Genomic DNA, 57671 nt, shown 5'->3' with positions numbered 1-57671 from the left:
GCCATTTTTATATTCCCAGCAATGGTCGATAGAGCCATTGCGGCACGAGTTCCGGCATTTTCTCTTGCTTTGGCGCGAGCGATGGCCCGCCGAACATCTTTTGGAAGCTTCGTTGATGTCTCAACAATAAGCTGGTACATACTTTCTTGAAATTTTTCCATCCTAAACGCCCCTTCCCCTTTGTTCATCATATGTATCCATCGTTCGACTTCTTTTTTATTATACTCCTTTTTAGTGATGGATGAAAACGGATGGCATTGGAAAAAAGAAAAAAGCCGTATGACGGCTTTTTACCAGCTTTTTTTGAATTGTTCATATTTCATTTCGAGCGAATCAATGACGGCAATGAGCCGATCAATATCCTCTAAATCCGCAGCCTCTGGATCTAGCGAATCAAGCATGTGCAGCAGCATGTTGAAACGCTCCTCTAGATATTTCAATTGTTTTTCTTTCTCATAAACGGCATTACCCACTACGTTTCTCTCCTTTCTCCCTTTCATCGTACATGATTGTTCAAGAAATGACAATCAACTATAATGAAGATGAATGGACTTTAAATAGTAAAGGAGAATGATATGGCTCGTTTAACACTGGAACCGATTAGCCCATCCTTTGACCCATGGGAGGCCTATCTGGATGTTCAGCAATACGGTTCATTGCAGTTAACCAATGTCGAATTTACGACCACCACATTATGTAATATGCGCTGTGAACATTGCGCTGTTGGTTATACATTACAAACGAAAGATCCTAAAGCATTGCCTCTTGATCTGCTTATCCGGCGTCTGGAAGAAATTCCATATTTGCGTTCGTTAAGTATTACAGGCGGAGAACCGATGCTTTCGCTCAAGTCGGTTAACGAGTATGTCGTTCCATTATTGAAATATGCCCGCGAACGCGGAGTGCGGACACAAATCAACTCCAACTTAACGCTGGATTTAGAGCGCTATGAAAAAATTATTCCATATTTAGATGTGCTTCATATTTCTCATAACTGGGGCACAATGGAGGATTTTGTTGAAGGCGGGTTTGCCATGATGGAACGAAAGCCAAACATCCGCCAGCGCGAAGCCTACTTTGAACGAATGATTGAAAACGCCAAAGCTCTTTCACAAATGGGAGTTATCGTCTCTGCCGAAACGATGCTCAATAAACGGACATTGCCGCATTTAAAAAACATTCATAATCAAATTGTTCATGAAATGCAATGTAAGCGGCATGAGGTGCATCCGATGTACCCGAGCGACTTTGCCAGTGCTCTAGAAGCGCTGTCGCTTGATGAGCTGCGGAAAGCCATTCATTATTTGCTGGATATTCGCGATGAAAACGTCTGGATGCTCTTCGGAACGCTGCCATTTTATCCTTGCAGCAGTAACGAAGACGATCTCGCCTTACTGAAACGGCTATATGCCAGCAAAAATGTGACTGTGCGCAACGATCCAGATGGTCGGTCCCGCTTAAATGTCAACATTTTTACTGGAGAAATTATTGTAACGGACTTCGGCGACGAACCATCACTCGGCAATATCCAGCATCACTCTCTGCTTGAGGCCTATGAAAGATGGATGAATTCTTCGCTTGCCCAACAACTGAATTGCCACTGTCCATCGGTGCAATGCCTCGGCCCAAATGTTCTTGTTAAGAATAGCTATTATTGCGATGTTGATTTTACCAATAGAGCTGCGCGCATCATCAAATAAACATCGTATTCATCCTAGATATTGTAAAATGGCAGACAAAGCCGAAAAGGACTTTGTCTGCCACTAAAATGAAATCAAAGACAAAAGTAGCCCTCAATGACGAACAGAAGGCAGACCTTTATGCGAAGAGTAAAGTGGAGATAGAAGATGCGTTCGGAAACATTAAGGGCAATCTGTCGTTTACTCGATTTCTGTTCGGTAGACTGGAAAAGGTGCAAACAGGATTCAGGATAGTGGCAATACCCCCTTCTGAAATTAGCGGACATCTGACACGCTCTTTTGGGACGAGTCCAATCTAAGGAGGAGATCCTTTCCTTAATGTGCAGCTGCTCGTTTTTGTTGGGTTGTTCGTGTTCTACGTTGACCAATGTATTGCTTCAAAGCTGGTATCGCAAATCGATCTACTCCAAAATAGTAAGCCCCTGCTCTTACAAATAGTAATATAACTGCCGCTGTTAATAAAACGGGATTTGTGCTCACCGTACCCGCTAATAAGAAGTTTAAGTTCATAAACGCTCCTGCGAGCAATGCTGGAATCGTTGCCGCTCCAATGATTAACCCTACCCCAACAAGCACTTCACCATATGGGATCAGAATATTAAATAGCTTGACATTTGGAATCGCAACATTTTCAAGAAAAGCAGCATACCATCCTTGAACAGCTGGATTTTCTCCTGTCGCTTTTGCCAGAGCACCTTGTAAAAAGCCACTCGCATCAAATTCCCCTGTCACCTTATGAAGTCCTGCTTCCAACCACTGAATTCCCAACCATACTCTCATCACGGTCCAAATAACGGCTGCTTGAGGAGTCTGATACCATCTCATTTTTTATTCCTCCCAAATTTTATTTGTGAAATATTTCACATAACGTACTAAAAAAATAAGTGTATAAAGTTCTGTTCTTTCGCATTATTTTGTGAAACATTTCACTAATTCATTACATCTTTAGTGTAATTTATTTTTACTTTATTTGCAATATCGTTCACGTGATTGTCATAATAAAACCATTTATATGAGAAGCGGCAAATCCTTTGAAGCTATACACAGAGTAGAGAAGTTATTCACAAAAAGCATATTTATATCTTTGTGAATTATGTGTATAACTAGGAAAAATCTCAGCAAATCAATATGGTTTTTGTGGATAAATATGTGAACACAATCATTACGAGCTCTTTTCTCTATTTAACACATCCAGCGGGAAGCTTTCCACCTCTAAACGAAGTGAAGGGGAAGAGGTTTATATTTAGGGAAACCATTGAAAAAGAGTACCCGTTTATCAAAATGGAAATTTCCTGAAATTAAGAGATGAGCAAATCACACGACATTTATTACTATGTTCTATGTACGAATCTATCCACACGAGCGACACAAGCTTCTTCGTTTAGCTAGTTGGGGCGCTCCTCTATTCCAACCAAGGAATCGGTTCATGTTTGCAGGCATCCGCCACGTGAACTTCAGAAAAAAGAAAAAGAGTAAATGGAAAAATAACCCATTTTCCCATCCACTCTTTTGTAAAGGTTTTTGAACAAGCCCCCTTATCTTGGTTGATCGCTGATCACATAAGAAAAAGAGAGGCGGTCCTGGACTGGAATCCAGGCACCGATTCCTTGTGTCGTCACATTTTTTACCATGATTTTTTTCTTGTTTCCTTTGAGGACAATATATACTTCTCCATATGTGACCTTTCCTTTTTCATTCACCGCTGGAGCATATGCATATAAGTAGCCCATTTTCTTCGCTGGCACTTGATACGACTGGTCTTTTTTCGTTCCGATGCCGATCACCGTACTAAATGACAATGGCAAGCTGGTTTTTTTCATTGCCGTTAGCAACATCATCTTTTTGACCGCTTCCTCGCTTGGAACTTGCGCTGTTAATCCGCCGCGAATTTGCTTTTGCATTTCTTGTCTATAATGCAGCTTTTGCGCTGCTTTGCCGCCGCGGTTATCCAAAAAGTTTGTATTCACCTTTTGATATTCCCAGTTTGTTGAGGTCTCTAGCGATTGATAGTTAAGCGGCCATTGACCCAAATAAATCGTTGCTCGATATCCAATCGAGAACGGAGTGCTTGATATTGATGATTCATTTAATAAACGAATCAGTTCTGGATTTTCAATTTTAACATTGGCAGATTGAAGCAATTGTTTAGCGAGAGAGCTCGGCTGTAAATAAGGCAAATCCTGCGTCGAATTCGGATACGTATTTTCCTTTGATATATCGACAGCGGAATTGCCCAGCACTTGTTTCAATGCAGCGGCGTGGGCTAAAATAGGCGAATATATCATTAGAACGCTCATTACACAACTAATGATCCACTTTTTCATTGCACCAACTCCTTTCCATTGCTGCTTTCTTCGTTATTTTTTTCAAAAAAAGAACGTTTATCCATCCTAAAAAAATTTATTATTATTCATTTTAATGTTAAAAATATTCAAATAATATGATATACTATCTCATAGATGTGCTGTTTTTCCTCCTATTGATGCAATACCGCCATCGCTTGGTCGATTAGGACAAGCGAAAAAAGACTCTGCAAACGCAGAGTCTTTTTTTTACAACAAATAAAAGCCGATTCCCATAATAATATAAGCAGCCAAAAGCGTAGCTCCTTCAAACCAGTTGGTGTCTCCGTCATTTGAAAGAACGATAATCAGCAATACAGATGTAGCCATCGCCGCCAATTCAGGAAGCGAAAAAACAAGCGGCATGCTTGTCGGGAAGAACAGAGAAATAAGAACAAGCACGGGAGCGACAAACATGGCGATTTGCAGTGTAGACCCAATCGCAATTTCAACTGCCACATTCATTTTGTTTTTATACGCCATAATGATGGCAGAAGCATGCTCTGCCGCATTTCCGACAATCGCAACGATGATGATTCCGATAAACAGCTCGCTCCAGCCAAACGATTCAGCCACTGTTTCAAATGTATGAACAAGCCTTTCCGATATGTAAGCAACCGCTACAGTAGCGAGAGCTAAAATCGTAATCGCTTTTCCTTTACCCCATTCCGGCTCTTCATGATGCTCTGCTTCGTCCGATTTGTGCTGATAGACGCCGCGATGCGTCACCAGCTTAAAGTACAGAGCGGCCAAATAAAGAATAATCATAATGACGGAAATACCAATGCTTAGCGATAAGGTTTTCGTTTGCGACATATTCGTCGAAAATACTTCCGGGATCACAAACGCCACTAAAATAGCAAATGTTAGCAACCCCGCGTTATGACGGGCATCATACACATTAAACTCTTGGCGCTTATACTTGAGTCCCCCCACAAAAAACGATAACCCTGCAACCAATAACAGATTGCCTAATACCGAGCCTGTTAAGGAAGCTAGTACTACTTCTACCAGTCCCGCTTTCAATGCAAAAACCGAGATAATCAACTCCACCGCATTGCCAAACGTTGCATTTAGCAGTCCACCAATACGCGGACCTGTCACAATGGCCAAGCTCTCCGTCGCCCGGCCCATATAACTCGCTAACGCAATGACCGTAAGGCAATAAATCAAAAACATCATCACTGAAGGCCAATGGAGAAGTCCTCCAATCACTGATAGCGGTACCCCGACAAACACCATTAGCGCAAATATTTTATTCATCTTTTGCACCCAACCTTTCCACTATGGAATAAGCTCAAATGTTTCCGTAATACGGATGCAGCCTTCCACCGATTGAACCATTGGACAGTTTTTTCTGGCGATTTCCAAAGATTTCGCCACTTGCCTCTCATCTAAATCGCTGCCTTTAATCATAAAATGGAGATGGATGGCTTCCACACGGTTCGCTTCCTTTTCATTACGTGCCACATCAGCCCGAATTTTTATGTCCTCTATATGCAATCGTTTCTTTTCTAAAATTTTTCTCAATACTCCGCCGCTGCAAACAGCAATGGAAGAAACAAGCAGCTGATAAGGACGGAAACCGTAAGCTTCATCTCCAGCTACATGTAAATCTCCATATTCAAGATTCGTGTAAAACCCTACTTCCTTCATCACAAATTCCATAGATTGCTCACCTCTTTTTTCTTGTTTTTCATCCAAAAGCTATGTACCATGATAATCAACGTACTTTTTAGCAAACGAGGGGTTTCATTATGCGACTTTGGATTCTAGTCAGCATTGTTGCTATTTCCGGATTATCGCAAGGCATGCTGCTTCCTTTGTTATCTATTATTATGGAAAAGCACGGATTTTCTTCTTCCGTTAACGGCATGCACGCTACTGCCATGTATATAGGTGTGTTGCTGATTTCTCCGTTTCTCGAAAAGCCATTGCGAAAATATGGATATCGGCCCATGATTATGCTTGGTGGTTTTATTGTACTATTGTCTCTCCTTTTATTTCCACTATGGCATTCATTTTTATTTTGGTTTGTATTACGCTTGTTCATTGGGATCGGCGATCATATGCTTCACTTTGCGACTCAAACATGGATTACTGATTTTTCGCCGACACAACGCCGCGGGCGCAATTTATCGTTATATGGCTTATTTTTCGGAATTGGTTTTGCCGTTGGCCCGATGCTTGCATCGCTTGTTGAGATTCACGAGGCGCTGCCGTTTCTTTTATCTTCCTTATTGAGCTTTGCAGGATGGCTTACTGTTTTTTCGCTCAAAAATGCGCATCCTGAAGTCAACGATGCTTCGGAAAAATCGAGTGGACTGCGCCGTTTCACACAAACATGGAAATATGCTTGGACGGCATTATTGCTTCCGCTTGCCTATGGTTTCCTAGAGGCTGCCATTCATGGCATTTTCCCTGTTTATGCGCTACGAGAGCACATTTCGGTCGAACATATCTCCTTTATTTTGCCAGCTTTTTCAATTGGAAGCATCCTATTTCAATTACCGCTCGGCATTTTTAGCGATCGCTTGGGCCGCAAAACAGTCCTTATCACAGCTGTGCTTCTTGGGAGTTTGAGCTTTATCAGCGCTCAGTTTTTTACGAATTCACCTCTTGGTCTTTTTGCCTGCTTTTTTGTGGCTGGGATGTTCGTTGGTTCGCTCTTTTCGCTTGGCATTACCTATATGGCCGATTTGCTTCCAAAAACACTGCTTCCAGCCGGAAATTTATTATCTGGCATCCTTTACAGCGTAGGAAGCATGGTGGGGCCTTTTTCACTTGGAGTCATCATCCAATACAAACAAGGAGGCAGCTTTTTTGTCGCTGTCAGCACCCTTTTGTTCCTCATTTTTCTTATCCTTGCATACAATAAACCAAAGGAGATCAGGGAGATTGCAGATCATTGATCTCCTTTTTTTATCACCAACCTGTTCTGTCTCCTTGACTGAAGAAGGTTCATCATGAGAAGACATAAAAATATATTGACCATCTCTTCATTCTGTTATATAATACAAACATAAAAAATAAATTCTGTTTTAAAACAGTGTGAAAGGGAGAGGAAGAATGAGCAGAGCCGAACGGAAAAATATGATTGAGTTTATTGAAAAAGTTAAAGGATTCACAAAAGAACAGCTTTTATACATGACAGATGCGGAAATTGAACACATTTATAATCAAACCTATTATCACTACGAGGAACTCGCTGAATAAAGGGCTGCCTTGACGACAGCCCTTTTCTTTTTTTATTTAATGGTATCCATTTTGTCCGTTTGCACTGCTGCTTGTTTTATGCTTTGGCTGGCTTTTTCCTTTTTGTTTCGTGCCGCCATCTTTTTTGGTATGCTTTGTCATGATGATTCCTCCTTAACTAACCGGATACAATGGTTATCATCCCCGCTCCAGTCGCAGTTTATAAAAGGGAATTGCGCTCTACCGCTCCCGTTTCCTTCCTTCTCGTTGGCATTCCAAAACCGCATTCAATTCTCCACCCAACACAATGATCATTCCGGATAAATAAAACCAAATCATTAAAATAATAATGCCCCCAAGGCTCCCATACATAGATGTATAACTAGAAAAACTCTCTACGTAATAAGAAAAAGCGAGAGATGTAACAATCCAGCCAATGGTAGCAAACATGGCACCTGCCATCACTTGCTTATAATGTAATTGCTTATTCGGAGCAAAATAATACAGTGAAATAAACACGCCGAACAAAATAAGGAAGCTGACAATCCAACGAAACGCGCTCCAAATCATTAAAAAGATACCCGAAATGCCGAGCATGGAGGATAAAAAAAGCCCGATCGTTTTCCCAAAAACGGGCAATACTAGAGCCACTACAATCACAAGCATCATTCCAAATGTCAGCAAAATGGACACGCCTCTAGCCGCGATAAAGGAACGGCTTTCTTGCACATCATAAGCACGATTAAACGCGCGAACAATAGCGTCAATACCATTCGAAGCAGACCAGACAGCTCCTATAATTCCGAATGACAACAGCTTGCCATTTTGGTGATTCATAACATAATGAATATTTGCTTCGATAAGGTCCATCGCTTCCTTCGGGGCATATTGGCGAACAACCGATAAAACGTCCTCATGCTCGATTGGCAAATACGCCATCAATGTAAATAAAAAAATCAGAAAAGGAAAAAGAGAAAGAAGGAAAAAATAAGCTAACTCAGCTGAAAGACGAGAGACTTCATCTTCCCGAAACCGCTTGACCATTTCACGTATAAACGTGAGGTTCATCATCATGACCATATGCTCCCTTCACTTTTTCAGGCGAAGATCTTTATGCTTGATTGCATCGTATGATTCTTTTACCCACTCGATCATCTCTGGTGTTTTTTCAGCTACTTCTTTTATTTTTCCCGCTGTATAGACTACGTCTTCCGCAAGCTGTCCTATACTCTCGCGGCATTCATGGATTCGCTCTGGCAGCTGGCGAATCAGCTTGCCTCGTTGCCCCCATACCTCTTTCAGCGAATGCCTCGTTTCTCGATCAAGCAGCGAAACAGCCGCACCAATAATCGCTCCGATCATAATGTTTCTTGCGATTTTCATCTTCTCCTCCCCCTTTGGTTGATTATATTCCTTGTTCTTTTTTAATCGCTTCAAGCAAATGCCGGCAGCCCTTTTGGATTAGCTCGTACACTTCGATAAAATTACCTGTATAATAAGGATCCGGTACATCAGCTATATCGCTGTCTGGAACAAAATCAAGCAAACGGCCAACAAAGCCAGCTTTATTATATCCAGCCAAGCGCTTTAAATCCTCCATGTTCTCGACATCCATTGCAACAATATAGTCAAACATCCGCAAATCCTCTTCGCCAATTTGTCTTGCCCGAATTCCCGAAAAATCAATTCCCTGCTTTGTTAAAATGCTTTGCGTTCCTTCATGAGGCGGATTGCCGATATGCCAATTCCCCGTTCCCGCCGAATCGATCATAATTTGATCTTCAAGCCCTTCTTTTTTGACCAAGTCGCGAAAAATGGCTTCAGCCATTGGTGATCGGCAAATATTCCCAAGACAAACAAATAACACTTTAATCATCAAACACATCTCCCTTCGCTATCCATTATAAACAAAATAACAGTATACATGTATATTCTTTCATTCCTTCCATATGGTACAATGACTCTATCCATCAAATTCAGAAAGGATGAGACTTTTGGATTTATCGCAAAAATCTCTTGAAAATATGGAATACATGATTGAAAAAATAAAGGAAAAGCTGAAGGTTCTCAACTTTGATGTGATGAAGTCATCCCATTTTGACGAAACGCTATATGAGGAGTTAAGAGATCTTTATGAAATGGTCATGAGAAAAAGCTCCTTCAGCCCTAATGAAATGCAAGCCATTGTCGAAGAGCTTGGAAATTTACGCAAACGATAATGAAACAAGACAGAGGCTTGTCCATGCTGGAAGCGGCGTCCGCGCCTGCTCCGTTTTTTCTATAAAAAAGGGGCCTCGTCAGCTTTTTAGGCGACAGACAACGTCCAAATGGTCGTTGTCTGTCATTCTTTTAGGCATATTCCCCCGCAGACCCCGCTTAGCAAACAAAGATCGCAGCTAATCGCGGGAAGTGAAATGGAACCATTTTGAAAAATGACTTCCCCCTCTATCTCCCTTCCTATCTTTTTCCATTTTCATAGCGTTCTATATGATGTTATCCCTTTTTCATTCTATATTCCCCATCACATGAATAAACCCCTTCCACCAACACTTCATTAAGAGACAGGAGACTTCTCGACAGATGATGTTCAAACGCAAAAATAAATTCCTATCGAAAAACTCGGGTTGACATTTATTCGAATTATGTTAAAATTTTAGTCAATTACATACTTATCAAGAGTGGGGGAGGGAACTGGCCCAATGAACCCCGGCAACCTACTTCAAATTCATGAAGCAAGGTGCTACGTCCAGCCAAATGGGAACCATTTTGGGAGATAAGGTGAAATAGGCAGCCTCCTTTGTCTTTCCGAAATGGAAAGCTTTTTTATTTATTGACACTAAGGAGGAATCGTAATGGGAAATGACCAGCAAATCGATGCCGTTTTTACTAGAATACAAGAAATGCTGCAGTCAATGAAATTTGGCACGATCACGCTTGTGATCCAAGACGGCAAAGTGATTCAACTTGAAAAAAACGAAAAGATAAGAATTAAATAATAAGGCGCGCTGACTAGACAAACTAGAGGCGGTTTTCCCTTCTATCGTACAGAGCAAGGTGAAAACTGTCTTTTTTTACCACCAAATGAAGGAGGAAGCAACCTTGCTGACTTATGACACATGGAATGGAGAAATGCCATTCTTCTCAATTGACAATGAAACAAAAGGAGCCTCAGACGTTATTCGCTGGGCTTATGAGCATTATGGAGATGAGGTTGTTTATGCCTGTAGCTTCGGTATTGAGGGCATCGTCTTAATCGATCTAATCTCTAAAGTTAAACCGGACGCAACCGTTGTTTTTCTCGATACGGGTCTCCATTTTCGCGAAACATACGAAACAATTGAAAAGGTGCAAAAAAAATATCCTTCGCTTCGCATTGTAATGAAAAAGCCGCGCCTATCGCTAGAAGAGCAGGCAGAACAAATGGGAGAGCAACTATGGGTGCATGAGCCAAATCGCTGCTGTGAAATTCGCAAAATTATCCCGCTTCGCGAAGTCTTGACAGGTGTGCCAGCCTGGATTTCTGGATTGCGCCGTGAGCAGTCTTCCACACGGAGACATGTGGAATTTCTGAATAAAGACCCAAAATTTCAATCTATTAAAATATGTCCGCTGATTCACTGGACTTGGAAAGACGTATGGAACTATGTCTATAAACATCAGCTGCCATACAACGAGCTTCATGATAAAGGCTACCCAAGCATTGGCTGTGAGCCGTGCACATCTCCTGCGCTTGATGCAAATGATTTGCGTTCAGGCAGATGGGCTGGACGTGGAAAAGTCGAATGCGGCCTCCATGAATCATAAGGAGGGGCATACATGCTTTTAGCCGTTGCTTTTGCCGTCTCCTTCTTTTTCGCCATGAATATCGGAGCTAGCGGAGCAGCCGCAGCGATGGGAGTAGCCTATGGCTCAGGAGCCATTCAGCGGAAATCCATCGCCCTCCTTCTTTGTGGTCTCGGTGTTTTTCTAGGGAGTCTTAGCGGAGGAGAAGTCGTGAAAACAATTGGTTCTAGCATCATCCCTTCGTCCATTTTAACGATTAAAATTGTCACGATTATTCTAGCAGCTTCAACTATTTCCTTATTTGCGGCCAATATGATAGGAGTTCCACTATCCACAAGCGAAATTACGGTTGGGGCTGTCGTCGGTGCCGGCATGGCTTATCAAACGCTATATCTTTCTAAACTTCTATTTATTGTTTCCATTTGGATCATCATTCCAGTCATCGCCTTTATCGTGGGAAAATGGTTTTTGCGGCTTAAAGAAAAACGTCCTTACGTTGAACAGGGCATGTGGAAAAAGAGCTTGATGTCCTTGTTAATTGTGACTGGCTTTTTTGAAGCTTTTTCAGCTGGAATGAACAACGTGGCCAACGCTGTCGGCCCTCTCGTCGGCGCCAATTTGATCTCAGTGAATTCCGGCACTTTTTTTGGCGGCTTATTTGTAGCATTAGGAGCCGTTTTACTGGGCGGGCGCGTGCTTGAAACGAACGGGAAAAAAATTATTCATTTTTCTCCGTTTGAAGGATGCGCGATCTCAGGAACAGGAGCCATCCTTGTTATTCTTTCTTCCCTTTTCGGTCTGCCAGTTCCATTAACGCAGATTACCACATCCGCTATTATCGGAATCGGAACAGCCAAAACAGGAACGTACATTTGGCAAAAACGAATTGTTATTTAGCTGTTAAAGGTTTGGTTTGTTTCACCTATTTTTTCTCTTGTTATCGCTTATAGTCTTGTAAAATTACTGCTGGACAGCAATATTTACACGTTTATTGCTATTTTTAGCGTCTTTCTGTCCACCCTAGGAATCATCAGTCTCAAAAAAACAGCAACAGAAGAAAAGCGATCTTTGCACGAACATGGCGAAGGAATTTAACATTAAATCACAGTTATCCTATCGCTTTTATAAACACAAGCGATATCAATCGTTAACAACGCTCGCTAACCATAGCGGCCCTATTTACTATATTTTAGGAGGAATGAAAATGAGCTTAAGCATCCCACATGGCGGTACATTAATCAATCGTTGGAACCCGAAATATCCATTCCACTCTGTGACGAAAAAAATTGAGCTGTCCAATGCAGAATTAAGCGATCTTGAATTGATCGGTACTGGCGCATACAGCCCGCTAACAGGATTTTTAGGAAAGGAGGACTACGAATCTGTTGTGAAAACGATGCGCCTTGCCAATGGCATCGTTTGGAGCATTCCGATTACGCTTGCTGTGAGTGAACAAAAAGCAGCTGAGCTTTCCATCGGCGAAACGGTAAAGCTTGTCCACAACGGCCAAGTATACGGCGTGATGGAAGTTCAAGAGCTATACGTGCCTGATAAACAAAAGGAAGCCCTTCTTGTCTATCAAACAGAGGACTGGAATCATCCTGGAGTCAAAAAATTATTCGAAAGACCAAATGTCTACGTCGGGGGGCCGATCACCCTTGTTAATCGAACAAACAAAGGACGATTTGCTTCCTTTTATTTCGATCCAGCCGAGACACGCCAACGCTTTGCTGAATTGGGTTGGAACACCGTTGTCGGCTTTCAGACGCGAAATCCTGTGCATCGCGCTCACGAATATATTCAAAAATGCGCGCTTGAAATCGTCGATGGACTATTTTTAAATCCGCTTGTCGGCGAAACAAAGGACGACGATATTCCAGCTGATATTCGCATGGAAAGCTATCAAGTACTTTTGGAAAACTACTATCCGAAGGATCGAGTGTTTCTTGGCGTCTTTCAAGCAGCCATGCGCTATGCGGGGCCAAGGGAAGCCATTTTCCATGCGATGGTGCGCAAAAACTTCGGCTGCACGCACTTTATTGTCGGACGCGATCACGCTGGCGTTGGAAATTATTATGGCACATATGATGCTCAAAAGATTTTCTTAAACTTTTCTCCAGAAGATCTCGGCATTACTCCATTATTTTTTGAACATAGCTTTTATTGTACAAAATGCGAGGGAATGGCCTCAACAAAAACATGTCCGCATAGCAGCGAACATCACGTGGTATTATCGGGAACAAAAGTACGAGAAATGTTGAGAAGCGGCCAAGTACCGCCTAGCACATTCAGCCGTCCAGAAGTGGTGCAAGTGCTTATTAAGGGGTTGGCAGTTCCTCATTCCGCTCGCTAACAAAGGAGGAAATCACATTGAACACGAACGTTGTTTGGCATCAGACGGCCGTGACAAAGGAGGAACGCCGCCAGCGCAACGGCCATTATAGCTGTGTTTTATGGTTCACTGGGCTGTCTGGCTCCGGAAAATCGACGGTGGCTAACGCCGTTTCTAAAAAGCTATTTGATCTCGGCATTCAAAATTATGTGCTTGATGGAGATAACGTTCGCCATGGATTAAACAAGGACTTGGGATTCTCTGCTGAAGACCGTACTGAAAACATCCGCCGCATTGGCGAAGTGGCCAAATTGTTTGTCGACAGCGGACAATTTGTGTTAACAGCGTTTATCTCCCCTTTCGCTCAAGACCGTGCGCTAGTGCGCAGGCTAGTGGAAAGCGATGAATTTATCGAAATCTACGTAAAATGCCCGCTTGAGGAATGCGAAAAACGCGATCCAAAAGGGCTATATCAAAAAGCTAGAAACGGAGAAATTCGCAATTTTACCGGCATTGATTCGCCATACGAAGCTCCGGAAGCACCGGAACTCATCATTGACACTCATCTTCATTCCATTCATCAATGTGCCGATCAAGTGATTGCTTATTTACGCGATCGACACTTTATTAAGGAGGACTTATAAAGATGGCGTACGAAAAAACATGGGCTGCTAATCCAAAACTGAACAAAACCGAATTAAAAAAGCTAGAAAAAGACGGTTTAAAAATTTTTGATGAGATCCCGCGTTATGCAAAAGAAGGGTTTGCCGCGATTCCTCAAGAAGACTGGGATTATTTTAAATGGGCTGGATTATATTTACAGCGTCCCAAAGAAGCCGGCTATTTTATGATGCGTGTCTGCGTCCCTTCAGGCATTTTAAATAATGAACAGCTTGAAGCATTGGCAGGGATTGCCCGCGATTACGGGCGTGGCCTATTTGATATCACGACACGGCAGGCCGTTCAATTCCATTGGCTGCAAATCGAACAAATTCCCGATATTTTCGAACGATTAAAGCGTGTCGGACTATCGACAGCCGGCGCATGCGGTGATATCACTCGCAACATTGTCGGCAATCCCCTAGCTGGCATCGACCCAGACGAGTTATTTGACACAACGCATATTGTTCGCGAAATCTATGAATTTTTCCAGCACAATGAAGATTTTTCGAATTTACCACGCAAATATAAAATGTCGATAAGTGCCAACGTATACAACGCAGCCAATGCTGAAATTCACTGTGTTTCCTTTATACCGGCCAAAAAAGTCATCGACGGTCAAGAAGTATTAGGTTTCCACGTAAAAGTCGGAGGCGGGTTGTCGTCGGCTCCGCATCTTGCCCAATTGCTTGATATATTTGTAGAACAAGAACGCGTAAAAGAGGTCGCCATTGCTATTACAACTATTTTCCGTGATTATGGCTATCGCGAAAAACGTCATCGTTCGCGTCTTAAATTCCTTGTCGCTGATTGGGGAGTGGAAAAATTTAAAGAAAAGCTTTTAGAATATACAGGTCCGCTGCCATCCAAAGGCGAAACGGTGCAAAAAGGCTGGAATGCCGGCTATTTTTACGGTGTACACCGCCAAAAGCAGGAAGGGCTGAACTATATCGGCTTTAACGTACCGGTTGGGCGTCTCAGCGCTGATGAAGTATTTGAGATTGCCAGAATAACCCGCCAATACGGAAATGGCGAGGTTCGTTTTTGCAACTCACAAAATCTTGTTATTCCCAACGTTCCAGATTCATATGTAGAGTCGGTGCTTCAAGAAAAAATATTTGAGCGGATTACCGTGCGGCCAAAAACGTTCATTGGATACTCCGTTTCCTGCACAGGCATCGAGTTTTGCAATCTCGCATTGGTTGAAACAAAAGAGCGGATGCGTCATGTCGCAGAATACTTAGATAGCCGTTTACAGCTTGATGTTCCCGTACGCATCCATATGGTCGGCTGTCCAAACTCTTGCGGTCAAAGACAAATTGGCGATATCGGGCTTCAAGGGATCAAAATGAAAACAAAAGACAAAGGCATGGTTGAGGCGTTTGAAATTTATGTAGGCGGTACGCTGCAAAACGACGGAAAATTTAACGAAAAATTAAAAGGCAAGATCCCGGCAGAACAAATCGAAGAAGTGCTTGTATTGCTGTTCTCCTATTTTCAAGAAACAAAGCTGCCTGGCGAGACATTTCTTGATTACTTTAATCGCGTCGGCATTGAAGCGTTGCAGGCAGAATTGGATCGCATTTTAACGAATTTCAGCACAGTTGCATGAAGGTGGCGCCGATGTATTTATATCGCTTTGAAGTAACAACGCAAACAAACACCATCTATCTCGTCATTGCTGCCAGCAGTGACGAGCAAGCGTTTCGTCTTGTCGAAGTAGAGCTTGAAAAACATTTTCTGAAGGTTCCTGATTTTATCGATATTTCGCTGCATGAGAAAAAACTCATTCGCCGAGGCGGGGGGTTCGTTGTTTACAATGAACCTCGCCACCCAAGCTAGCCGTACGACGAGTGATACAAAATCACTCACTAACGCACCTGTGTTAGAAATATCAGATGAAGCAAGTTTAACGCTCACCTTTATCATGCCAATACTTTAAAACTTGGCGCTAACTTGTCCATTCATTCAATAATAGACAAATGAAGCAGCCAATATGTTTGCAGGCGTTTTGGCCAATTGACAAAGACGAAATTCATGTGCAGCAATAGAAGAATGCTTAAACAGAAAGGGCTGAACGGAAGGATGGGAAAAGTGTATTTGGTCGGAGCAGGTCCCGGCGATCCAGAACTAATTACCGTCAAAGGATTAATGTGCATCCAAAAAGCAGATGTGATTTTATATGATCGCCTTATTAATGAAGAACTGCTGACATATGCCAAAAAAGAAGCAGAATTGATTTTTTGTGGAAAACTCCCCGGCTATCATACTATGCAGCAGGAAACCATCAATCATTTCCTTGTGCGCCATGCGAAGAAAGGAAAAATCGTTGTACGATTAAAAGGTGGAGATCCATTCGTATTCGGCCGCGGCGGCGAAGAAGCCGAGATGCTGGCCAAGCATGGCATTGATTTTGAAATCGTTCCTGGTATTACGTCCGGTATCGCTGTAGCCGCTTATGCAGGCATTCCTGTGACCCATCGCGACTTCAGCTCAAGCGTCGCCTTTATTACAGGCCATCAGCGTGCCGATAGCCAAGAAGAAATCAAATGGGAAAGTCTTGCCAAAGGAATTGACACGATCGCCATTTATATGGGCATCAGCAATCTTCCATATATTCGCGATCGGTTAATCAAATACGGAAAAGCGCCATCCACTCCTGCAGCCGTGATCCAATGGGGCACGCTGTACGAACAAAAAACCGTGACAGCCACTCTTGAAACAATTGTCGAAGCTGTTCAACAAAAACAAATTGAAAATCCAAGCATGATTATCATAGGCGAGGTTGTCGCCCTGCGAGAAAAAATTCAATGGTTCGAGCAATTAAGATTCCAAGCATCATCGTTTGCTAACGAAGCATTTTAAGGAGGCGCTTATGCAGGCTGTTTTATATGTTTGTCATGGAAGCCGTCTAGCGAAAGCTTGCGAAGAAGCGATCGCTTTTGTTGAACAGTGCAAAATGTCGACCGATTTCCCGATTCAAGAAATTTGTTTTATTGAATTGGCAGACCCCGATATCACAACAGGAATCGAAATTTGCGTAAAAAAGGGGGCAACAAGCATCATTGTCATTCCTATTTTGCTACTTGCCGCTGGACATGTGAAACAAGATATTCCAGAGGCCATCCAAAAAGCAAGACAGCGCTACCCTTTTTTGCAAATTTTATTAGATGAACCGTTCGGCATCCATGAAAAAATGGTTTCCATCATCATCGAACGAATGATGGAGAGCGCTGTTTCGCTTCATGAGCGTGCCATGATTCTTCTTGTTGCCCGTGGAAGCAGCGATCCCGACACAAAAAGTGCGATGAAAACAATCGCCGGCATGTTGCAGCAAAAAACAAACGTCTCCCGTGTTGACGTATGTTTTCTTGCTGCAGCCGCACCCTCGCTGGAGGATGCCTTACAAGCAGCTAAGCAATCCTCTTATCAAACGATTTTCGTCGTCCCTTATTTACTGTTTACCGGAGTGTTAATGAAAAAAATCGAACAGCGGCTGCGCTCTCTTACTTCTTCCGACCAGCAATGGGTCTTATGCGGCTATTTAGGGTATCATCCTTTTCTTAAGGAGCTTATTAAAGAAAAGCTACAAAAATATTCTCGGTTAACGATCGGAGTTTGAAAAGTTCCTTTCCAATCCGATTGATATATAAACGAAGGTCCTATCAAAAAAGGACGGTCGTAAACAAGTCGAACAGCAGCAAGTTTCATCGATGTGGAAAATGCTTCATTCCTCCATATCAATAAAGGCGTATTTTTCTTCTTTCAATTAAAGAAAAATTTTTTGGTCTGGACATTTATATGAGTATGGAAAATCCCTCTTCTCGTGTATGATGATAGATAGGGGGCATACAAGGAGGGGGAGCAATAGGAATGAAGCGATTGCATGTGATCGTTCATGGCCGCGTCCAAGGCGTCGGCTTTCGCTATTATGCACAACATGAAGCATTAAAATGGGATTTAACCGGATGGGTAAAAAATAATGAGGATGGAACGGTAGAACTGGAAGCGCAAGGACATGAAGAGCGAATTCATCTATTTATTGATAAAATTCGCCAGGGCTCTCCGTTTTCAAAAGTGACCCATTTAGATATTCAATCCATCGATCCTATTCCAAACGAAAAAACATTTCGCATTATTTATTAAAAACAGCCCGGTTGTTTCCCAGCACCGGGCGCTATTGTATTACCATTTATTAGATAATAAAACTTGTAGGCTGCGGATCGTATAAACAGTTATGAGCAATGCACATGTTCGCATGCTCATTTTTGCGAACCGCCTCCCGACTCACTGGATCGAATGGATAAATGGAGGCTTGCGGATACTCACCGCATATATCGATCCCTACTACATTTTTATGAACAAACAACTCTTGCAGACAGCCAATCAAAGCGGAAAGCGGCATCGTTCCGTGATCCCAATTGGTCATGGCATCCTCCTCGCGAAGAACATCTTTATCAATGCTAATGTATACATTCTCTGTTTGAATATGGGATAAAAGAAGATTCGGAGAAACGATATTGTTTGACAAGACAATGGTCTCAGAAGAAAAAGGAGAAGACTGCCACCGTGTAGGTCCGACAATCACGGCTCTTTGCAGTAAAGGAAGCTCCAGAGCATAAGAAACCCACGAACCGCAGGAGATGATTTGTTCATGATCCGTCCCATTCCCTATATCGGTATGATTATCAAACAAAATGAGCGTAAACGGTTCTTGGATTCTTTTCATCAACAAATATGAGATATAGTGGTAATTACCGCTGCCAATAAACACAAGGTTTCTGCATGTTTGGATGCGCCTTTCTAACTCGCATAAAGAGGCTTGCTCACAATATAGGTTCGTATGCGCCACATCCATTAAATCAATCCATTCGTGCGGCAGCCGACGAAGGCATGGCTGCGAAACATATGCACCATCAATGTTTAAAAACGTTACACCATTTCCTTGAAAACTCATCCAAATCACCTCTCCTATCACTCAATTGGTGCAAGTTTCTAAACCTATGAAGCCATATTTTTCGCATTTTCTCTATTTTTAGATATTATACAACAAAAAACGCAGACGAGCACGTGAATTGAATGACGCCTTCTCTCGCTCCAGCCTCAAAATTATAAACTTATTTCTGGTCTTTCCTAATAGGTTTGCTGACATCAAAGCATCCATCAATCATCATCTATGAATCTCTCTCACCTATACACTTCGTTTAGAAGTGGGAGGCTTCTCGGTGGATGATATGAAATGGGCACGCTCTTTATCGATATGGTCTATTTTTTCACCGCTTCCTTGCAAACGTCTTGCGGACGAAATATTTTCTTTTATGTCTAGCTTTCATGTACAATAATAAAAACGATGTTCGAGGAGGGATTTTTTTGCAGCCGATTCGTATTGAAGAGGTACAAACCGTCTTGAATCAGTTCAAAGGTCAAGACGTGTACTTGCATTTAGAAACAACAAACGGGGCATACGCTGCCCATCATAACGAAGGATTTTTCTCAGCAGGTGCATACATCCGCAACGGACGAATCCGTTTCAGCCATGGAAAAATCGTTGGCAAAGGACCTTACCGTATCGGATTAAAGCTGGAGTTGGGCTGGATATATGCAGAAGGGTTGACAGATTGGGAGATGACTGACAAAGGGCAGCTTTTGCTTGCCGGCCATGATTATGAAGGGAAGCTCGCAGTTGCTCTACAATTGAGCCATGAACCTTTTTAAGGAGGGATGAAAATGGAAAGACATGTACTTGTTGTATTTCCCCATCCAGATGATGAAGCATTTGGTGTTTCCGGCACACTGGCCATGCATGCAGAAAAAGGCACTCCGATCACATATGCTTGCCTTACTCTTGGAGAAATGGGACGCAACATGGGAACTCCTCCCTTTGCTAACCGTGAGACGTTGCCGCTCATTCGCAAACAAGAGTTAAAAGCGGCATGCGAAGCGATTGGCATTGACGATTTGCGCTTGCTCGGCTTCCGTGACAAAACGATTGAATTTGAAGATGAAGAACTGATCGCTGATCGCATTAGCGCTATTATAGCAGAAACGAATCCATCTTTAATCATCACGTTTTACCCTGGCTATAGCGTTCATCCTGACCATGATGCATGCGGGGCAGCTGTCATTCACGCCGTCCAGCGAATTCCAAAAGAAGAGCGGCCAATTGTCCATTGTGTCGCATTTGCTAAAAATTGCGAACAAGACTTGGGAAAACCTGATATCGTCCGTGATGTCAGCACAGTCATTGATAAAAAAATCGCCGCCATTCAAGCACACCGTTCCCAAACAGAAGGATTGATGAGCGCTGCTTCTAAACGCGGCGGTGACGCGTTAGAATGGCTGAAAACAGAGCGGTTTTGGACGTACAAATGGGAAAATTAGAAAAGAAAAGCAGGTCCGCCTTTCTGGAAGACGGCCTGCGTGAACTCCCTAGCACCTACGCTTCGTTTAGAAAAGGGGGGCTTCAAGCGACTTGGGCGTGTTCGCTGAACGGTAAGCCACACGCAAGAACCCTTTACGCTTCCCTTCCGTTTGAACGATAGAGGATCCTATCTCGCCAACCGACATTCATCTCCCCCTGCTCACTGGGCTGTCGCCCTTCCCGCTCCTTGAAGATAGGAGACTTGGGAAAGCTGGTGAACTACTCACCACTTAGCTAAAGCTTGAAGTGGGAGCTTCTCAGTTCCACGACGAAAGCCGCCTTTCGTCTCCCTGAGCGTGACTTCGGGTCGTTCCAACCCTAGATGTCCGACAATTCGGAGTTCTTTTGTACCTTGGATATTTTACGCATGGAAGGATCAGCTTGGTTTTCGCATTTTATTTTCTCCATGCAATCTCCTATATCCAGTTATGAAAGAACGACATAGGTTTATTTTACCACAGGGTCAGACAATTGAACAGGCAAAAGCCTGTCCTTGTCCGAAGTCGATTCATCTCCCACTTTCATCAAGCTTCGCAAGATTTAGAAGTGGGAGACTTCTCGACTGAAGAATGTTAAAAAACTTATCCCTCTTTCACTTTTTTCGAAGATTTATTCATTCAAACAGGTTTTCTTCTCATTTATAAGGTCATTTCTAAAAGTCGGTGGAACTCTTCTTCCCAATTTCCCTTCTTGCGGAACGATTCCTGGGCAATCGCCTTAAACAATTTTTTTCGTATTCGCTCATCGCTTACATTCCGCAAAATAAATTGGCGGCACTCGTAAAGAAACTCGATATACCGGCCACAATCTTCATCATATTGTTCCGCAAGCTGACGGCGGATTTGCTGGGCGACAGTCGGGCTCGCTCCTCCTGTTGAAACAGCGATCGTCAATCGGCCACGCCTTACCACCGCCGGAACATGAAAATTAGACCGCTCTGGATCATCGGCAATGTTAATCAGTTGATAAGGCTCCGCTGCGGCGGCCACCGCTTCATTTACTTCTCGATTATTCGTTGCCGCAATTACCATCCACGCTTCTTTAATATCGTCAGGAGAAAATGTTTTTTGGCGCCAAACGAGTGCTCCGGCTGCCGCTAACTGTTGAATCCCCCCTGTAGCAGAAGGAGCGACGACCGTAATTTTTGCTTCCGCCTCCAGCAAACCTTTTATTTTCCGTTCGGCCACCCTCCCCCCACCAATGACAACAACGTGTTGATTGGCGATATGCAGCATCACCGGATATCCCATACGAATTTCTCCTTTGTCAAAAACGGCCGTATAGAAACTCTTGGCCTTTTTTCTCCATTATAGTATCTATATCGGTGTCGAGACCAGCCCAACAATACCAAACAAATCGAGTAAACACGAATTTCTTTTTTATTAAGAAGCGAAAAGACCGTTTTAATTATTTCTGCATGTTCATCCCAGTTGTTTTTCCATATTTTTGATATTTACAAACCGCTGTTTTGCTTGCCTCCTTGCCAAATAAAAGTGCTCTTGCGTAGGAATCCTCCTTATGAAAGGCGCAGGCGCGCTTTTATTGAGGAAGATTTTCCTTGCAAGAGCTAGCTTAGATGTCACTACAAATGGCCTATATTATTTTTGTGTCGCTTCTTGAATCCATTTAGCCAAACGCTCATTTTCTTTCTTCATATGCTCCAACCATTGTGGAAGCAAGGAAGCAAGGGCCTGTTGATCATTTTTCTGCATCGCTTCATGCGTTTGATGATGAAGCTTATACAATTTTTGTCTTTCTGCTTTTGTCATCCATCTCTTATGTTTATATAGCTTCTTCCATTCTTTTTTGAACTGCTGTTTGGTTATTTCTTTATTGGCAAGACGGTCAATTAATTGATCAAACTCCGCTTCTCTTTTCTTTTTCATCTCTGCATGTTTTGTGTGCAGGGCCTTTTGCACTTCTTCGCTTTGCAGTTGTTTTCTTAGCTCTTTTCGTTCATTAAGAACCTTTTGCCATTCTGCAGCTTGATTCGGTGTATATTTTTTTACGATTTCCAGCCATTTTTGTTCATCCAGTTCTCCATGTTTGAACATATGCCCTGCAAATGCTCGGGCTCCTGCCGCCATGCCAGGCTCTCTTTGTTCCGCTAACGCTCCTGTTGGAAGCATAAGCATGAGCGCTAACACCCAAAAAATCCATCTCATTTTCATCATGTTTCACTCTCCTTTGAAATTCAAAATAATGGAGTCAAACAAAATAGCAAACCTAATGATATCTTCCCCACTTTGCAAGAAACTTTTCATGCAAAATAAAAAAGCTTGCCGATAAACCGCAGCAAGCTTTTCTATTGATTATCGAAACTTTTCATCAATCCGCTGTTGATAGTCGCGCAAGGCTTGAGAGTTCGTTTTATTGCGCTTTTTCATCAGCGAATTCCAACGGAGGAGTTTTTCATTCAGTTTTTTCCTGAGTTTCTCTTTTTCTGTTTCATCATCACAACAACGCAATAGGTCTTCGATGGTCATTACATCCTTTTTTAATTCGACTTCCTCAGAGACATATCCGGCATTTTTCAACAGCAGATAACCGATTCGCAAGTCTTCAGGAATATGCGACAAATCTTCCAGCTTCAGCGGTTTGCCCAATCCAGGAAGATGATCAAATTCCCCGTTTTTCAACGCTTCCCGAATTCTTTCCTCTGCAATTTTCGAAATAATATCCATTTGATCTCACATCCACCTTTAGCTTATGACGGCACTTGCTTGCTGTTTATGCTGATCAAGAAATTGCACTAATTCGCCGTACGGAAGCGGCCTTGTATAATAATAGCCTTGCACTTCGTCGCATTGCTTTTCTTTTAAATAGACAGCCTCCAGCTCTGTCTCTACCCCTTCCGCAAGCACCTTTACACCTATATTATGACCTAAAGTAATAATCGCTGGCAAAATAGCTTCTTCTTCTTTTTGGACATTTTGCACAAATGAACGGTCAATTTTCAAGCGATCAATCGGCAATTTTTTCAAATAGCTTAACGAGCTGTACCCTGTCCCAAAGTCATCAATACTGACATTGACACCTACATTTTTCAGCTCTTTTAAAATCGGAATGGCTTTTTCCGTATCCATCGTCATGCGTTCAGTAATCTCGATATCTAGGCAATGTGGCGGAAAATCAGTTTTTTCAAGTATTTTCGCAAGCTTATAAATAAGCTTTCTGCTTTCAAACTCACAAGGCGACAAATTAATGGAAACGGATAAGGAAGGGTATTGATGAAGCAACAGCTTTGTTTGCCGGCATGCTGTTTCCATAACCCATTCGTTAATCGAAATGATTAAACCCGTCTCTTCAGCAATCGGAATAAATGCGTTTGGCGAGATCATTCCTTTTTCCCTATGCTTCCATCTGATAAGCGCTTCGATTCCGATCACTTTTCCTGTTTGCAGTTGAATTTGCGGCTGATAGTGAAGCTCAAATTCCTCCGCTTCCAGCGCCTTGCGCAATTCTCTTTCCATATGGATTTTTTCATAAATGGTTCGATTCATTTGTTTCTCAAAAAAACGAAATTGGCCAATGGCCTGTTTTGACAATTCATGTCTAGCTATATCAGCTCTGCGGATTAATGTGTGACCATTATCTCCATCCTTTGGATAACAACTAATGCCGATTTTTAATGTCAGGCGAAATTCCTGCTCGTTCACGATCAACGGCTCTTCCATTGCTTCGATTAAACGCTGGCACAATTCGCTTACTTGTTCGTCTCTGTCCACTTGCGGCAAAATGACGATGAATTCGTTCCCGCCCCATCTGCCAAAAATGTCGGTTTCGCCGACTAGATTTTTTATCTTCGCCACGGATGCTAGAAGCACTTGATCCCCAACCGTATAGCCATACAAATCGTTTACCGCTTTTATTCCCTTCACTTCCATAAACATAACCGCTGTTTTTCTTTTGAGATTTCGTGCATCCGTTAGCTTTTCGCTTAACATCTGATAGAGCATTTCTTTATTAGGCAAACCTGTTAAATCGTCATAAAACGCAATATAGTTCATTCGATCTTCATGTTTTTTTCGTTCTGTAATATCTCGGACGGCTACTACATCGACCATTCGGGATCGGGAATAATCATCATATTTGCGCTTCAAAACCTCTGCAGGGAAAATCGTGCCGTCTTTTTTACGCAAATGCACTTCATATGTCGTATCTTCAACCAAAGATTGCGTCCAATCTGGCAATGAAGGGGAAGCGACAAGCGCTTCCATCGGTGTCCGCATCAGCTCGTTCTCTGTATAACCGAATAACCGGCATGCAGCATGATTCACTTCCAAAATCGTTTGCCCCGAATAAATAATCATTCCTTCCATAGATAGTTCAGAAAGGCGTTTAAGACGATGCTGAATCCTTTGCACTTCTTCGCTATGTTTTTTAAAAGATAGTTTGTCTAAGCGGACATAGAGCAGCAATAAATAAAAAATATAAGAAATAAAAAATAGTAAAAAGATCCTTCCCATTCCTTTGTGTAATTGATGGTGCATTTTCTTCATATAGTGTGCCCCATCATAGCGAATGATTAAAACGGCATCCACCTTGCCTTGCTGGGTCAGGATTGGACAAAATATAACAAAGTTTTTTGGCAAATCCCCCTCATTTTTAATGCTGATCTTTCCTTGAAATGCTTGCGCCAGCTCTGGCATATGCGCCTGATAGGCCGCCCCGCTCGGCAAATCCTGAACCTGTTGTCCATCATGCTTTCCATCATCTGCTTTGACGGAAAGCATGACATAATTCTGACCATCTGCTCGTTGTTTTAATGTATAAATTTGGCGTATATTGGGATGATCATGCTGCCAGCGATTCAACGTACGCAAAAGACCGAGGTAGGTTTTATCATTTGCATTGGTTGTGTCTGTTACCTGCTGGTGATTCATTTGCGAGAGTTCAGCGGCGAAACTTGCCACCAAACGCGACAAATTTCGTTCATATTTTTGGCGTTCCTGATGTTCAAGCCCGTTCACATACCAAATGCCAGTGGCTAGCAGTAAAAAAACAAAAACATAAAAAAGCATTGTCGATCGTTGCGCTATATAAAAAATAGACACCTTGAGCTTTCTATGAATCAATCGATTCATTTGTTGCTGTCCGAATAAAATCACGATTAAAATGCCAACAGTAAATAACATATATTCACTCATTTTTGATAGCATAAACGCTCACCATGCACTTTTATTTATTATTATAAATGGAAAATATAGAGGTTTCTCCCTTCATCCTTCCTATTTTTTCGACATTTTCTGACATTCTCTAGTTATATATGTATATCCTTTAAATACGCTCTATCGGTAAACAAAAGCAGCCAATTGATTGGCGAATGTGAAGACATGAAGCCGAACGCTTTCTGTTCCTCGCATAAACAAAGCGCAAACGCTAAAAATGTAGGCACATAAAGCTTTATATATAGTACCAGGTCTTAAATCTTCATCATCAAATTTTGTAATTTGTCTGTAATATTATTTAATTTAAATGTAACAACATTTCGACAATATTTTTGCTATACTGAAACCTGTGAGAAAGAAACGGAAACTCGTTGTCGGAGGTTTAAGGAAAATGAATAGAACGTTTACAGTCACTCTACTATCATTCATGATTGTATTTAGTTCTCTTTTTGGTAACGCTTTCAAAGCGGAAGCGGCTGTAAATACACAAAAAGTCGTCACAGAAGCAAAAAAAATGATCGGCACTCCTTACAAATTCGGCGGTACAACTCCAAAAGGATTTGATTGTTCCGGCTTTGTCTACTATACATATAAAAAGGTCGGTAAAACATTACCGCGATCCGCAGCATCTATGTACCAAAAAGGAACAAGCGTACATACATCAAAATTAAAGCCTGGTGATCTCGTATTTTTCAGCACATATAAAAAAGGGGCTTCCCACGTTGCGATTTACATTGGCAACAACTCCATCATTCATGCTACATCAAGCGGTGTAAAAATCGATCGTTTAAATAACTCTTACTGGAAACCAAAATTTATCGGCGCTAAAAGAGTAGCATAATTCAAAAAAAAGTCCCTCCATAAAAATGAAGGGACTTTTATATATTCACAGGGGATCGGGGGAATACTTGGAAAACTCTACACCCCTATTATGTCCAGCTAGCAAGTCACTTATACGTAGATCCCCTAAAATTTTTATCCTGCTTGCCCGTCTTTACTTTCTTCAAACAAGCCGCTTTCCTTAACCGCTTCAAATAATACTTCCACAATATGCACAGCACGAACTTTTTCTCCCAGCCCTTTCCTCTCAATTCCTAGTTTCATTTGCAGCAAACAGCCAGGATTAGCCGTCACAATGGTAGTCGCTCCCGTTTGTTCGACATGCACCATTTTATGATCTAAAATTTGCATGGCCATTTCCGGTTCAACAATATTGTAGATCCCTGCAGAACCGCAGCAGCGATCAGACTCTCTCATTTCGCGAAATTCTACACCAGCAATCGATTGAAGCAGTTGCCGCGGCGCAGATGATGTTCTCATGACATTTCGCAAATGGCACGAATCCTGATAAGTAACAATTTGCGGCGGCAGCTTCAGTCCTTTATGCTGAAACCCTAATTCTATTAAAATAGCCGAAATGTCACGAATTTTCTCCACAAAAGCTTTAGCGCGGTCAGCCCAATCAGGATCATCTTTCAACAAATGATCATACTCCATTAAAAACGCTCCACAACCGCCTGCATTTGTAATAACGGCATCTGCCTGACATTGCTCAAACGCCTCAATGTTTCGCTTGGCTAACCATTTAGCCTGCTCTTTTTCTCCGCTGTGTCCATGCAAAGCGCCGCAGCATGTTTGCAAAGATGGAATGACAATTTCACATCCAGCTAGCTGCAATAGCTTCATCGTTGCATCATTCGTTTCGATAAACAGCGTATCCATTAAGCAACCGGAGAAAAAAGCGACTCTTCGTTTCGCCTCTCCTTGTGCCGGCAAATGCTTTGGCCGCTTTTTCATTTTTTTTAGCGTTGGAGCACTTGGCAAAACCTTTTCCATTTCCCTTAAATGGGCAGGCAAAACATGAGACAATCTCGTTCTCTGTAAAAACGTTTGCAGTCCTGAGCGCTGATAAAATCCAAGGGAGGCTGTTGCTACGCGCACACGATTAGGATAAGGAAACAATTCTTTAAACACCAGCTTACGCAGCACGCGAACAGGCCATGAATGTTTTTTATTTTGCTGAATAATATCGCGCGCTTCTTCCAATAAATGTCCATAACGGACACCTGAAGGACAAACCGGCTCACAAGCTCGGCATCCCAAACACATATTCAGTGTACGTTCAACGTCCTCATCCGGTTCAATCAAACCATCGACTACCGCCTTCATGATGGCAATGCGTCCTCTTGGCGAATGCAGCTCCTGTGATCCCGATTCTATATACGTGGGACATGACGGCAAGCAAAAACCGCAACGCATACAGTTCATAAGCTCATCTTCGTTCATCCGTTCACGAAACTGATCTTGGATCGCTTTTTGCTCCTTTGACGAAGTCATTTTGTTACCACCACACGTTTCCTCGTACTTTTCGCAAACACTTTTCCTGGATTCATAATATTGTAGGGATCAAGCGCACGCTTGATCGCTTGCATCACCTCTACCCCTTCCTTGCCAAGCTTCCATTCTAAATATGGCGCCTTCATGGCTCCCACTCCATGTTCCCCGGTAATCGTACCCCCAAGCTCAATCGCCTTGGCAAAAATTTCGGCAAACGCTGCTTCCACTCGCTCCATCTCTTCATCATCACGTGCATCCGTCGGACATGTTGGATGCAAATTGCCATCGCCGGCATGCCCAAATGTACAAATCATGACGCGATATTTCTCGGCAATTTCATTGATGGCTGTTACCATTTTTGCTATCTCTGAACGCGGTACAGTGGCATCCTCCAAAATCGTTGTCGGCCGTAGGCGAGCAAGGGCGGATAATGCCGAACGCCGCGCTGTGCGCAAAGCATCGGCTTCTTGTTCAGAACGGGCCAATTGTACAGACACCGCCTGTTCCTCTTTACAAATTCTTTCTATTTGCCGCATCTCTCTTTCCACCACTTCACGTGCACCGTCTTGCTCGATAAGAAGAACGGCCTTTACATCTGTCGGCAAGCCAATTTGTGCATAATCTTCTACAACTCTAAGCGTTGGCTGATCTAAAAATTCCAATGTCGCAGGGATGATTTTGCTTGCAATAATTTTGGACACAGATCGGGCAGCCGCCTCTAAATCTTGATAAAGAGCTAGCATCGTTTTCTTTGCCTCCGGCATCGGCACAAGCTTCAGCGTAGCCTCTGTGATAATTCCAAGCGTTCCTTCCGATCCAACCAATAATCTTGTTAAATCATAACCAGCCACATCTTTGGCCAATTTTCCTCCTGTGCGAATAACGTCTCCATTGGCCAACACCGCCTCAAGCCCAAGGACATAATCACGAGTGACTCCATATTTCAGCCCGCGCAGACCACCGGAATTTTCATTAATATTTCCTCCAATCGTTGAAATCTTCATCGAGCTTGGATCAGGTGGATAAAACAACCCTTTTTCTTCTACTGATTTAATCAAATCGAGCGTAATCACCCCCGGTTGAACCGTTGCTGTTAAATTGTCTTCATCAATTTCAAGAATGCGATTCATATGCTTAAAAAGCAGGACAATTCCACCTTCTATCGGGCATGTTCCGGCACACAGATTCGTACCGGAACCGCGTGGAACAATCGGAATGCGATGCTCGGCGCAAACTTTCACAATCTCGGAAACTTCCTTCGTATTTCGTGGCGCCATCACCGCCTCAGGAATCGCTTGAAATTGCGGAGTAGCATCATAGGAATAAACAAGTCTCCCCGCTTTTGAATCGTCATAGTTTTCCCGGCCAACGATTTGAATAAATAATTGTTTAGCTGCTTCAGAAATCAATGATTCTCACCCTCTCTAAAAACGTGATATACAGGCAACTTGAAGATAGAGCGCATGATGCCGATTTTGGCATCGCCTTCTTATCTATAAGAAGAAGCCATGGCTTTCATCATTTTTTAGTCGACTTCAATGCTTGTTTATGACTTATAGATAAACTAAGGCAACGAGCCTTTAGACAATCGAAGGCAAGTCAATGGAATTGATAGAATTCGCACCGCTAAATATAGAAAAATGAAAGGGAAGCCCCGTTCTATATAACTTAAGAAAAAAGGAGCCTTTTCACAGAGAAGGTGGTCTCCACCTGTGCTGGCTTCCTTTTTTCAGCAAGCACTATGGAATCATCCATGACAAAATAGTGGACTGTAAAAATGTCATAATGCCAATTAAAATAATGAAAAAGATGCTATGCTTGACTGTAAAGCGGAATAAATCGGATTCTTTGCCGGCTAAACCTACCGCAGCACAGGCAACCGCAATCGACTGCGGTGAAATCATTTTCCCTGTCACACCTCCTGATGAGTTAGCGGCCAGTGCAAGAACAGGATCCATTCCGATCGAAGCAGCGGTAATCTTCTGTAAATTTCCAAAAAGTAAATTAGATGATGTATCTGAGCCTGTGATAAACACCCCTAACCATCCGAGAAACGGAGAGAAGAAGGAGAACAGTGAACCTGTTTTAGCCATCGCCATTCCCAATGTCGTACTCATTCCAGACGCATTGGTCACATAGGCGAAACCAACTACGGCTGTGATCGTAATAATCGGAAACTTTAATTCTTGCAACGTCTCGGCAAAAGTCTCGGCCCATTGCTTCCAAGAAATGCGGACAATAAACTTGGTCACAATAGCCGCTAAGAAGATGGCTGTTCCTGCTGCTCCTAGCAGTTCTAATTTATAGACAGCTGCAATCGGCTGACCATTGGCATCAATAATTTTATTGCTTAATCCGGGAACCTCCGGCATCCATGTCAAATAATGCCCTATTGTATTAAGCGCTTTCAACATCACATTTGTTCCTTCATAATGCCCTGTGAGCGCTGCCTTCATCTGTGGAACTCCCCAGATCGAAATAAACAAGGTTAATACTAAAAACGGGGACCATGCTTTGAATACTTCACCGCTTGTATAGCGCTGTTGTGTCTGAATGGTCGCTGCCGCTTCCAACTCCGAATCAAAACGATAAATGGTTTTCGGTTTCCAAAATCTCAAAAAAACCGTCAAAGCAACAAGCGACACTAACGCTGATAAAATATCTGGCAATTCCGGCCCCAAGAAGTTTGAGCTAACATATTGAGTAACGGCAAACGAAATTCCTGATATCAAAATCGGCGGCAGCACTTCGATCGTTTTTCTCCATCCAGCCATAATGAGTACGAGGTAAAACGGAATAAAGAAGGATAAAAACGGAAGTTGCCGACCCACCATTTTTGAAATTTCCATTGCCGGAATGCCTGTCGGCCCTTCTAACGCAGTAATAGGAATACCGATGGCCCCAAAAGCGACAGGGGCTGTATTAGCAATTAAACAAATGCCGGCCGCATATAATGGATGAAATCCAAGTCCTACGAGCAAAGCAGCAGAAATCGCCACCGGCGCTCCAAATCCGGCCGCCCCTTCTAAAAAGGCTCCAAATGAAAATGCGATAAGCAGCGCTTGCAACCGTCTATCTTCTGTAATAGACAATACCGAATTGCGAATAATATCGAACTTTCCTGTTTTTACTGTTAATTTATACAAAAATACCGAAGTGATAATAATCCATCCGATGGGCAAAAGACCGTAAACAGCCCCCTGTGTGGCGGACATGGCAGCAATTGACACAGGCACCCTGTAAGCGATTACAGCTATGACCAATGAAACGATCAAAGTCGTAACGCCTGCTACATATCCTTTCATTCTTTTAATCGCCAGCGCCCAAAAAAAATAAAGAATCGGCACAAGAGCCACAACGGCCGATAAGGCTAAATTATCAGCAATCGGTGTAAAATCTTGCTTCCACTGCATAGCAAATCCCCTCCCAATTTAATATCTCCCCTGAAAAAGATGATAATTAGGTCATCTGATGACCATGTGTTTATACTGACAAAAATTATATGCTCTCTTTAGAAAAAACTCAATATGAAATTATGAAATTTTGTGAAATTTCTTTCGCTGATTCTTCGCGAAAATTTTTGTATAATATAAATTATGTGACAAGCTGTTACACTTCTCAGTATGAGGTGACTATTTTTGGAATATAAACAAATTAAACCGAAAAAAATTTACGAAGAAGTAGCGGAAACCATTTTTGATATGATTAAAAACGGGGTGTTGAAGCCCGGAGACAAGCTCGATTCTGTTCAGCAGCTAGAAGAGAATTTTCAAGTGGGGCGTGCAGCGATTCGCGAAGCACTGACCGCTTTAAAAGCCATGGGCTTAATTGAACTAAAGCAAGGAGAAGGAACCTACATCCGTGAATTTGACCCGACGATGCTTTCTTTTCCTATTTCCATTGCCGCTCTTATGAAAAAGGAAGATATCGCCTATTTATTGGAGGTCCGCAAACTATTAGAGGTGGGGGCTGCCGGCGTAGCTGCCCGGAAGCGAACAGAAAGGGACTTGAAAGCGATGGAGGAGGCACTCGAACAAATGCGGCAAGGAATCGGCAATGAAGAAATTGGGGAAAAAGCTGATTTCCTCTTCCATATTGCTATTGCAGCAGCATCACAAAATCCCATTTTGGTTAGTCTGATGAACAATATATCAGAAATGATGATAGAAACCATGCGAGAAACAAGACGAATTTGGCTTTTTTCTAAACAAGCAACAAGCGAACAGCTGCTTGAAGAGCATATGAATATTTTTGAAGCGATTCAGCGCCAAGATGTCAATGCTGCACAAGCTCGCATGCTAGAGCATCTATCAAACGTAGAGCAAGTACTAAAAAAATATATTTCTCCTCAAAGCGCCAACTAAAGAAAGATGGCGCTTTATTTTTTTCAAAATTGTTATATAATTATTCATATAGTCATCTGATGACCTGTTTATCTCGCTTCCATATGTGCAGCAAAACAAAAGGGAGCTTTTTTCGGTGGCTAGCCGGTTGAAATCATTGATTTTCCCGTAAACATCGATGATCCCATGCCCACGATTATGTTTTCTTTCAATTCAAGATACACTTCCATACCGAGAAACTCCATCATTTAATACCAAGGAGGGAAGCGCACGATGAAAGTCACGCTGTTTATTACTTGTTTAGTAGATTTATTTCATACCAATGTCGGCAAATCAACCGTCGAGCTACTGGAACGATTAGGATGCGAAGTCGAGTTCCCGGACGCCCAAACCTGCTGTGGACAGCCCGCCTACAATAGCGGATACGTCAAAGAAGCAAAAGAAGCGATGAAGCATATGATTCGTACATTCGAGCATGCAGAATATATTGTTGCTCCCTCTGGCTCATGTGCCACCATGTTTAAAGAATATCCGCAAATTTTCCGCGGAGACAGGGAATGGGAAGCAAAGGCAAAAGCTCTCGCAGCCAAAACATACGAATTGACTCAATTTCTTGTGGAGGTGTTAAAAGTAGAAAATGTCGGGGCTAAGCTTCAAGGAAAAGCAACCTATCATACGTCATGCCATATGACGCGGTTGCTTGGTGTGAAAGAAGCCCCTTTTAAGCTATTAAAACATGTGGAAGGCTTGGAAATGGTTCCGCTTCCGAATGCCCATACCTGTTGTGGCTTTGGCGGTACGTTTTCCGTCAAAATGGGGGACATCTCTGAGCAAATGGTGGATGAAAAAATCCAGCATATTGAAGAAACAGAAGCGGATTATTTAATCGCTGCGGACTGCGGCTGTTTAATGAATATAAAGGGGCGCATCGAACGAGCGCAGAAACCAATTCAAGTGATGCATATTGCAGAAGTGCTTAATCGCCATGAATGAGGGAGGGAAAAAATATGTCGATGAAAATCGGAGAAGAGCCATTTCATGCACGCGTAAAATCAGGAATTGATAATTCATTTATGCGCGGCGCTGTCGCTGGAGCCCAAGAACGATTGCATGCCAGACGGCTAAAGGCCGCTGCGGAGCTCGGCAATTGGGAAGAATGGCGGGCGCTCGGGGAAGAAATTCGCCAACATACACTAGCCAATCTTGATTTTTACTTGTTTCAATTAAGTGAAAACGTTGCCAAGCGCGGAGGACACGTTTTTTTCGCCCAAACTGCCGAAGAAGCTTCACAATACATTCTTGACGTCGCCATGGAAAAGCAAGCCAAAAAAATTGTCAAATCCAAATCGATGGTTACAGAAGAGATCCAGCTGAATGCTGTGCTGGAAAAAGCGGGCTGCGAAGTCATTGAAACGGATCTCGGAGAATACATTTTGCAAATGGATGACCATGATCCCCCTTCCCACATTGTCGCACCCGCCTTGCATAAAAATAAAGAACAAATTCGCGATGTTTTTCGCCAGAAGCTGGCCTATGACAAAACCGAAAAGCCAGAAGAACTGGCCCTTCATGCCCGCCAAACACTGCGCCGGGAGTATTTAAGCGCCGATATCGGCATTACCGGCTGCAATTTCGCCATTGCCGAGTCCGGTTCGATCACGCTTGTTACAAATGAAGGAAATGCCGATTTAGTAACAGCCCTTCCTAAAACGCAGATTACCGTTATGGGCATGGAACGAATTGTGCCGACTTTCGCAGAAATGGAAGTGCTTGTAAGCTTACTCACACGCAGCGCTGTCGGGCAAAAATTAACAAGCTATATTACGGTACTAACCGGCCCTCGCCATCTTGAAGAGGTAGACGGCCCCGAAGAATTTCACCTTGTCATTGTCGATAATGGCCGATCCAATATTTTAGGGACAGAATTTCAACCCGTGCTGCAATGCATTCGCTGCGCGGCCTGTGTCAATGTTTGCCCGGTGTACCGTCATATTGGCGGTCATTCATATGGATCCATTTATTCCGGGCCGATCGGTGCCGTCCTTTCCCCGCTGCTTGGAGGCTATGATGATTATAAAGAACTGCCGTACGCTTCAACATTATGTGCAGCCTGTACGGAAGCATGTCCTGTCAAAATACCGCTTCACGAACTGCTGCATAAGCATCGGCAAGTCATCGTGGAACAAGAAGGAAGAGCCCCTATTTCAGAAAAATTAGCCATGAAAGCATTTGGCTTAGGTGCAGCATCAACGACATTTTACAAACTGGGCTCGAAAATGGCACCAAGTGTCTTGAATCCATTTACAACCAATGAACGCATTTCAAAAGGGCCCGGACCGTTAAAAGCGTGGACAGCGATTCGCGAATTCCCAGCGCCCGAAAAAGAAAGGTTTCGCGATTGGTTTCATCATCGAAAGAAAGCAGGGGATCAGCCATGAAAAGAGGACGTATCCATCGCCGAGAAGCGTTTTTAAATCAAGTTGCCGAGCGGCTTGGACGAAAAGCGTACGCGACAAACGTGCAGGCTCCTCAGTGGCGGCATCAACCGCAATGGACTGTATTTCAAGGGTATAGTGAGGACGATTTGCTAGAAGTATTGAAGACGCAGTGTGCAGCCATCCATACCGATGTATTTGAGACAAACAAAGAACAGCTTCCTCTTACCTTGCAAAAAGTCGTATCCCGTTATGGGGGCGGTCCTGTCGTGACATGGAATGATCCGCGTTTTGCGGAATATGGATTATCCCATCTTTTGTACCATCATTGGCGAAACAGCGGCATTCACGTTCATATATGGGATCCGTCTCTTGGAGCGGTCAATATCACAGAGGCTGAGCAGGCGAATATTGGGATCACTTTTAGCGATATCACATTGGCAGAATCGGGGACCGTCGTCTTATTCAGCGATCGCGGAAAAGGACGCACTGTCAGCTTCTTACCGCAAAACTATATTTGCATCATTCCGAAAAGCACCATCGTTCCCCGAATGACGCAAGCCGCTTTTTATATCCATCAGCAAGTCAAAGCGGGAAAAGAAGTCGCATCATGTATCAATTTCATTACCGGTCCAAGCAATTCAGCCGACATTGAGATGAACTTAGTAGTGGGGGTCCACGGCCCTGTGAAAGCTGCTTATGTGGTCGTAGCAGACGGCTAAGGCTCGAATGGAACTCTAGTACAGAGCCAAACCAACAAAAATAAAGAACCGAACAGCTTCACTAAAGACTAAGCTTTCGTCCGTTAAGCAAGCTGTTCGGTCATTTTTCTTTTAAGCAAGAATCATGTTGCAGCCTGAAGATTTAACAATAGATCAGAACAAATCCACAGCCTTGGATCATCTATTCATGTAGCAAAGGTACAAGCAGCGCCGCTTTCAGGCCTATGAATCGATTGCTAAGAAACAACATCATATAAATCCCCAAATGTGAAAAAATTCATTTTCATCTATAATCCAATGAACCTCTTTGATTTATACTCCGTTGAGAGATAGGAGACCCCGACGGATACGCTAACAATCCTTTTATATCATTCTGCCTTTTTCTCTTTGCGCCTCCGCCTTTTTATTTGTCAAATAAGCGAGGGCCAGTACAAAAATCGTCAAACCCGCAGCAATCGCATAAGAAAGCGGACCTTTTGGCAAATGGAGGAAACTTGTAAACCCCTCATCCTCCATCATCATTTTTCCTCCTGTCCAAGCTAAAATGCCGGACCCAATATACGTAATCCACACATGTTTTTCCATAATGGCCACGATCGCCTTCGAGCCAAAAATCATAATCGGAATGCTGATAGCTACGCCAAATGCAATCATACCAACGTGCCCTTCCGATGCCCCCGCCACAGCGACCACATTATCTAAGCTCATTACTGCATCTGCTACGATAATCGTCCAAATGGCTTTTAAAAGACGATCAGATGATTGAATATTCGCTGTCTCTTCATGCTCAACCAACACTTTATAAGCAATCCAAAGCAATAAAAGTCCGCCAGCTAAATGTACGAATGGGATTTTCAGCAAAAAGACAATGATGGCGGCAAACAAGATCCGCAAAATAACCGCTCCGCCTGTTCCCCAAAAAATTGCCTTATTTTGCTGCTCTTTCGGAAGCTTCCTTGTCGCCATTGCGATCACAATCGCATTATCGCCAGACAAAATAATATCAATAGCAATAATTTTGATTAGTGCTATCCACGCATCATAAGACCATATGGCATCCATATAAAGTTCTCCTTTAAAAAAACTAATATACCTTCCCTCTCATCTTATACGAAACCATCTATCTGGGCAACCTTTCTGTACTATATCCTCCTTCTCTCTATTCCTAAGTTTATCATGCTTACTGTTTTTTCTGAATGTGTCTGTCATATGATGAAAACCGCACATTCATATTTTCATTTTCTCTCGATCAGCACCGGCAAGCCCAGAAGCCATTCAGCTGTTTTCAAGAGAAGGTTGGCACGATTTCTCCTCCAGAACATGCCCATTCCATAAACAAAGAAAAAATAAAACGACAAGCTTACTTACGAACGCTTGTCGTTTTTGGTTTCGATTTTTCCTCACTTATTTAAGAAAATTCAAACATAATCGTTTAGCCACCTTTTAACGGAATATAAGTAGGAGGAAGTTCATCCGTTTGTTATCAATCGGCGTAGGTTGTTGCTATCACATCACCCCTGCTTCTTTCTGCCACTACCCTTCCTGCTTTCAATACCATATGAACGTGATTGACTCCATAATGGTACGGCACATACGCGTAATTTGACGCATCCCAAATAACCAGATCCGCTTTTCTTCCAATTGCAATCCTCCCTGCTTCTTCCCCGCGATGAATCGCATAAGCCGCGTTTACCGTTACTGCGTGCCAAATTTCCTCCGGCGTCATTTTCAGGTTCAATGCCGCAATCGACATAATGAGCTGCAAATTTTCTGTCGGCGAGCTTCCCGGATTAAAATCGGTTGAAAGAGCGACCGCCGCCCCTGCATCAATCATCGACCGCGCTTTCGCATAAGCTTCCTTTCCTAAATAAAAGGACGTCCCTGGCAGGAGGACAGCAATGGTGTTTGACTGAGCCAATTTCCGAATTCCAGCTTCTGATGCTCCCACTAAGTGGTCACCGCTTGCGGCTCCCAATTCAACTGCTAATTCCGTACCGCCAAGGGGATCAATTTCATCCGCGTGAATTTTCACAGCAAATCCTTTTGCCTGGGCAGCCTGCAAAAAGGCACGGGACTGCTCTACAGTAAAAACACCTGTTTCACAAAAAATATCGACAAATTCAGCAAGCTGTTCCGCTTTCACGACATCGAGCAATTCAAGCATCTCCGCCAAAAATTGTTCAGGGTCGTGCTGATATTCAGGAGGAATGGCATGAGCTCCAAGAAAGGTAGAGACCAAATCAATCGGATGCTCTTCCTTCAATCGCTTCACAACACGAAGCTGCTTAAGTTCTGTCTGCCGATCCAGCCCGTACCCGCTTTTCGCTTCAACTGTAGTCATACCATAGGAAAGCATTCGGTCAAGATGAAGCTTTGCTTTTTGAACAAGCTCTTCTTCGCTTGCGTTTCTTGTCGCCGCTACCGTCGATAAAATTCCCCCTCCTCTTTTCAAAATTTCTAAATAAGGGACACCTTGCTGCTTTAGGGTCATTTCCTGTTCGCGCGATCCGCCAAATACTAAATGAGTGTGCGGATCTACAAGCCCTGGAGTCACCAGTCTTCCATCTGCATCTATGACCCGCTCTGCTTGCAGCTGTTCCGCCTGTTTCGCACTGCCGACAAACGCGATTTTTCCATCTTTAACGCCCACGGCTGCATGGTTTAAAACCGAGAGCTTTTTCATCTGTTCCCCTTTTGCCGGCCCCTTCCCTTCCATTGTTAACAGCTGTCCGATATTGGTAATCAGAGTATCGAATAGTTGTCTGGCTGTCATTCATTTTCCTCCTTAAGCATTGGGATTCGAATCTGCTGTTCCTTTGCCATTTCAATAGCTCGTTCGTACCCAGCATCGGCATGACGGATAATCCCCATCCCCGGATCAGTCGTCAAGACCCGTTCAAGACGTTCTTTAGCCAAATCAGTGCCATCTGCGACGACTACCATACCGGCATGGAGAGAGTATCCCATCCCCACTCCACCCCCATGGTGGAAGGAAATCCATGAACCTCCCGCAGCCGTATTGATTAAAGCGTTAAGTACTGCCCAATCGCCTACGGCATCGCTTCCGTCCTTCATCGCCTCCGTTTCGCGGTTTGGCGAGGCGACAGACCCGCAGTCTAAATGATCGCGACCAATGACAATCGGAGCTTTCAGCTCCCCTTTGCGCACAAGCTCATTTATCGCAAGCCCCATCTTGACACGCTCTCCGTATCCTAACCAGCAAATGCGCGCTGGAAGCCCTTGAAACGCCACTCTCTTTTGCGCCATGTCAATCCAGCGGATAAGCGACTCATTTTCCGGAAACAGCTCTTTAATGAGTTCATCTGTACGATAAATATCGGCCGGATCACCAGATAACGCTGCCCAACGGAACGGGCCTTTTCCTTCGCAAAACAGCGGGCGAATATAAGCTGGAACAAAGCCCGGAAACGCAAAAGCCTTTTCGACTCCCTCGTCTTTGGCCACTTGGCGGATATTATTTCCATAATCAAACACAATGGCACCGCGTGTTTGAAACTCAAGCATCGCTTCAACATGTTTCGCCATGCTTTGTTTCGAACGGCGGACATATTCTTCTGGATCATTTTTTCGCAACTCGCGCGCTTCGTCTAATGACAGGCCAGTCGGAACATAGCCGTTCAACGGATCATGTGCCGAAGTTTGATCTGTCACAATATCCACCTTCACTTCACGCTTTAACAGCTCATGATGCACTTCCGCCGCATTGCCGATTAATCCAATGGAAAGTGGTTCTCCTTTTTCCTTTGCTTCATACGCCCAAAGCAGCGCCTCATCAAGCGAGGCCGTCATCCGATCACAATATTTAGTATCCAATCGTTTTTGAATGCGTTGAGGATCCACCTCCACTGCAATCACGACGCCGCCATTCATCGTCACAGCCAAAGGCTGAGCCCCGCCCATGCCGCCAAGTCCGGCTGTCAGCGTCAACGTTCCTTTTAATGTGCCGCCGAAATGCTTTTTCGCCACTGCGGCAAAGGTTTCGTACGTGCCTTGTAAAATTCCTTGCGTGCCGATGTAAATCCAGCTTCCCGCGGTCATTTGTCCATACATGATGAGTCCTTTTTTATCTAACTCATTAAAATATTCCCAATTCGCCCATTTTGGCACAAGCACGGAATTCGACAGCAGTACTCGCGGGGCACGCTCATGAGTTTTAAAAACACCAACAGGTTTTCCTGATTGAATTAAAAGCGTTTCATCCTTTTCTAGCTCTCTTAACGCTTTCACAATCGCGTCAAACGCCTCCCAATTTCGCGCTGCTTTCCCAATTCCTCCGTATACAATGAGATCTTCCGGCTTCTCTGCCACCTCCGGATCCAAATTATTATACAGCATGCGAAGCACTGCTTCTTGCTCCCATCCCTTGCATTCCAGCTGCAAACCTTTTTTCGCTCGAATATTGCGCGAGATCATTTGACTCATCGTTTTCCTTCCTCCTCATGAATATTGATTAACAGGTGCGGGGTGAACGAGAAAAAAAGACTGATCCACTTCCTTCAGCCACTTTGCGGCCGCTTCTATATCTTTAGAAAACACGCGGTCTTTTGTAATCGATGGTACAATTTGACGCGTCGCTTCATAAAACGCTCTTGTCTTCGCAGCCATTTTGTCTACTCCGCGATGTTCAACCGCCTGCATCGCACAAATCAACTCAATCGCGAGTACCCTGCGCACATTTTGCAAAATGGCATAAGCGTGCCGGGAAGCAATGGTTCCCATGCTGACATGGTCCTCTTGATTAGCTGATGATGGAATAGAGTCCACGCTGGCTGGATGAGCGAGCGTTTTATTTTCTGAGACAAGCGCCGCCGCCGCATATTGCATAATCATGGCACCTGATTGCAAGCCAGGAGCTGGGCTCAAAAACGGCGGCAAATCACTCAGCTGCGGGTTGACGAGTCGTTCGATCCTCCGCTCGGAAATATTGGCCAGCTCGGCGAGCGCAATTTTCATAAAATCCAGCGCTAACGCAATCGGTTGACCATGAAAGTTGCCACCAGAGATCACAGACGCTCCATCATCAAAAATTAATGGGTTGTCAGTGGCGGCGTTCATTTCAATTTCCAATTTTTCTTTTACATAATCAAGCGCCTGCCATGAAGCGCCATGTACTTGCGGAATACAACGAAGCGAATAAGCATCTTGTACGCGCAGCTGCCCTTGTTTAGTCACGAGACGGCTGTCAGCTAAATAGGTGCGAATCCTTGCGGCTACTTCCGTCTGTTGATGATAGCCGCGAGCAAGATGGACTCGTTCATCAAATGCATCCATAATTCCCTGTAGCCCTTCCAGAGTCATGGCTGCAATGAGTTCGCTTTCATATGCCAGCTGTTCAGCTTCTAAATACCCGACAACTCCCATCGCTGTCATCGCCTGCGTGCCATTGATCAGCGCTAATCCCTCTTTCGCCTTTAAGGTAATGGGAGTGAGTCCTTCTTCTGCAAGAGCTTCCATAGCAGGCACTTGCTGTCCGCGATAAAATACTTCTCCTTCACCAAGCAGCGCCAATACTAAGTGAGACAGCGGCGCCAAATCTCCGCTCGCGCCTAACGAACCTTGCTGCGGAATGACGGGATGAATTTTGGCATTTAACAAATCCAACAGCCGTTCAATGACAACCGGGCGAACACCTGAATATCCTTTCAAGAGAGCGTTAGCCCGCAATAGCAGCATAGCGCGCGAAACAGACTCCGGAAATGGTTCACCCACTCCGCATGCATGAGAATGGATTAAATTCCACTGCAGCTCCTCCACATCGTTTGCTTCAATTAATACGTCGCTGAACTTCCCAAATCCTGTATTGATTCCATATACCACCTTTTTCTTGCTAACAATCTCCTCGACTGCTTTCCGGCTCCGTTCGACCGCCTCCATACTATCTGTGGAGGCGATGACCACTTCCCCGTCGTATAGCACGCGCTTCACTTCGTTTAATGTCAACGTATGGCCGGTTAAAATCACCATTCGCTCCATCCCCCTTTGCTTTAGCAAAATAAAGGAGGAGGCCCTACCCACATCATTTATCGTTGTGGTACAGCCTCCTCCTGAACTTATCACTTTAGGCTATCCTATATATGACATGCTCCCACCACCTACGCTGACGTTAAGAGATGGGAACTTCTCGGATAATCCCTTCCTTAATGAAGAGAAGTGAACCGAGCAATTTCCATGTGTCCCACGGTTCTGTGCTGCTTTAACACTTCCTAACCATTGATAAAATGGTTAAATATGGTTTACCCCAAGACCAATCGTTTCATGCTCAAGCCCGCGAATGGGCGCTCCGATCGTTCCGTATAAAGCCACAGCGATCCATTCTCCTTCTGCCTCATTTTCATAAGGAGTCCCTCGCATCACGGCAAAACGAAGGCCGACCGTTCTCATGAGCCCACCCAATTCCACTTGGCCCCTTGTTACTCCTTGCACCGCTTCTAGCACAGCATGATACAGCGCATGCATTTCCCGATACAAGTCTCCATTTACAATGCCGTTTCGCTTCGCTGCCGTTTCAACGGCTGAAACAATTTTTTGCAGGTCCATAGAGCCGACTTTCCCTTTGCAATAACGCCAATTAAGCGCATTCAAATGGGCAATGAGCCCATGTTCTTCCTCATCCTCCAGCATGGCCATCAAAATAGCATTGCGGCCTACTCGATTTTTGGCTTGCTTAAGCACGAAAATCAACACCTATTGCTTAAATTTTCTAAATAAACTAATAGCTTATTGATATTGTAACGGCTTTGCTTGTAAATTGTCAATGAAAAAATACCATATTTTAACAAATTAATAAACTACCATATTACTTGGCTAAAGTCGATATTCGCTGTGCTTTAAGAAATGGTCTTCTACCAAACCTTGGTATCCGATCTAGAATCACGAGATGTTTGCTAATCCAGCATAATGATCCTAGAGTGAATTTTCTAGAATTGGACAACAGTTCCCCTATATTATGGGAAAACCTCAGCTTCAACAATATAGGGATTGCGTTTCCTGAAGATGGATTCATCCTTCTTTTCATTTTATGAAGGTCAATCCCACATGTTTGCATAACAAAACGAGCCAAAGGATGTCCTTCGGTTTCCTTCTCCTTTCTAAATTAGATGCTGCAGTGGTATTTACAGAATAAAAATGCCCATTCCTTTCTGCATATGCAACTAAAAAATCAGTAGCTCTGTTCATTCGCAAAACATGCTAATATGACAAGCACCTTTACTCTTGTTTTATTGCTTCGCGATTTCTTTATACAAGGTCCTTCCTTTTTCAACATATTGTTTCATCTCGGGTTCCGGTACAAGGTTTCCTCCAGTAGCCCAGCATAAATGGGTCGCCTGTTTTATGCTTTTGGACAATTGACGCTGTTCTATATACGATGTTCCTTTCATAAACAAAGAAACAGGGCCATAGACTCCCGCCAGTGCAGACGGCTCCAGTGCAATGTCTTCTTGATCTTTCATAAGTGCTAGGAGCATCAATAAATGCCGATCTGCTACCGTATAAATGCCACTGATCAGCTTTTCTACCGCTTTGCCGACAAATCGAGATGGGCGGCCGACCGCAAGTCCATCCGCTTCTGTTCGGCCGTCAATCCCAAAATCTTGAACACATACTTGATCATGCATCCCTGTCATCATTCCTAATAACATGCATGGCGAATGCGTCGGCTCAGCAAAAAAACAATGAACCGCATCGCCAAACATGAGTTTCAATCCAAACGCAATACCGCCCGGCGCCCCTCCGACCCCACATGGGAGATAAACAAACAGAGGATGTTCGTGATCCACGACAATCCCTTTTTCCGCGAATTGCTGTTTAAGGCGCAAAGCCGCAACTGCATAGCCAAGAAATAAATCGGCTGAATTTTCATCATCAATAAAATAGTTATTCAGATCGCTTTCTGCCTCTCTTCTTCCTTGTTCCACTGCCGTGCTGTAATCGGCTGAATGCTCAATCACGTGCGCGCCATTTTTTCGCAGCAAATCTTTTTTCCATTGTTTTGCTTCCGCCGACATGTGCACATTGACGCGAAAACCGAGCTTGGTTCCCATGATGCCGATGCTCAAACCAAGATTTCCTGTCGATCCAACCGTAATCGTGTACTGTGAAAAGAACGATCGGAACGCATCGCCCGCTAACACCGAATAGTCCTCTTCGCGCGACAAAAGCCCATGTTGTAATGCAAGCGCTTCGGCATGCTTCAATACTTCGTAAATTCCTCCTCTTGCTTTAATCGATCCAGCAATCGGCAAATGGCTGTCGCATTTTAGCAGCATTTTACCCGGTACATGCTGGCCAAATACCTTACCTAATAGCTGCTGCATCCCGCTTATTTCCAACAGCGATGATTCGATGATTCCGTTTGCCTGCCTGGTTTCTGGAAAAACAGTGGCAATGAATGGAGCAAAACGCTTCAGTCTCTCTTCAGCTTCCTGTACGTCATGCAAATGAAAAGATCGTTCGCTTATTGCCGCATGAAACGGCTGATAGACTGGATTGAACCAGAACGCTTCCTCCAATGATATTAGTTGCTCCAGCAATGGATAATCCTTCAACCAATCCTTAAGCTCTTTTCCATGAATCATCTGTGTCATCCTATCCACCTTCCCTTCTATATATCACTATACCGGATTACCATTCATTTTTCTGTAATGTAAAAAACAATCTTTCGTTTACATATTTTTCAAATTATGATATCATAATGATATAATCCATAATAAGGAGATGATTTTTATGAGAGAAAGCAAGGCTTGGTACGTAAACGGATTTTTAGGCATTTTGTTTATTCTCCTTTTCCTCATTGTCGCCGCTATCTCACTTTTACAACAAATGCTAATGCCTGCCATTGTACTTGCTGTATTGGCTGTTTTATTAGCAACAGGGATCACGATTGTTGAACCGAATCAAGCAAAAGTCGTCACTTTTTTTGGTCGCTACTTGGGAAGTATTCGCGATAGCGGCTTGTTTCTCACCATTCCGTTGACACGTCGCCAAACCGTGTCTCTCCGCGTCCGCAACTTTAACAGCAGTACATTGAAAGTTAACGATATTGAAGGGAATCCAATTGAAATTGCTGCCGTCATCGTCTTTAAAGTGATTGATTCTGCTAAAGCTGTTTTCGATGTCGACAATTATGAAAAGTTCGTTGCTGTGCAAAGCGAAACAGCGATCCGCCACGTAGCGACGAAATACCCATACGACACTTTTGAGCATGAAGAGATTACGTTAAGAGGAAATGCCGATATCATCTCTGATGTTCTCGCTACCGAATTGCAAGAACGTCTCAAAGTCGCTGGCGTTCAAGTAGTGGAAGCTCGCCTCAGCCATCTCGCCTACTCTCCAGAGATTGCTAGTGCGATGCTGCAACGGCAACAAGCAGCCGCTATTTTAGCCGCGCGCAAGAAGATTGTTGAAGGGGCTGTGTCTATGGCGCAAATGGCGATTGAACAGCTTGAGAAAGAGGGAGTTTTAGAATTAGACGATGAAAGAAAAGCAAACATGGTTAATAATCTAATGGTGGCGATCGTCTCTGAGCGAGCTGCACAGCCGGTTATTAATACTGGTAGTTTATATTGATGGTTGTGAGTCTTATGGCCAAAAAGAAAAATTTCCCATTAAGAATCGATCCGCACTTATACGAGGTGCTTGAACGTTGGGCACAAGACGAATTCCGCAGCGTCAACGCTCACATCGAGTTTTTATTGCGAGAAGCGGCCCGTAAAGAAGGCCGTTTAAAAAAAGAGGGAAAAAAAGAACAGGAATAAACCGCCATTTCTCTCTTTTTATTAAAACTTCAAGCTGCAAAGTGAAGAGGTCATCTCCCGACGGTCAGTCACGCTTTGACATGATCAAAACTCTTCCGACCCTTGATTTTTGCAGATATTGTTCGTTTCATCTGTATGTAAACGCCTGAGCAGCGAACCGCTTCCTCGATCAAAGAATAGTCCTCGAAGCGATGCTGTTCAGGTTTTTTCTTGTATTCGAATGACAGCAGCAAACCACAGCCCTCTCCAGTCATCGACATCGCCAGGTCATTCAAAAATTCCCTAACATATAGGTCCCAATAGAAAACTCGATCTTCATCAGACATTTCAAGGCTAGATGATTTTTTCAGTCATGACGAATTTCCAAAAGAATACAATAGTAATAGCAGTGGATGATAAGCCCAAGATGCGAGTCACTATTCTATCCTTTATCATCCTTCAGCAGAATCGATGCAGCCACTTCATCAGGTTCCTCACCGATTATGCGACTCTCCTCCTTCTCCCTGTCATTTCATCTCAAACATCTCTCCTTCATTCGATTACAGAAACAGCAGCTGATGAGGTGGTTGATCATCATCAAACACCGATACTTGGCAAAATTTTTTTGCGGTGGTGAGAAACGAAAAATGGAAAACTACCATACTGTCCTAGAGGCTATCACTTCCTCACAAAAACAAGGAATACTGGCGATCATTGTCCATGTCGAGGGGTCGGCATACCAAAAGGAAGGAGCGTGCATGTGGATAGATGAGGAAGGTTACATAACAGGGCTCATTAGCGGCGGATGTCTCGAAGAAGCCCTTTCCATCCAAGCACAAGAAATATGGCAAAGCCAACGGCCGACCATTGCTACGTTTGATCTTAAACAGGAAGATGATTTGTCATGGGGGCAAGGTGTCGGGTGCAACGGAACGATTCATCTTTTATTGCTGCCTATCACGGAACAGCTGAGAGCCGATTTGTTAACAGTCAAAAGACATTTAGAACAAAACCAACACGTTTTAATGGCAAAAAAATGGGGAGAAGCGGCAACTGACGAGAATAGCTGGCTATTTTTAGCTGAAAATGGACAGCGATGGGGAAATGTTGAATATGAAATTCCTGCCGACCTATTAAACCAACTGCATGCTGTCGGCACGTTTCAAACAAAGAATGGGATTTTCACTATTTCTGGGGCTTCTTTTTATTTGCAGCACTTTTGGCCCAAACCGCGCCTTATTATTTTTGGAGCGAACCATGATGTCAAACCGCTCGTGTCATTTGCCAAGCAGACGGGGTTTTCTGTCACTGTCGTCGATTGGCGGCCTGCTCTTTGCTGCCCCGAGCAGATTCCAGATGCCGATCAGTGGATGGTTGGCTTTCCGAAAGAAGCAATCCCTCAGCTTCGTTTATGCGAACGAGATTTTGTCGTGATTATGACCCATCAGTTTCAGCGTGACCAAGAGCTTGTGTCTCTTCTTAGCCAACAGCCACTATTCTATTGTGGCATTTTAGGACCGAAAAGGCGCACCGCACGCCTCTTTCCCGATTTCTCCATTCCCGATGGTATCCATTCGCCAATTGGACTTTCCATCGGTGCGCGCGGCCCTGAAGAAATTGCGATCAGCATTTTAGCAGAAATGATTCATGTGCTGCGAAAACAACCATCTCCAGAAGGGGGAATAAGATGAAAGCTCCTCGAACCGTCGGGATTTACTTAGCCGCTGGAAAAAGTGCAAGAATGGGAACGGATAAACGATTGCTTCCATTTGCTGACTATTCTCTCGGATCCACTGCCTTACAAGCAGCCGTATTGTCTTCCCTTTCTCACATTCTTGTGATTGTGCCTATGGAGGATTCACTTGACTGGATGCTATATGAATTACGTCATCATGAAAAATGCATCATCATTCGTTGCGCTTCTGATTGGGGATTCGCCCATTCATTGCGATGCGGACTCCATCTTGCTATCAAGCTTCATGCTGAAGCAGCCGTGGTAATGCTAGCCGATCAACCATTTATTACAGCTGCTATGATTAATGATCTTATCAACGCTTATTGCCAACATCGCACCGATTATGTCGCTTTTTCATCCAAATCGAGGCCTTCTCCGCCCATTCTCTTTAGCGCTGCTTTATTCTCTGAACTGCTCGACATTTATGGTGACGAGGGAGCACGCCAGCTGTTTCGCAAGAATAGCCACTGGAATGGAAGGTTACTAACAGCCAATGACATGGACTTGTTTTTCGATATTGATACATTCGTAGACTATGAAACAGCGATCAGGCGCTGGAATCAAAAAAGGAGGGTTTATCATGATCGGAAAGAGCGTCATTCGCAAAGAGGCTTGGGATAAAGTAACTGGGCGGGCCAAATATACTCATGATAAGCTGCAGCAAGGCATGCTGCACGCCCATCTTGTTACAAGCCCTTATGCTCACGCTCTTATTCACGAAATTCACTTCGAAAAAGCGCTCTCCGTTCCAGGAGTGCGCGCTGTCGTGACAGGAAAAGGACTTCCTCTGACAGGAGAGGATTTACGAGACCGGCCGCCAATCGCTTTTGATAAAGTGCGTTATCATGGTGAAGTAGTGGCGATCGTAGTCGCCGATACCCCTATACAAGCAGAGAAGGGAGCCAATCTGGTTCAAATCGTATACGAGCCGCTCCCAACGGTCGGTTCGCCACGTGCCGCATTACAAGCTGACGCCCCGTTGATTCATGAAAATCTAGGAAGCTATGAAAAAAATGATCACACTTATCCTGAACCGAATACGAATATCGCCCACCGCACCAAAATTCGCAAAGGCAATATGGAAAAAGGCTGGAGCGAAAGCGAAGTCGTGATTGAGACCAGCGTCGCATTTTCCCCCTCAGATCATTTAGCGATGGAAACAAGATGTGCAACAGCCGAAATTTTTCCGGACGGAAGGATTGAGATCACCGCCTCTACCCAGTCGCCATTTATGATCAAAAAACTAATCAGTACTTATTTTGGCGAAGATGTCGGAAAAGTGGTTGTGCATACGCCTTTGGTCGGCGGGGGTTACGGAGGAAAGGCACCCGTTCAATTAGAACTGCTCGCTTATTTAGCCTCTAAAGCAGTGAGAGGCCGTAAAGTCAGCGTTTGGAATACAAGGGAACAGGACATGATTACATCGCCCGTGCACATCGGAATGGAGGCGACTGTCAAGCTCGGTTGTACAAAGGATGGAATGATAAAGGCGGCTGAAATATTGTTTTTATTTGACGGAGGAGCCTACTCTGATAAAGCGATTGATGTCACTCGTGCTGCCGCAGTAGATTGCACAGGGCCCTATCGCATTGAAAATGTATGGTGCGATTCGCTCTGTATCTATACGAACCATCCATACGCCTCGCCTTTTCGTAGCTTTGGCCATTGTGAACAAGCCTTTGCCATTGAACGGGCCATGGATATATTAGCTAAAAAGCTGGGCATGGATAAGCTCGAGCTGCGGCTGAAAAATGCGATTTTGCCCGGCCATACGACTCCGACCCGCGTCCTTCTTAATCGAAGCAATGTCGGCAATTTGCCCGCTTGCATCAAACGGCTGCGCGAGCTCATTCAGTGGGATCAATGGCAGCGAATCGAACTAAATGCCCGCACTGTTCGCGCCAAGGGTGTAAGCTGCTCCTGGAAAACATCCACGATTGACACCGAGGCCAGCTCCGGTGCGATTGTAACTTTCAACCCTGATGGAAGCGTTAATCTCATGTCCGGCGTTGTCGAAATCGGCACAGGCTCTAAAACGGTTCTTGCCCAAATTCTTGCTGAAAAGCTAAAAATGGACATTGATGATATTCACGTAAAAATGGATATCGACACGCAAAGCACACCAGAGCATTGGAAAACAGTCGCCAGTCGCGGCACATTTATGGGGGGGCGAGCTGTGTTAAATGCAGCCGAAGATGCCATTCGGCAGTTAAAAGCGATCGCTGCTTGTGTGCTCCGCTCCCCCATCGAAGATTTAGAAGTCGGCTACGGCAAAGTATTTGTACGCGATGATCCTGCTATTTTTATTCCGATCAAAGATATTGCTTATGGCTATAAATATCCGAACGGAAACGCGATTGGCGGACAAATTATTGGACGCGGCAATTACACGTTGCGTCATTTAACTCCTCTTGATAAGGAAACAGGAGCAGGGAAGCCCGGCCCAGAGTGGACGGTATGTGCCCATGCAGTAGAAATTGAATTCGATAAACGCGATTGCACCTATCAAATTCTTAAAGCCGTATCGGTCGTTGATATCGGGGAAGTGCTCAATTGGAAAGCAGCGATCGGACAGATCATCGGGGCAATGAGCATGGGGCTGAGCTTTGCCAGCCGCGAAACCTTTTTATTTGACCGATATGAGCGCGTATTAAATCCACAGATACGGACCTATCAGCCAATCCGCTTTGGCGAGCATCCAGAATATATAGCCGATTTTATCAAAACACCTCAAATAGATGCGCCTTATGGAGCACGAGGCGCTGGAGAGCACGGTCTCATCGGCATTCCTGCAGCACTGGCCAATGCCTTATCAATCGCTGCTGGCGTTCCTCTTAACAAATTGCCGCTGTTCCCTGAACAAATTTGGCGAGCGCAAAAGGGGAAATAATATGGTTTCATTTGATTTCACATACCATCGTCCATCATCAATCGAAGAGGCCGTTCAGTTATTTGCATCGCTTCAGCGTCAAGGAAAAACGCCCATCTATTATAGCGGAGGAACAGAAATCATTACCCTCTCGCGCCTAAATCTTGTATTTGCAGATGCCGTTATTGATATCAAGCACATTCCAGAATGCCAGTCATTTGACATTTCACAAAATCAATTAGTACTCGGCACCGCTCTTACTCTTACCGCTATTGAGGAAACAAACGCATTTCCGCTATTAGCCAAGGCGGCAAGTGAAATTGCAGATCGCACGGCGCGCAATCAGATTACGCTTGGAGGCAACATTTGCGGCCAAATTTTTTACCGTGAAACCGTACTGCCTCTTTTACTTGTAGACAGTGATATTGTGATTGCTGGAAAATCGGGGGTTCAGCAAAGACCGATTCATGAAGTCTTCCAGCAAAGCATCCAACTGCAGCCTGGGGAGTTTCTTGTGCAAGTCAAAATGAATGCGGCATATTTAACGATGCCCCATGTCCATATGAAACGCCGAAAACAGGGCAAGGTTGGCTACCCGCTCGTCACCGTTTCCGCTTTAAAAAAAGGAAATGAACTCCGCACTGCTTTTAGCGGCGTCTGTCCATTTCCATTTCGTTCGCCAAAAGTAGAAGAGATGTTAAATGCCCGCCATCTTCCGATCGACGCACGAATCGACTATGCGTTACAGCAATTGCCCGAGCCGATTTTAGATGATATCGAAGGTTCAACGGAATATCGTTTATTTGTGTTAAAAAATACACTTTGGGACATTCTTACTGAACTGGAGGAGTCCGAAAGATGAATTCATCATCCAAATGTGAAATACCGCTTACTGTCAATGGAGAGAAATACTCCGTCATAGCCAGACAAGCGGATACGCTTCTTTTTGTTCTTCGCAATCACCTTGGTTTGACAGGAGCCAAGCCGGGTTGTTTAAACGGTGATTGCGGTGCATGCACCGTATTGATGGCTAAAACTCCGATTAAATCGTGCATGATACTAGCCATTGAAGCCATTGGAAAATCCGTTACAACCATTGAGGGATTGCGCGATACCCCTATCCAACAAGCATTTGTCGAACATTTCGCCTTTCAATGCGGATATTGCACGTCCGGTTTTATTATGAACGCCCATGCTCTTGTTGAAAGTACGCCGAACGCCTCGGACCCAATCATTGAAAAATGGCTTGAATCCAATGTTTGCCGTTGCACCAGCTACTTTGAAATCGAGCAAGCGGTCAAATCTGTGCTCGCAGAAAAGCAAGCAAGCAAAGACTGATTACTTTTTAGCCTTTCCCGCCATATTGGCCGGGAAAGGCTTTTCTGCGAATGAACCAGATGCTCTTTCTTATTTGCTTCATACGCACCCCGTGATCCGTCAGCAAGACAAATCCATGTCCCTATTGAGCTTGATCATTGATAAAGTCTCGAACCGGTTTCAACAAACTCCTTCGCTTTTCGCTTCATCCCGTCCTCTTTTATGCTTTTTTGCAAATCATGGGAAATTTTCATCGAACAAAATTTGGGACCGCACATGGAACAAAAATGAGCCACCTTCGCCCCTTCCGCCGGGAGTGTCTCATCGTGATGTTCCCTAGCCCGTTCCGGGTCCAGCGAGAGATGGAATTGGTCGTTCCAACGAAACTCAAAGCGCGCTTTCGACAGCGCATCATCCCGCATTTGCGCCCCTGGATGCCCTTTCGCTAAGTCAGCAGCATGCGCCGCAATTTTATAAGCAATCACTCCTTGGCGCACATCCTCCTTATTCGGCAATCCTAAATGCTCTTTCGGCGTCACATAACAAAGCATCGCGGTTCCATACCAGCCGATCATTGCCGCACCGATCGCTGATGTAATATGGTCATATCCCGGGGCGATATCCGTCGTCAGCGGACCAAGCGTATAAAATGGCGCACCATGGCAAATCTCCATCTGCCTGTCGACATTTTCTTTGATTTTATCCATCGGCACATGCCCAGGCCCTTCAATCATCACTTGGACATCATGCTTCCATGCTATTTGAGTGAGCTCGCCAAGCGTCTCTAATTCTGCAAATTGCGCTTCATCATTCGCATCGGCAATCGATCCAGGCCGCAAACCGTCTCCTAACGATATGGCGATATCATAGGACTTTAAAATTTCGCAAATTTCCTCAAAATGAGTGTATAAGAAATTTTCCTGATGATGGGCCAAACACCATTGCGCCATAATCGAGCCACCGCGCGACACAATTCCTGTTGTTCTTCCAATGGTCAACGGTATATAACGAAGCAATACCCCAGCGTGAATCGTAAAATAGTCAACTCCTTGTTCAGCCTGCTCAATCAGTGTATCGCGATAAACTTCCCACGATAAATCTTCAACTATTCCATTCACCTTTTCCAACGCTTGATAGATCGGAACCGTCCCAACTGGAACAGGGGAATTGCGAATAATAAACTCTCTCGTCGTATGAATCTGCTTTCCTGTTGATAAATCCATGATCGTATCTGCTCCCCAGCGGACAGCCCAGAGCATTTTCTCCACTTCTTCATCAATTGATGAAGTGACGGCTGAATTGCCGATATTAGCGTTAATTTTGACATGAAAACGTCTCCCAATAATCATTGGTTCACTTTCCGGATGGTTGATGTTGGCTGGGATAATCGCCCGCCCGGCCGCGATCTCTTGACGGACCAGCTCCGGATCCATCTGCTCCCGAATAGCGACAAATTCCATCTCCGGAGTAATGATCCCGCGTTTCGCATAATGCATTTGTGTGACTGCCTTGCCATTTTTGGCACGTAGCGGCGTCCGCTTAAAGGGAAGATAGACGTTCGATTCCTTTCCTTTTGAGAGACCGTTGTCCTCTGGACGCACGGGCCGTCCTTCATATTCCTCGACATCGTCTCTTTCTAAAATCCAACGCTTGCGCAGTTCAGGAAGCCCGCGGTAAATATCCGCTTGAAATTCCGTGTCGGTATACGGTCCGCTTGTGTCATATACACAGATCGGATCGTTTTTAGACTCTCCGGCTTCCGTCTTGGTTGGGCTTAGCGTAATTTCACGCATAGGAACGCGAATATCAGGACACGATCCTTCTACATACACTTTTTTACTGGCTGGAAACGGCATAGAAGATAAAACGTTTTGCATGCAACCCTTCCTCCTTTTTGTTTCATTCGATCTAAGGGCTACACCAAAACGTACGAAAAAAAGACGGTGGGGAAAAAGCAAAAATCGGGTTCTCCAAAAAGAGAACCCGATGGAATCAACAAATAGCGCAAAGTATATGCAACAATCCATACTCCCACTATCTACTTCCCTACGCTGGCATAACCCAGATCAGGTTCAAAGGGTCAAAGAACTTTCGCGCGTTCTTCTCTCAGTCCAAGCTATTGGACTCCCCTAGTAGATCCATTATTTACTTTTAGGGAAAGTTTAGCATATTTATTCATTTATGTAAACATTTTTCTTATGTTTTCCTATACCCGAAATTTCCCTAATAGATTCTGCATTTCTCCAGCCATTTCATTCAGCGCAGAAGCAGAAGAAGCGATTTCTTCCATAGAAGCCATCTGTTCTTGGGTCGCTGCTGAAATATGGCTAGAGCCCGCTGACGATTGCTCCACGATTTCTGCCATATGTTCAATGGCTGAAGCAACGTTCTGGGCGCTTTGCGTCATTTGGCGAATCACGACTGAAACTCCTTCAATTTGTTCATTGACCCCGTTAATAGATTGCCGGATTTGTTCAAAAGAAAGTCCGGCTGTTTGAACGACATGAAGCCCTTGAGAAACTTCATCGGCAACAACATCCATTGACCCAATGGCTTTATCGGTTTCTTGTTGAATGTCATCAATTAATTTTGTAATTTGCTGGGCGGATTGTGCCGATTGCTCCGCCAGCTTTCTCACTTCATCAGCGACAACGGCAAATCCCTTCCCTTGCTCTCCCGCCCGCGCTGCCTCGATTGCCGCATTTAATGCGAGCAAGTTGGTTTGTGAAGAAATCCCTGTGATGACTTGCGTGATTTGGCCGATTTCAGTAGAACGTTCTCCTAATCCTTTAATGATTTGACCGAGCAATTGGACATGCTCATGAATAAAACGCATTTGCTCTTCCATTTTTTCAATCGATTGTTTTCCTGCTGCCGCTTTCATCAACATTTCGCCTGCATTCGTAGTCACCTGTTCTGTATTCGCAGCGACTTGCAGTAAGGAACTGGAAATTTCATTCATGGAATAAGACGTTTCTTTTGTCATCTTGGCTTGTTGGTCTGAGTGAGATACGATGTTTTCCATGGTTGTTGCAATTTGTTCCGTCGCTTTTGTTGTTTGCTCCGTATTATGGGAAAGCTGCTCGGCAAATAACGTCATCTCATCTGAATGGCGCTTCATATGCGCCATGACCTCACCCCATGTTTTGGCCATTTCGTTCATGCAAAGAGCGATCGGCCTCAGTTCTTTGACACTCTCCACAGGAACTCGCACAGATAAATCGCCTTCCGTCATTTTTTCTAAATAGTCATTAATGATCGCAATCGGTGCAACAAAACGACGATAATTCAAAGTAGCTGACAAAATACCTAGAACAATTCCAAATAATGCCGTCCCTGCTATGGTCCATCCAAAAGCGGAACCGCTGATCCCGTTTCCTAAGCATACCGCTAGAGCAATTAGCACCACTCCAGGAATAACAACCATCAGAGTGCGAATAATATAGCTTGATAGTGACACCTTTGTTCCCTCCGAATTTTCAGTCAATTCATAAATATTATATCATTCCTTTTCTACAAAACGGAAGATAATTTTTATTATAGTATACTTTTAAAAACCGACATATTAAGACATATAAATTATATATTCGCTCTTATTATTTTATAAATATAACGAACAACGACTATTTGATTCTTCACTTATTCCATTTCGTCTCATGAAGCATTGGGCATTTCTCTAGGACTATCGCATGCTGAATATTTTCCTCGTAGCGGATCTGCTTGCTCCATGTGACAGAAATCGGCAAGAGCCTGCTTTTCAGTGCGCAAAAATGGAGGCAGCCCTCCCCTAGCTATCTATTTCTCCCTCTTTGCAAAATCACAGCGATTGATTGCTCCTGTTATCAACTCTGACTTCGCATTCCACTTCAGCGCTGGCGTTTCCCTTGAATCAGACGAAACAAAAGTGGTAAAATCACGAAAAAAAGGAGCCAATATTATCCCATGAAACAGGGGAAAACGCCTCCCTCCTTTTCCATGGGCGGGAATACCTACCCCCCTTCTCGGCAAAGTGTAGGTGGGAAGCGTTCAAAAAAGGAAAGGGGATTAACGATGATCGGATTCATTGGTCTAGGACTTATGGGAAGCCGTATGGCAAGAAATTTACTTGAAAGCGGGTATGAGCTTATCGTCCATAACCGCACAAAAGAAAAAGCCGCTCCGCTGTTAGAAGCAGGAGCAAAGTGGGCCAATTCGCCGAAAGAAGCCGCTGAACAAGCCGATGTACTCTTTACGATGCTTGCCCATCCAAAAGCGGTTGAAGCCGCTGCTTTTGGGGAAAACGGCTTTTTGCATCATTTATCGCCAGAAAAGCTGTGGGTGGACTGCAGCACGGTGGATCCGTCCTTTACGCTCCAAATGGCAGAAGAGGCCAGAAAGCGAGGCATTCACTTTTTAGATGCTCCTGTCTCCGGCTCGGTGATTCCGGCCGAAAAAGGAGAGTTAGTCTTTTTTGTAGGCGGGGATCCGAAAGATCTTAAGAAAGTGGAACCGATGTTGAATGTCATGGGGAAAGCGATCCATTATCAAAGAGAAAATGGCAAAGGAACAGCCATGAAGCTTGTCGTGAATCTAATGCTCGCTCATTCAATGGCAGCTTTCGCGGAGGCGGTCACACTTGGCGAAGCGCTTGGTTTAGAGACAGAAACGGTTGTCAACACGCTTCTGAACGGTCCGACCGCTGCCCCCTTTTTAAGCGGGAAACGCGAAAAAATTCTTCAGCGCCAGTTCGCAACAGAATTCCCGCTTGCATATATGCAAAAGGATTTACAGCTGATCGCCCAAGCCGCTTATGAGCATCACATTTCTTTGCCGCTTACGAATGTCGCCAAAGAAATCTATGGCCTCGCCAGCCAGAATGGATGGGCTCAGGAAGATTTTTCAGCGATTTATTCGTTTTTATCAATCAAAAGAAAATAACCGCCTGTCTCCATAAACAGCGCAGCGACAGGCAGCGGATGATATTCCTTTATTCATCGTTTATGATTCATATGGGCGGCTTTGATAAAAGAAATTCGGCACAACGACCGTATTGTCATAGTTTTTATGAAAAATGTGCGTTGTCGCTGGTGAAACAGGAGGAATCAGCCACGTCCAATCCCCTGTGACATGGCGGCACGCTTCTCGTTCTTTCTGCTCAAACAATTTAAATTGCTGGGCGGCTGTATGGTGGTCGACCATACTGACACCCGCTTTTTTATAAGAATAAAGCACAGCCATGTTTAATTCAATTAATGCTTTATCCTTCCAAAGTGTTGCATTTGTACTCATATCAAGCCCCATGCAAGAAGCGATCTTTGGAAGCATATTGTAACGGTAATCGTCAGCCAAATTGCGCGCCCCGATTTCCGTTTCCATATACCATCCGTTAAATGGCGCAGCCATGTAGCGAATGCCGCCAATTTCCAGACACATATCAGAAATAATCGGCACCGCATACCATTTTAACTGCAGATCCCGAAACCATGAAAAGCTCGGATGTTCCAGCGGCACTTCTAACACAAGCTCTTTTGGAATTTCGAACCATTTCGGCTGTTTTCCTGAAACTTGAATAACAAGCGGCAAGATATCAAAATGGGTGCGTTCCCCTTCCCAGCCGAGCTGTTGGCACGCCTTTGTCAACGTAAGCGAGGCAGAATCGCCAATGATTCCGTCCCTTGTCTCATAGCCGGCATAACGGATTAATTGATGGTTCCAAATACGAACGGTCCCATCCGGTTTAAAGACGGTAATCGTCGGCCGGATCTTTCCATTGTTTGTCGCAAACTCAATATGGTGCAATAAATGGGCAGCCACATCCTCTTCTGTTTCAGCATGCCTAACATCGATGACCTGCAACGTCTGCCAAAACAAGCGACCGATGCAGCGGTTGCTGTTGCGCCACGCCATTTTGGCACCATGCTCCAGCTCTTCATACGTATGGCTATAAGTGCCCGTTTGCTCCATTTCATCGCGGATTTGCTGCAAACGCTGGCTGATTGTTTCTTCACTTTTTCCCAATTCCTGATAGCACAACCGAATAAACTGCACTGCTTCATTCCATAACCGTTCTTGATTGCGCAATATACGTCCCTCAATTTCCTTGTGTTTTTTCATCTGTTCGTCCAAAGTGATGTTAGTCTAAAAAGTGGACATGGAGAACAGGGAGATTATAATAAACTTAATTCCAATAGGTTCGAGGTGTCCAATCATGAAAAAGAGAACATTTGACAAAGAGTACAAGATTCAAGCGGTTGAGTTATGCTTGGAGGGGGACAAGTCCATCGCCCAAGTGGCAAAAGAGTTAGGTTTGGCTTACAACACTCTTCACCGTTGGGTGAAAGAATACAAAGAAAGCAACGGAAAGAGTTTTGTGGGTTCAGGCAACATCAAGCCACAAAATCAAGAAATCATTGAGTTACGCCGTCGTAATCAAGAGTTGGAGGAGGAATTAGCGATCCTAAAAAAGGCGTTAGGCATCTTCACCAGAAACCAGAAGTAATTTACGCATTCATTTTTCAACACCGAAACGAATTTCGCGTGGTGAAGATGTGTCAAGTGCTCGGTGTTTCAAGAAG

55 protein-coding genes, 1 pseudogene and 2 riboswitches (1 of these 58 running past the window's edge) are annotated in these 57671 nt (G+C 44.0%); of the genes and pseudogenes, 30 read left to right on the top strand and 26 right to left on the bottom strand.

What is annotated here, in order from left to right; all coding sequences use genetic code 11:
- Nucleotides 1-161, bottom strand: partial view of a fumarate hydratase gene (locus B6A27_RS01580; RefSeq protein ID WP_080859788.1) — the 5' portion only. It extends 1387 nt beyond the left edge of the window; only the first 161 of its 1548 coding nucleotides appear in the window; it begins with the start codon at nucleotides 159-161; its stop codon lies beyond the left edge, outside the window.
- Nucleotides 162-290: 129 nt separating this feature from the next.
- Nucleotides 291-473, bottom strand: a complete 183-nt coding sequence (locus B6A27_RS01575; RefSeq protein WP_066146705.1) for an SE1561 family protein — start codon at nucleotides 471-473, stop codon at nucleotides 291-293.
- Nucleotides 474-575: 102 nt separating this feature from the next.
- Between B6A27_RS01575 and yfkAB the strand changes: the two genes are divergently transcribed.
- Entirely contained in the window at nucleotides 576-1700 is a 1125-nt protein-coding gene (yfkAB, locus tag B6A27_RS01570; protein ID WP_066146702.1) for a radical SAM/CxCxxxxC motif protein YfkAB, read from the top strand.
- A gap of 315 nt (nucleotides 1701-2015) precedes the next feature.
- Here yfkAB and B6A27_RS01560 read toward each other — a convergent pair whose 3' ends face one another.
- The 4 genes from B6A27_RS01560 to B6A27_RS01545 form a co-directional block, all read right to left on the bottom strand.
- On the bottom strand, nucleotides 2016-2525 hold the full coding sequence (locus B6A27_RS01560) for a DoxX family membrane protein (protein WP_080859783.1): 510 nt from the start codon (nucleotides 2523-2525) through the stop codon (nucleotides 2016-2018).
- A 710-nt stretch (nucleotides 2526-3235) separates the two neighbouring features.
- The gene (locus B6A27_RS01555; protein WP_066146694.1) at nucleotides 3236-4024 is read right to left on the bottom strand and encodes a YfkD famly protein; all 789 of its coding nucleotides are present in this window, start codon (nucleotides 4022-4024) and stop codon (nucleotides 3236-3238) included.
- Nucleotides 4025-4252: 228 nt separating this feature from the next.
- A complete protein-coding gene (gene cax / locus B6A27_RS01550; RefSeq protein ID WP_080859781.1) occupies nucleotides 4253-5305 on the bottom strand; it encodes a calcium/proton exchanger in 1053 nt (350 codons plus the stop codon).
- 21 nt (nucleotides 5306-5326) lie between these two features.
- A complete protein-coding gene (locus tag B6A27_RS01545) occupies nucleotides 5327-5710 on the bottom strand; it encodes an OsmC family protein (RefSeq protein ID WP_066146687.1) in 384 nt (127 codons plus the stop codon).
- 89 nt (nucleotides 5711-5799) lie between these two features.
- Between B6A27_RS01545 and B6A27_RS01540 the strand changes: the two genes are divergently transcribed.
- Nucleotides 5800-6954 (top strand): MFS transporter, encoded by a 1155-nt coding sequence (locus tag B6A27_RS01540; protein WP_080859779.1) that lies wholly within the window; start codon nucleotides 5800-5802, stop codon nucleotides 6952-6954.
- 157 nt (nucleotides 6955-7111) lie between these two features.
- A complete protein-coding gene (locus B6A27_RS01535) occupies nucleotides 7112-7258 on the top strand; it encodes a BH0509 family protein (protein WP_044743851.1) in 147 nt (48 codons plus the stop codon).
- A gap of 219 nt (nucleotides 7259-7477) precedes the next feature.
- Here B6A27_RS01535 and B6A27_RS01530 read toward each other — a convergent pair whose 3' ends face one another.
- The 3 genes from B6A27_RS01530 to B6A27_RS01520 are packed head-to-tail and all read right to left on the bottom strand — an operon-like array spanning nucleotide 7478 to nucleotide 9113.
- Complete coding sequence (locus B6A27_RS01530) at nucleotides 7478-8311, bottom strand: YihY/virulence factor BrkB family protein (protein WP_080859777.1); 834 nt, start codon at nucleotides 8309-8311, stop codon at nucleotides 7478-7480.
- A 15-nt stretch (nucleotides 8312-8326) separates the two neighbouring features.
- A complete protein-coding gene (locus tag B6A27_RS01525) occupies nucleotides 8327-8620 on the bottom strand; it encodes a YtxH domain-containing protein (protein ID WP_080859775.1) in 294 nt (97 codons plus the stop codon).
- A gap of 22 nt (nucleotides 8621-8642) precedes the next feature.
- A complete protein-coding gene (locus B6A27_RS01520) occupies nucleotides 8643-9113 on the bottom strand; it encodes a low molecular weight protein-tyrosine-phosphatase (RefSeq protein ID WP_080859773.1) in 471 nt (156 codons plus the stop codon).
- 118 nt (nucleotides 9114-9231) lie between these two features.
- Here B6A27_RS01520 and B6A27_RS01515 point away from each other — a divergent pair, with 118 nt between their 5' ends.
- From B6A27_RS01515 to B6A27_RS01465, 11 genes and pseudogenes are all read left to right on the top strand, one after another.
- Nucleotides 9232-9456 carry a DUF1128 domain-containing protein gene (locus B6A27_RS01515; protein WP_044743855.1) on the top strand — a complete coding sequence of 75 codons (225 nt, stop codon included), beginning with the start codon at nucleotides 9232-9234 and terminating at the stop codon, nucleotides 9454-9456.
- A gap of 447 nt (nucleotides 9457-9903) precedes the next feature.
- A riboswitch (SAM riboswitch) is annotated at nucleotides 9904-10017 on the top strand.
- Between the two features lie 72 nt (nucleotides 10018-10089).
- Nucleotides 10090-10233: a YezD family protein gene (locus B6A27_RS01510; protein ID WP_080859771.1), complete on the top strand. Its 144-nt coding sequence runs from the start codon at nucleotides 10090-10092 to the stop codon at nucleotides 10231-10233.
- A gap of 103 nt (nucleotides 10234-10336) precedes the next feature.
- Nucleotides 10337-11041 carry a phosphoadenylyl-sulfate reductase gene (locus B6A27_RS01505; protein WP_080859769.1) on the top strand — a complete coding sequence of 235 codons (705 nt, stop codon included), beginning with the start codon at nucleotides 10337-10339 and terminating at the stop codon, nucleotides 11039-11041.
- 12 nt (nucleotides 11042-11053) lie between these two features.
- Nucleotides 11054-12115: pseudogene (locus B6A27_RS01500) on the top strand (inorganic phosphate transporter).
- Between the two features lie 109 nt (nucleotides 12116-12224).
- Entirely contained in the window at nucleotides 12225-13373 is a 1149-nt protein-coding gene (sat, locus tag B6A27_RS01495; protein ID WP_080859767.1) for a sulfate adenylyltransferase, read from the top strand.
- A gap of 17 nt (nucleotides 13374-13390) precedes the next feature.
- Complete coding sequence (gene cysC / locus B6A27_RS01490; RefSeq protein ID WP_080859766.1) at nucleotides 13391-13996, top strand: adenylyl-sulfate kinase; 606 nt, start codon at nucleotides 13391-13393, stop codon at nucleotides 13994-13996.
- A gap of 2 nt (nucleotides 13997-13998) precedes the next feature.
- On the top strand, nucleotides 13999-15624 hold the full coding sequence (locus tag B6A27_RS01485) for a nitrite/sulfite reductase (protein ID WP_080859764.1): 1626 nt from the start codon (nucleotides 13999-14001) through the stop codon (nucleotides 15622-15624).
- A gap of 11 nt (nucleotides 15625-15635) precedes the next feature.
- Nucleotides 15636-15854 (top strand): DUF3906 family protein, encoded by a 219-nt coding sequence (locus B6A27_RS01480; protein WP_066146664.1) that lies wholly within the window; start codon nucleotides 15636-15638, stop codon nucleotides 15852-15854.
- Between the two features lie 243 nt (nucleotides 15855-16097).
- Nucleotides 16098-16877 (top strand): uroporphyrinogen-III C-methyltransferase, encoded by a 780-nt coding sequence (gene cobA / locus B6A27_RS01475; protein ID WP_080859802.1) that lies wholly within the window; start codon nucleotides 16098-16100, stop codon nucleotides 16875-16877.
- A gap of 10 nt (nucleotides 16878-16887) precedes the next feature.
- A complete protein-coding gene (locus B6A27_RS01470) occupies nucleotides 16888-17634 on the top strand; it encodes a sirohydrochlorin chelatase (protein WP_080859762.1) in 747 nt (248 codons plus the stop codon).
- Nucleotides 17635-17885: 251 nt separating this feature from the next.
- A complete protein-coding gene (locus B6A27_RS01465; protein ID WP_044743864.1) occupies nucleotides 17886-18158 on the top strand; it encodes an acylphosphatase in 273 nt (90 codons plus the stop codon).
- Between the two features lie 49 nt (nucleotides 18159-18207).
- Here B6A27_RS01465 and B6A27_RS01460 read toward each other — a convergent pair whose 3' ends face one another.
- Nucleotides 18208-18969 carry an arginase family protein gene (locus B6A27_RS01460; RefSeq protein ID WP_080859760.1) on the bottom strand — a complete coding sequence of 254 codons (762 nt, stop codon included), beginning with the start codon at nucleotides 18967-18969 and terminating at the stop codon, nucleotides 18208-18210.
- 413 nt (nucleotides 18970-19382) lie between these two features.
- Between B6A27_RS01460 and B6A27_RS01455 the strand changes: the two genes are divergently transcribed.
- Nucleotides 19383-19727 (top strand): YojF family protein, encoded by a 345-nt coding sequence (locus tag B6A27_RS01455; protein WP_044743866.1) that lies wholly within the window; start codon nucleotides 19383-19385, stop codon nucleotides 19725-19727.
- A 12-nt stretch (nucleotides 19728-19739) separates the two neighbouring features.
- Nucleotides 19740-20393 (top strand): bacillithiol biosynthesis deacetylase BshB2, encoded by a 654-nt coding sequence (gene bshB2, locus B6A27_RS01450; RefSeq protein ID WP_080859758.1) that lies wholly within the window; start codon nucleotides 19740-19742, stop codon nucleotides 20391-20393.
- A 678-nt stretch (nucleotides 20394-21071) separates the two neighbouring features.
- Here the strand turns inward: bshB2 and B6A27_RS01445 are convergent.
- From B6A27_RS01445 to B6A27_RS01430, 4 genes are all read right to left on the bottom strand, one after another.
- The gene (locus tag B6A27_RS01445; RefSeq protein ID WP_044743868.1) at nucleotides 21072-21683 is read right to left on the bottom strand and encodes an NAD(P)-binding protein; all 612 of its coding nucleotides are present in this window, start codon (nucleotides 21681-21683) and stop codon (nucleotides 21072-21074) included.
- 348 nt (nucleotides 21684-22031) lie between these two features.
- Nucleotides 22032-22604: a hypothetical protein gene (locus B6A27_RS01440; RefSeq protein WP_080859801.1), complete on the bottom strand. Its 573-nt coding sequence runs from the start codon at nucleotides 22602-22604 to the stop codon at nucleotides 22032-22034.
- 141 nt (nucleotides 22605-22745) lie between these two features.
- Nucleotides 22746-23117 (bottom strand): DnaJ family domain-containing protein, encoded by a 372-nt coding sequence (locus tag B6A27_RS01435; RefSeq protein WP_080859756.1) that lies wholly within the window; start codon nucleotides 23115-23117, stop codon nucleotides 22746-22748.
- A gap of 18 nt (nucleotides 23118-23135) precedes the next feature.
- Entirely contained in the window at nucleotides 23136-25595 is a 2460-nt protein-coding gene (locus B6A27_RS01430) for a putative bifunctional diguanylate cyclase/phosphodiesterase (RefSeq protein WP_080859755.1), read from the bottom strand.
- Nucleotides 25596-25995: 400 nt separating this feature from the next.
- Here B6A27_RS01430 and B6A27_RS01425 point away from each other — a divergent pair, with 400 nt between their 5' ends.
- Nucleotides 25996-26445 (top strand): C40 family peptidase, encoded by a 450-nt coding sequence (locus B6A27_RS01425; RefSeq protein WP_044743871.1) that lies wholly within the window; start codon nucleotides 25996-25998, stop codon nucleotides 26443-26445.
- A 134-nt stretch (nucleotides 26446-26579) separates the two neighbouring features.
- Here B6A27_RS01425 and B6A27_RS01420 read toward each other — a convergent pair whose 3' ends face one another.
- The 3 genes from B6A27_RS01420 to B6A27_RS01410 all read right to left on the bottom strand — a co-directional run bounded on the left by B6A27_RS01420 (nucleotide 26580) and on the right by B6A27_RS01410 (nucleotide 31354).
- A complete protein-coding gene (locus tag B6A27_RS01420; RefSeq protein WP_080859753.1) occupies nucleotides 26580-27941 on the bottom strand; it encodes a (Fe-S)-binding protein in 1362 nt (453 codons plus the stop codon).
- A complete protein-coding gene (gene glcD / locus B6A27_RS01415; RefSeq protein WP_080859751.1) occupies nucleotides 27938-29350 on the bottom strand; it encodes a glycolate oxidase subunit GlcD in 1413 nt (470 codons plus the stop codon). The genes B6A27_RS01420 and glcD overlap by 4 nt, the downstream gene beginning before the upstream one ends.
- Before the next feature lie 330 nt (nucleotides 29351-29680).
- Nucleotides 29681-31354 carry an L-lactate permease gene (locus B6A27_RS01410; protein WP_080859749.1) on the bottom strand — a complete coding sequence of 558 codons (1674 nt, stop codon included), beginning with the start codon at nucleotides 31352-31354 and terminating at the stop codon, nucleotides 29681-29683.
- Nucleotides 31355-31579: 225 nt separating this feature from the next.
- On the opposite strand from B6A27_RS01410, the gene B6A27_RS01405 reads away from it, so the two are divergent.
- From B6A27_RS01405 to B6A27_RS01390, 4 genes are all read left to right on the top strand, one after another.
- A complete protein-coding gene (locus tag B6A27_RS01405; protein ID WP_080859747.1) occupies nucleotides 31580-32305 on the top strand; it encodes a FadR/GntR family transcriptional regulator in 726 nt (241 codons plus the stop codon).
- Between the two features lie 252 nt (nucleotides 32306-32557).
- A complete protein-coding gene (locus B6A27_RS01400) occupies nucleotides 32558-33277 on the top strand; it encodes a (Fe-S)-binding protein (protein WP_080859744.1) in 720 nt (239 codons plus the stop codon).
- Between the two features lie 14 nt (nucleotides 33278-33291).
- Nucleotides 33292-34722, top strand: a complete 1431-nt coding sequence (locus B6A27_RS01395) for a LutB/LldF family L-lactate oxidation iron-sulfur protein (RefSeq protein ID WP_080859742.1) — start codon at nucleotides 33292-33294, stop codon at nucleotides 34720-34722.
- Nucleotides 34719-35441: a LutC/YkgG family protein gene (locus B6A27_RS01390; protein ID WP_080859740.1), complete on the top strand. Its 723-nt coding sequence runs from the start codon at nucleotides 34719-34721 to the stop codon at nucleotides 35439-35441. The genes B6A27_RS01395 and B6A27_RS01390 overlap by 4 nt, the downstream gene beginning before the upstream one ends.
- 363 nt (nucleotides 35442-35804) lie before the next feature.
- On the opposite strand, the gene B6A27_RS01385 is transcribed toward B6A27_RS01390, so the two are convergent.
- The 6 genes from B6A27_RS01385 to B6A27_RS01360 form a co-directional block, all read right to left on the bottom strand.
- Nucleotides 35805-36503, bottom strand: a complete 699-nt coding sequence (locus B6A27_RS01385) for a TerC family protein (protein ID WP_044743879.1) — start codon at nucleotides 36501-36503, stop codon at nucleotides 35805-35807.
- A 421-nt stretch (nucleotides 36504-36924) separates the two neighbouring features.
- The gene (gene hutI / locus B6A27_RS01380; protein WP_080859738.1) at nucleotides 36925-38214 is read right to left on the bottom strand and encodes an imidazolonepropionase; all 1290 of its coding nucleotides are present in this window, start codon (nucleotides 38212-38214) and stop codon (nucleotides 36925-36927) included.
- Nucleotides 38211-39875, bottom strand: coding sequence for a urocanate hydratase (gene hutU, locus B6A27_RS01375; protein WP_201722538.1), 1665 nt, complete (start codon nucleotides 39873-39875; stop codon nucleotides 38211-38213). The genes hutI and hutU overlap by 4 nt, the downstream gene beginning before the upstream one ends.
- A 24-nt stretch (nucleotides 39876-39899) precedes the next feature.
- Nucleotides 39900-41426, bottom strand: a complete 1527-nt coding sequence (hutH, locus tag B6A27_RS01370) for a histidine ammonia-lyase (RefSeq protein ID WP_066146619.1) — start codon at nucleotides 41424-41426, stop codon at nucleotides 39900-39902.
- A 258-nt stretch (nucleotides 41427-41684) separates the two neighbouring features.
- On the bottom strand, nucleotides 41685-42134 hold the full coding sequence (hutP, locus tag B6A27_RS01365; RefSeq protein ID WP_080859734.1) for a histidine utilization transcription antiterminator HutP: 450 nt from the start codon (nucleotides 42132-42134) through the stop codon (nucleotides 41685-41687).
- A 545-nt stretch (nucleotides 42135-42679) separates the two neighbouring features.
- A complete protein-coding gene (locus B6A27_RS01360; RefSeq protein ID WP_080859799.1) occupies nucleotides 42680-44038 on the bottom strand; it encodes a D-serine ammonia-lyase in 1359 nt (452 codons plus the stop codon).
- Between the two features lie 148 nt (nucleotides 44039-44186).
- Here B6A27_RS01360 and B6A27_RS01355 point away from each other — a divergent pair, with 148 nt between their 5' ends.
- The 7 genes from B6A27_RS01355 to B6A27_RS01320 all read left to right on the top strand — a co-directional run bounded on the left by B6A27_RS01355 (nucleotide 44187) and on the right by B6A27_RS01320 (nucleotide 51138).
- On the top strand, nucleotides 44187-45029 hold the full coding sequence (locus B6A27_RS01355; protein WP_044743885.1) for an SPFH domain-containing protein: 843 nt from the start codon (nucleotides 44187-44189) through the stop codon (nucleotides 45027-45029).
- A 14-nt stretch (nucleotides 45030-45043) separates the two neighbouring features.
- Nucleotides 45044-45217 carry a type II toxin-antitoxin system antitoxin gene (locus B6A27_RS01350; RefSeq protein ID WP_044743904.1) on the top strand — a complete coding sequence of 58 codons (174 nt, stop codon included), beginning with the start codon at nucleotides 45044-45046 and terminating at the stop codon, nucleotides 45215-45217.
- A 626-nt stretch (nucleotides 45218-45843) separates the two neighbouring features.
- Nucleotides 45844-46887 (top strand): XdhC family protein, encoded by a 1044-nt coding sequence (locus B6A27_RS01340; RefSeq protein ID WP_080859797.1) that lies wholly within the window; start codon nucleotides 45844-45846, stop codon nucleotides 46885-46887.
- Nucleotides 46884-47552, top strand: coding sequence for an NTP transferase domain-containing protein (locus tag B6A27_RS01335; protein WP_080859731.1), 669 nt, complete (start codon nucleotides 46884-46886; stop codon nucleotides 47550-47552). Before B6A27_RS01340 ends, B6A27_RS01335 begins: the two co-directional genes overlap by 4 nt.
- Nucleotides 47509-49821: a xanthine dehydrogenase family protein molybdopterin-binding subunit gene (locus tag B6A27_RS01330; protein ID WP_080859795.1), complete on the top strand. Its 2313-nt coding sequence runs from the start codon at nucleotides 47509-47511 to the stop codon at nucleotides 49819-49821. The genes B6A27_RS01335 and B6A27_RS01330 overlap by 44 nt, the downstream gene beginning before the upstream one ends.
- Before the next feature lies 1 nt (nucleotide 49822).
- Nucleotides 49823-50662, top strand: coding sequence for an FAD binding domain-containing protein (locus B6A27_RS01325; RefSeq protein ID WP_080859730.1), 840 nt, complete (start codon nucleotides 49823-49825; stop codon nucleotides 50660-50662).
- Nucleotides 50659-51138, top strand: a complete 480-nt coding sequence (locus B6A27_RS01320) for a (2Fe-2S)-binding protein (protein ID WP_080859728.1) — start codon at nucleotides 50659-50661, stop codon at nucleotides 51136-51138. Before B6A27_RS01325 ends, B6A27_RS01320 begins: the two co-directional genes overlap by 4 nt.
- 134 nt (nucleotides 51139-51272) lie before the next feature.
- Here the strand turns inward: B6A27_RS01320 and thiC are convergent, their stop codons facing one another.
- Together thiC and B6A27_RS01310 are read right to left on the bottom strand one after the other, a co-directional pair.
- A complete protein-coding gene (gene thiC / locus B6A27_RS01315) occupies nucleotides 51273-52994 on the bottom strand; it encodes a phosphomethylpyrimidine synthase ThiC (RefSeq protein WP_080859726.1) in 1722 nt (573 codons plus the stop codon).
- 149 nt (nucleotides 52995-53143) lie between these two features.
- Nucleotides 53144-53258: riboswitch (TPP riboswitch) on the bottom strand.
- A 65-nt stretch (nucleotides 53259-53323) separates the two neighbouring features.
- Nucleotides 53324-54577, bottom strand: coding sequence for a methyl-accepting chemotaxis protein (locus B6A27_RS01310; RefSeq protein WP_080859724.1), 1254 nt, complete (start codon nucleotides 54575-54577; stop codon nucleotides 53324-53326).
- A 590-nt stretch (nucleotides 54578-55167) separates the two neighbouring features.
- Here B6A27_RS01310 and B6A27_RS01305 point away from each other — a divergent pair.
- Nucleotides 55168-56034 carry an NAD(P)-dependent oxidoreductase gene (locus tag B6A27_RS01305; protein WP_080859721.1) on the top strand — a complete coding sequence of 289 codons (867 nt, stop codon included), beginning with the start codon at nucleotides 55168-55170 and terminating at the stop codon, nucleotides 56032-56034.
- Nucleotides 56035-56094: 60 nt separating this feature from the next.
- On the opposite strand, the gene B6A27_RS01300 is transcribed toward B6A27_RS01305, so the two are convergent.
- Nucleotides 56095-57210, bottom strand: a complete 1116-nt coding sequence (locus B6A27_RS01300; protein WP_080859719.1) for a nitric oxide synthase oxygenase — start codon at nucleotides 57208-57210, stop codon at nucleotides 56095-56097.
- A gap of 94 nt (nucleotides 57211-57304) precedes the next feature.
- Between B6A27_RS01300 and B6A27_RS01295 the strand changes: the two genes are divergently transcribed.
- The gene (locus B6A27_RS01295; RefSeq protein ID WP_161491016.1) at nucleotides 57305-57595 is read left to right on the top strand and encodes a transposase; all 291 of its coding nucleotides are present in this window, start codon (nucleotides 57305-57307) and stop codon (nucleotides 57593-57595) included.
- Nucleotides 57596-57671: the final 76 nt, after the last annotated feature.

It is taken from the genome of Anoxybacillus sp. UARK-01 (genome assembly GCF_002075365.1).
Lineage (GTDB): Bacteria > Bacillota > Bacilli > Bacillales > Anoxybacillaceae > Anoxybacteroides > Anoxybacteroides rupiense.
Note: the sequence above shows the minus strand (reverse complement) of the source record. Positions and strands in the feature narration are given on the sequence as shown.

What these genes read in the sequence shown, in the direction of transcription:
- B6A27_RS01305 (WP_080859721.1), top strand. Translation starts at nt 55,168, where the DNA reads ATGATCGGATTCATTGGTCTAGGACTTATGGGAAGCCGTATGGCAAGA.
- B6A27_RS01535 (WP_044743851.1), top strand. Translation starts at nt 7,112, where the DNA reads ATGAGCAGAGCCGAACGGAAAAATATGATTGAGTTTATTGAAAAAGTT.
- B6A27_RS01470 (WP_080859762.1), top strand. Translation starts at nt 16,888, where the DNA reads ATGCAGGCTGTTTTATATGTTTGTCATGGAAGCCGTCTAGCGAAAGCT.
- hutH (WP_066146619.1), bottom strand. Translation starts at nt 41,426, where the DNA reads ATGGTGATTTTAACCGGCCATACGTTGACATTAAACGAAGTGAAGCGC.
- B6A27_RS01325 (WP_080859730.1), top strand. Translation starts at nt 49,823, where the DNA reads ATGGTTTCATTTGATTTCACATACCATCGTCCATCATCAATCGAAGAG.
- B6A27_RS01335 (WP_080859731.1), top strand. Translation starts at nt 46,884, where the DNA reads ATGAAAGCTCCTCGAACCGTCGGGATTTACTTAGCCGCTGGAAAAAGT.
- B6A27_RS01440 (WP_080859801.1), bottom strand. Translation starts at nt 22,604, where the DNA reads ATGAAAATGAGATGGATTTTTTGGGTGTTAGCGCTCATGCTTATGCTT.
- B6A27_RS01300 (WP_080859719.1), bottom strand. Translation starts at nt 57,210, where the DNA reads ATGAAAAAACACAAGGAAATTGAGGGACGTATATTGCGCAATCAAGAA.
- bshB2 (WP_080859758.1), top strand. Translation starts at nt 19,740, where the DNA reads ATGGAAAGACATGTACTTGTTGTATTTCCCCATCCAGATGATGAAGCA.
- sat (WP_080859767.1), top strand. Translation starts at nt 12,225, where the DNA reads ATGAGCTTAAGCATCCCACATGGCGGTACATTAATCAATCGTTGGAAC.
- B6A27_RS01385 (WP_044743879.1), bottom strand. Translation starts at nt 36,503, where the DNA reads ATGGATGCCATATGGTCTTATGATGCGTGGATAGCACTAATCAAAATT.
- B6A27_RS01410 (WP_080859749.1), bottom strand. Translation starts at nt 31,354, where the DNA reads ATGCAGTGGAAGCAAGATTTTACACCGATTGCTGATAATTTAGCCTTA.
- B6A27_RS01425 (WP_044743871.1), top strand. Translation starts at nt 25,996, where the DNA reads ATGAATAGAACGTTTACAGTCACTCTACTATCATTCATGATTGTATTT.
- yfkAB (WP_066146702.1), top strand. Translation starts at nt 576, where the DNA reads ATGGCTCGTTTAACACTGGAACCGATTAGCCCATCCTTTGACCCATGG.
- hutU (WP_201722538.1), bottom strand. Translation starts at nt 39,875, where the DNA reads ATGATCTCGCGCAATATTCGAGCGAAAAAAGGTTTGCAGCTGGAATGC.
- B6A27_RS01355 (WP_044743885.1), top strand. Translation starts at nt 44,187, where the DNA reads ATGAGAGAAAGCAAGGCTTGGTACGTAAACGGATTTTTAGGCATTTTG.
- B6A27_RS01320 (WP_080859728.1), top strand. Translation starts at nt 50,659, where the DNA reads ATGAATTCATCATCCAAATGTGAAATACCGCTTACTGTCAATGGAGAG.
- B6A27_RS01430 (WP_080859755.1), bottom strand. Translation starts at nt 25,595, where the DNA reads ATGCTATCAAAAATGAGTGAATATATGTTATTTACTGTTGGCATTTTA.
- B6A27_RS01560 (WP_080859783.1), bottom strand. Translation starts at nt 2,525, where the DNA reads ATGAGATGGTATCAGACTCCTCAAGCAGCCGTTATTTGGACCGTGATG.
- B6A27_RS01350 (WP_044743904.1), top strand. Translation starts at nt 45,044, where the DNA reads ATGGCCAAAAAGAAAAATTTCCCATTAAGAATCGATCCGCACTTATAC.
- B6A27_RS01395 (WP_080859742.1), top strand. Translation starts at nt 33,292, where the DNA reads ATGTCGATGAAAATCGGAGAAGAGCCATTTCATGCACGCGTAAAATCA.
- B6A27_RS01510 (WP_080859771.1), top strand. Translation starts at nt 10,090, where the DNA reads ATGGGAAATGACCAGCAAATCGATGCCGTTTTTACTAGAATACAAGAA.
- B6A27_RS01480 (WP_066146664.1), top strand. Translation starts at nt 15,636, where the DNA reads ATGTATTTATATCGCTTTGAAGTAACAACGCAAACAAACACCATCTAT.
- B6A27_RS01525 (WP_080859775.1), bottom strand. Translation starts at nt 8,620, where the DNA reads ATGAAAATCGCAAGAAACATTATGATCGGAGCGATTATTGGTGCGGCT.
- B6A27_RS01465 (WP_044743864.1), top strand. Translation starts at nt 17,886, where the DNA reads ATGAAGCGATTGCATGTGATCGTTCATGGCCGCGTCCAAGGCGTCGGC.
- B6A27_RS01390 (WP_080859740.1), top strand. Translation starts at nt 34,719, where the DNA reads ATGAAAAGAGGACGTATCCATCGCCGAGAAGCGTTTTTAAATCAAGTT.
- B6A27_RS01520 (WP_080859773.1), bottom strand. Translation starts at nt 9,113, where the DNA reads ATGATTAAAGTGTTATTTGTTTGTCTTGGGAATATTTGCCGATCACCA.
- B6A27_RS01400 (WP_080859744.1), top strand. Translation starts at nt 32,558, where the DNA reads ATGAAAGTCACGCTGTTTATTACTTGTTTAGTAGATTTATTTCATACC.
- B6A27_RS01420 (WP_080859753.1), bottom strand. Translation starts at nt 27,941, where the DNA reads ATGACTTCGTCAAAGGAGCAAAAAGCGATCCAAGATCAGTTTCGTGAA.
- cax (WP_080859781.1), bottom strand. Translation starts at nt 5,305, where the DNA reads ATGAATAAAATATTTGCGCTAATGGTGTTTGTCGGGGTACCGCTATCA.
- B6A27_RS01540 (WP_080859779.1), top strand. Translation starts at nt 5,800, where the DNA reads ATGCGACTTTGGATTCTAGTCAGCATTGTTGCTATTTCCGGATTATCG.
- B6A27_RS01360 (WP_080859799.1), bottom strand. Translation starts at nt 44,038, where the DNA reads ATGATTCATGGAAAAGAGCTTAAGGATTGGTTGAAGGATTATCCATTG.
- B6A27_RS01545 (WP_066146687.1), bottom strand. Translation starts at nt 5,710, where the DNA reads ATGGAATTTGTGATGAAGGAAGTAGGGTTTTACACGAATCTTGAATAT.
- cobA (WP_080859802.1), top strand. Translation starts at nt 16,098, where the DNA reads ATGGGAAAAGTGTATTTGGTCGGAGCAGGTCCCGGCGATCCAGAACTA.
- B6A27_RS01460 (WP_080859760.1), bottom strand. Translation starts at nt 18,969, where the DNA reads ATGAGTTTTCAAGGAAATGGTGTAACGTTTTTAAACATTGATGGTGCA.
- hutI (WP_080859738.1), bottom strand. Translation starts at nt 38,214, where the DNA reads ATGACAGCCAGACAACTATTCGATACTCTGATTACCAATATCGGACAG.
- B6A27_RS01435 (WP_080859756.1), bottom strand. Translation starts at nt 23,117, where the DNA reads ATGGATATTATTTCGAAAATTGCAGAGGAAAGAATTCGGGAAGCGTTG.
- B6A27_RS01445 (WP_044743868.1), bottom strand. Translation starts at nt 21,683, where the DNA reads ATGGGATATCCGGTGATGCTGCATATCGCCAATCAACACGTTGTTGTC.
- B6A27_RS01530 (WP_080859777.1), bottom strand. Translation starts at nt 8,311, where the DNA reads ATGATGATGAACCTCACGTTTATACGTGAAATGGTCAAGCGGTTTCGG.
- B6A27_RS01485 (WP_080859764.1), top strand. Translation starts at nt 13,999, where the DNA reads ATGGCGTACGAAAAAACATGGGCTGCTAATCCAAAACTGAACAAAACC.
- B6A27_RS01295 (WP_161491016.1), top strand. Translation starts at nt 57,305, where the DNA reads ATGAAAAAGAGAACATTTGACAAAGAGTACAAGATTCAAGCGGTTGAG.
- thiC (WP_080859726.1), bottom strand. Translation starts at nt 52,994, where the DNA reads ATGCAAAACGTTTTATCTTCTATGCCGTTTCCAGCCAGTAAAAAAGTG.
- B6A27_RS01340 (WP_080859797.1), top strand. Translation starts at nt 45,844, where the DNA reads ATGGAAAACTACCATACTGTCCTAGAGGCTATCACTTCCTCACAAAAA.
- B6A27_RS01555 (WP_066146694.1), bottom strand. Translation starts at nt 4,024, where the DNA reads ATGAAAAAGTGGATCATTAGTTGTGTAATGAGCGTTCTAATGATATAT.